The organism is Leisingera sp., from assembly GCF_034669605.1.
Lineage (GTDB): Bacteria > Pseudomonadota > Alphaproteobacteria > Rhodobacterales > Rhodobacteraceae > Leisingera.
In genome coordinates this window covers 1-43,242 of the sequence record NZ_JAXMOX010000007.1, presented here as the reverse complement: position 1 = coordinate 43,242, position 43,242 = coordinate 1, and the positions used below count along the sequence as shown (strand labels likewise).

General features: G+C 60.5%; 39 protein-coding genes and 6 pseudogenes. 21 read left to right on the top strand and 24 right to left on the bottom strand.

Going from position 1 to position 43,242, the window contains the following annotated elements; genetic code table 11:
- Positions 1–351, bottom strand: a pseudogene (locus tag VOI29_RS01775) (tRNA (N6-isopentenyl adenosine(37)-C2)-methylthiotransferase MiaB); the annotation flags it as partial.
- A gap of 128 nt (positions 352–479) precedes the next feature.
- Here VOI29_RS01775 and VOI29_RS01770 point away from each other — a divergent pair.
- Positions 480–1,349 carry a hypothetical protein gene (locus VOI29_RS01770; protein ID WP_323775742.1) on the top strand — a complete coding sequence of 290 codons (870 nt, stop codon included), beginning with the start codon at positions 480–482 and terminating at the stop codon, positions 1,347–1,349.
- A 60-nt stretch (positions 1,350–1,409) separates the two neighbouring features.
- Here VOI29_RS01770 and VOI29_RS01765 read toward each other — a convergent pair whose 3' ends face one another.
- On the bottom strand, positions 1,410–2,744 hold the full coding sequence (locus VOI29_RS01765; protein ID WP_323775741.1) for a PLP-dependent aminotransferase family protein: 1,335 nt from the start codon (positions 2,742–2,744) through the stop codon (positions 1,410–1,412).
- Positions 2,745–2,834: 90 nt separating this feature from the next.
- Here VOI29_RS01765 and VOI29_RS01760 point away from each other — a divergent pair, with 90 nt between their 5' ends.
- A complete protein-coding gene (locus VOI29_RS01760) occupies positions 2,835–4,013 on the top strand; it encodes an MFS transporter (protein ID WP_323775740.1) in 1,179 nt (392 codons plus the stop codon).
- Between the two features lie 394 nt (positions 4,014–4,407).
- Positions 4,408–5,427 carry an AraC family transcriptional regulator gene (locus tag VOI29_RS01755; protein WP_323775739.1) on the top strand — a complete coding sequence of 340 codons (1,020 nt, stop codon included), beginning with the start codon at positions 4,408–4,410 and terminating at the stop codon, positions 5,425–5,427.
- 126 nt (positions 5,428–5,553) lie between these two features.
- Here VOI29_RS01755 and rimK read toward each other — a convergent pair whose 3' ends face one another.
- The 8 genes from rimK to VOI29_RS01720 form a co-directional block, all read right to left on the bottom strand.
- Positions 5,554–6,459: a 30S ribosomal protein S6--L-glutamate ligase gene (gene rimK, locus VOI29_RS01750; RefSeq protein ID WP_323775738.1), complete on the bottom strand. Its 906-nt coding sequence runs from the start codon at positions 6,457–6,459 to the stop codon at positions 5,554–5,556.
- Between the two features lie 558 nt (positions 6,460–7,017).
- A complete protein-coding gene (locus VOI29_RS01745) occupies positions 7,018–7,842 on the bottom strand; it encodes a DUF481 domain-containing protein (protein WP_323775737.1) in 825 nt (274 codons plus the stop codon).
- A gap of 132 nt (positions 7,843–7,974) precedes the next feature.
- Positions 7,975–8,910: a LysR family transcriptional regulator gene (locus VOI29_RS01740; RefSeq protein WP_323775736.1), complete on the bottom strand. Its 936-nt coding sequence runs from the start codon at positions 8,908–8,910 to the stop codon at positions 7,975–7,977.
- Between the two features lie 214 nt (positions 8,911–9,124).
- A complete protein-coding gene (gene lon / locus VOI29_RS01735; RefSeq protein WP_323775735.1) occupies positions 9,125–11,512 on the bottom strand; it encodes an endopeptidase La in 2,388 nt (795 codons plus the stop codon).
- Positions 11,509–11,928 (bottom strand): Hsp20/alpha crystallin family protein, encoded by a 420-nt coding sequence (locus VOI29_RS01730; protein WP_323775734.1) that lies wholly within the window; start codon positions 11,926–11,928, stop codon positions 11,509–11,511. Before VOI29_RS01730 ends, lon begins: the two co-directional genes overlap by 4 nt.
- Positions 11,929–11,968: 40 nt before the next feature.
- On the bottom strand, positions 11,969–12,310 hold the full coding sequence (locus VOI29_RS24525) for an SPW repeat protein (protein WP_416361470.1): 342 nt from the start codon (positions 12,308–12,310) through the stop codon (positions 11,969–11,971).
- A 163-nt stretch (positions 12,311–12,473) separates the two neighbouring features.
- Complete coding sequence (locus tag VOI29_RS01725) at positions 12,474–12,860, bottom strand: hypothetical protein (protein WP_323775733.1); 387 nt, start codon at positions 12,858–12,860, stop codon at positions 12,474–12,476.
- A 227-nt stretch (positions 12,861–13,087) separates the two neighbouring features.
- Positions 13,088–13,819, bottom strand: a complete 732-nt coding sequence (locus tag VOI29_RS01720; protein ID WP_323775732.1) for a Crp/Fnr family transcriptional regulator — start codon at positions 13,817–13,819, stop codon at positions 13,088–13,090.
- Positions 13,820–14,148: 329 nt separating this feature from the next.
- Between VOI29_RS01720 and VOI29_RS01715 the strand changes: the two genes are divergently transcribed.
- Positions 14,149–14,253 carry a hypothetical protein gene (locus tag VOI29_RS01715; protein WP_323775731.1) on the top strand — a complete coding sequence of 35 codons (105 nt, stop codon included), beginning with the start codon at positions 14,149–14,151 and terminating at the stop codon, positions 14,251–14,253.
- Positions 14,254–14,395: 142 nt separating this feature from the next.
- On the opposite strand, the gene VOI29_RS01710 is transcribed toward VOI29_RS01715, so the two are convergent.
- The 3 genes from VOI29_RS01710 to VOI29_RS01700 form a co-directional block, all read right to left on the bottom strand.
- Positions 14,396–15,736: a magnesium transporter gene (locus tag VOI29_RS01710; protein WP_323775730.1), complete on the bottom strand. Its 1,341-nt coding sequence runs from the start codon at positions 15,734–15,736 to the stop codon at positions 14,396–14,398.
- 173 nt (positions 15,737–15,909) lie between these two features.
- Positions 15,910–17,541 carry a chaperonin GroEL gene (groL, locus tag VOI29_RS01705; RefSeq protein WP_416361469.1) on the bottom strand — a complete coding sequence of 544 codons (1,632 nt, stop codon included), beginning with the start codon at positions 17,539–17,541 and terminating at the stop codon, positions 15,910–15,912.
- 154 nt (positions 17,542–17,695) lie between these two features.
- Positions 17,696–18,559 (bottom strand): LysR family transcriptional regulator, encoded by an 864-nt coding sequence (locus tag VOI29_RS01700; protein ID WP_323775729.1) that lies wholly within the window; start codon positions 18,557–18,559, stop codon positions 17,696–17,698.
- A gap of 160 nt (positions 18,560–18,719) precedes the next feature.
- On the opposite strand from VOI29_RS01700, the gene VOI29_RS01695 reads away from it, so the two are divergent.
- Both VOI29_RS01695 and VOI29_RS01690 read left to right on the top strand, forming a co-directional pair.
- A complete protein-coding gene (locus VOI29_RS01695; RefSeq protein WP_323775728.1) occupies positions 18,720–19,370 on the top strand; it encodes a BON domain-containing protein in 651 nt (216 codons plus the stop codon).
- A gap of 288 nt (positions 19,371–19,658) precedes the next feature.
- Positions 19,659–20,108 carry a host attachment protein gene (locus VOI29_RS01690; RefSeq protein ID WP_323775727.1) on the top strand — a complete coding sequence of 150 codons (450 nt, stop codon included), beginning with the start codon at positions 19,659–19,661 and terminating at the stop codon, positions 20,106–20,108.
- A 180-nt stretch (positions 20,109–20,288) separates the two neighbouring features.
- Here the strand turns inward: VOI29_RS01690 and VOI29_RS01685 are convergent, their stop codons facing one another.
- Positions 20,289–21,893: a response regulator gene (locus tag VOI29_RS01685; protein WP_323775726.1), complete on the bottom strand. Its 1,605-nt coding sequence runs from the start codon at positions 21,891–21,893 to the stop codon at positions 20,289–20,291.
- 165 nt (positions 21,894–22,058) lie between these two features.
- On the opposite strand from VOI29_RS01685, the gene VOI29_RS01680 reads away from it, so the two are divergent.
- Together VOI29_RS01680 and VOI29_RS24520 are read left to right on the top strand one after the other, a co-directional pair.
- Positions 22,059–22,436, top strand: a complete 378-nt coding sequence (locus VOI29_RS01680; RefSeq protein WP_323775725.1) for an SPW repeat protein — start codon at positions 22,059–22,061, stop codon at positions 22,434–22,436.
- 78 nt (positions 22,437–22,514) lie between these two features.
- Positions 22,515–23,036, top strand: a pseudogene (locus VOI29_RS24520) (universal stress protein).
- A 278-nt stretch (positions 23,037–23,314) separates the two neighbouring features.
- On the opposite strand, the gene VOI29_RS01670 reads toward VOI29_RS24520, so the two are convergent.
- Positions 23,315–23,581 carry a hypothetical protein gene (locus VOI29_RS01670; protein ID WP_323775723.1) on the bottom strand — a complete coding sequence of 89 codons (267 nt, stop codon included), beginning with the start codon at positions 23,579–23,581 and terminating at the stop codon, positions 23,315–23,317.
- Between the two features lie 209 nt (positions 23,582–23,790).
- Here VOI29_RS01670 and VOI29_RS01665 point away from each other — a divergent pair, with 209 nt between their 5' ends.
- Positions 23,791–24,030, top strand: coding sequence for an EF-hand domain-containing protein (locus tag VOI29_RS01665; protein ID WP_323775722.1), 240 nt, complete (start codon positions 23,791–23,793; stop codon positions 24,028–24,030).
- 125 nt (positions 24,031–24,155) lie between these two features.
- Here VOI29_RS01665 and VOI29_RS01660 read toward each other — a convergent pair whose 3' ends face one another.
- Positions 24,156–24,335 (bottom strand): hypothetical protein, encoded by a 180-nt coding sequence (locus VOI29_RS01660; RefSeq protein WP_323775721.1) that lies wholly within the window; start codon positions 24,333–24,335, stop codon positions 24,156–24,158.
- A 441-nt stretch (positions 24,336–24,776) separates the two neighbouring features.
- Here VOI29_RS01660 and VOI29_RS01655 point away from each other — a divergent pair, with 441 nt between their 5' ends.
- From VOI29_RS01655 to VOI29_RS01630, 6 genes are all read left to right on the top strand, one after another.
- Entirely contained in the window at positions 24,777–25,490 is a 714-nt protein-coding gene (locus tag VOI29_RS01655; RefSeq protein WP_323775720.1) for a response regulator transcription factor, read from the top strand.
- Positions 25,491–26,042: 552 nt separating this feature from the next.
- Positions 26,043–27,338, top strand: coding sequence for a trypsin-like peptidase domain-containing protein (locus VOI29_RS01650; protein ID WP_323775719.1), 1,296 nt, complete (start codon positions 26,043–26,045; stop codon positions 27,336–27,338).
- 193 nt (positions 27,339–27,531) lie between these two features.
- A complete protein-coding gene (locus VOI29_RS01645; RefSeq protein ID WP_323775718.1) occupies positions 27,532–28,854 on the top strand; it encodes a KamA family radical SAM protein in 1,323 nt (440 codons plus the stop codon).
- Positions 28,848–29,858 (top strand): D-alanine--D-alanine ligase, encoded by a 1,011-nt coding sequence (locus VOI29_RS01640; protein ID WP_323775717.1) that lies wholly within the window; start codon positions 28,848–28,850, stop codon positions 29,856–29,858. Before VOI29_RS01645 ends, VOI29_RS01640 begins: the two co-directional genes overlap by 7 nt.
- Positions 29,855–30,862 (top strand): hypothetical protein, encoded by a 1,008-nt coding sequence (locus tag VOI29_RS01635; protein WP_323775716.1) that lies wholly within the window; start codon positions 29,855–29,857, stop codon positions 30,860–30,862. The genes VOI29_RS01640 and VOI29_RS01635 overlap by 4 nt, the downstream gene beginning before the upstream one ends.
- Complete coding sequence (locus VOI29_RS01630) at positions 30,837–33,089, top strand: GNAT family N-acetyltransferase (protein WP_323775715.1); 2,253 nt, start codon at positions 30,837–30,839, stop codon at positions 33,087–33,089. Before VOI29_RS01635 ends, VOI29_RS01630 begins: the two co-directional genes overlap by 26 nt.
- 357 nt (positions 33,090–33,446) lie before the next feature.
- Here the strand turns inward: VOI29_RS01630 and VOI29_RS01625 are convergent, their stop codons facing one another.
- From VOI29_RS01625 to VOI29_RS01605, 5 genes are all read right to left on the bottom strand, one after another.
- Positions 33,447–33,914, bottom strand: a complete 468-nt coding sequence (locus tag VOI29_RS01625) for a cyclic nucleotide-binding/CBS domain-containing protein (RefSeq protein ID WP_323775714.1) — start codon at positions 33,912–33,914, stop codon at positions 33,447–33,449.
- A gap of 64 nt (positions 33,915–33,978) precedes the next feature.
- Positions 33,979–34,209 (bottom strand): SPW repeat protein, encoded by a 231-nt coding sequence (locus VOI29_RS01620; RefSeq protein WP_323775713.1) that lies wholly within the window; start codon positions 34,207–34,209, stop codon positions 33,979–33,981.
- Positions 34,210–34,359: 150 nt separating this feature from the next.
- Positions 34,360–34,608 (bottom strand): hypothetical protein, encoded by a 249-nt coding sequence (locus tag VOI29_RS01615; protein ID WP_323775712.1) that lies wholly within the window; start codon positions 34,606–34,608, stop codon positions 34,360–34,362.
- Positions 34,609–34,790: 182 nt separating this feature from the next.
- Positions 34,791–36,578 carry an SLC13 family permease gene (locus VOI29_RS01610; protein WP_323775711.1) on the bottom strand — a complete coding sequence of 596 codons (1,788 nt, stop codon included), beginning with the start codon at positions 36,576–36,578 and terminating at the stop codon, positions 34,791–34,793.
- A 13-nt stretch (positions 36,579–36,591) separates the two neighbouring features.
- The gene (locus tag VOI29_RS01605) at positions 36,592–37,524 is read right to left on the bottom strand and encodes a calcium/sodium antiporter (protein WP_323775710.1); all 933 of its coding nucleotides are present in this window, start codon (positions 37,522–37,524) and stop codon (positions 36,592–36,594) included.
- A 482-nt stretch (positions 37,525–38,006) separates the two neighbouring features.
- On the opposite strand from VOI29_RS01605, the gene VOI29_RS01600 reads away from it, so the two are divergent.
- Entirely contained in the window at positions 38,007–38,255 is a 249-nt protein-coding gene (locus VOI29_RS01600; protein ID WP_323775709.1) for a hypothetical protein, read from the top strand.
- Positions 38,239–38,493, top strand: coding sequence for a hypothetical protein (locus VOI29_RS01595; protein WP_323775708.1), 255 nt, complete (start codon positions 38,239–38,241; stop codon positions 38,491–38,493). Before VOI29_RS01600 ends, VOI29_RS01595 begins: the two co-directional genes overlap by 17 nt.
- A 112-nt stretch (positions 38,494–38,605) precedes the next feature.
- Here VOI29_RS01595 and VOI29_RS01590 read toward each other — a convergent pair.
- Positions 38,606–39,013, bottom strand: a pseudogene (locus tag VOI29_RS01590) (transposase); the annotation flags it as partial.
- A 217-nt stretch (positions 39,014–39,230) separates the two neighbouring features.
- Between VOI29_RS01590 and VOI29_RS01585 the strand changes: the two are divergent.
- Positions 39,231–39,476, top strand: coding sequence for a VPEID-CTERM sorting domain-containing protein (locus VOI29_RS01585; RefSeq protein WP_323775707.1), 246 nt, complete (start codon positions 39,231–39,233; stop codon positions 39,474–39,476).
- Between the two features lie 7 nt (positions 39,477–39,483).
- On the opposite strand, the gene xrtE is transcribed toward VOI29_RS01585, so the two are convergent.
- Positions 39,484–41,034 (bottom strand): exosortase E/protease, VPEID-CTERM system, encoded by a 1,551-nt coding sequence (gene xrtE, locus VOI29_RS01580; RefSeq protein ID WP_323775706.1) that lies wholly within the window; start codon positions 41,032–41,034, stop codon positions 39,484–39,486.
- 330 nt (positions 41,035–41,364) lie between these two features.
- On the opposite strand from xrtE, the gene VOI29_RS24515 reads away from it, so the two are divergent.
- Complete coding sequence (locus VOI29_RS24515; protein WP_416361468.1) at positions 41,365–41,562, top strand: transposase; 198 nt, start codon at positions 41,365–41,367, stop codon at positions 41,560–41,562.
- A 93-nt stretch (positions 41,563–41,655) separates the two neighbouring features.
- Positions 41,656–41,820: pseudogene (locus VOI29_RS01575) on the top strand (IS256 family transposase); the annotation flags it as partial.
- 40 nt (positions 41,821–41,860) lie between these two features.
- On the opposite strand, the pseudogene VOI29_RS01570 reads toward VOI29_RS01575, so the two are convergent.
- Positions 41,861–42,163, bottom strand: a pseudogene (locus VOI29_RS01570) (integrase core domain-containing protein); the annotation flags it as partial.
- Between the two features lie 43 nt (positions 42,164–42,206).
- Here VOI29_RS01570 and VOI29_RS01565 point away from each other — a divergent pair.
- Positions 42,207–43,242 (top strand): annotated as a pseudogene (locus VOI29_RS01565) (IS30 family transposase); the annotation flags it as partial.

Sequence of the window (43,242 nt, the reverse complement as noted above, 5' to 3'; positions counted from 1 at the left end):
GGCTTCCATTTCGGGCAGGCGGTGATAGCTTTGCGGGCCGACCACCAGATCCACCAGCGGCTGGCGGCGCATGATCTCCTCGCCCTCGGCCTGGGCGACACAGCCGGCGACGCCGATCTTGAGGTCGGGCTTTTCCGCCTTCAGTCCTTTAAAACGGCCCAGTTCGGAATAGACTTTCTCGGCTGCTTTTTCCCGGATATGGCAGGTATTGAGCAGGATCATGTCGGCGTCATCGGCCGATTTGGTCTCGACATAGCCTTCACCGCCCAGCGCCTCGGCCATGCGTTCGCTGTCATAGACATTCATCTGACAGCCATAGGTCTTGATAAACAGCTTCTTCGGGGCACTCATGCGGGTCAGCCTTCCAGCCAAGGTGGGTGAACAGCGGCCTGCCTTACAGGCAAATGCCGCCGCTTGCAATGAGGCGGGATTTACCCGATTTTGGCCGCAAAGGCCAGAAAGGCAAAGGGCAGACGGGCATGATGTATTCTTCGCTGCAGAATTTCCTGAAAAAGGGCAAGGCGCTGCTGGCCAAAGGACCGGTGGCGCTAATCTTTGTCGAGGACGAGGTGGAGATCGCCACCACTCTGCGCCATCACCTGCAAAGCGGTTTCAAGGCAGTTGTGGCCCTGATGCCGGACGCCTTTGATCTGCCGCCGGATGTGCGCGCCAAGGTGCACCGGGTGCCGTTTGACTGCGCCCCTGAAGAGGCGCTGCCAGGCGCAATCAATGCGGTGATCGCCGCAGCGCAGCCCGGATGCTGGCTCTATTACTGCTACAATGCGGAGTATCTGTTCTACCCGTTCTGCGAGACGCGCAGCGTTGGAGAAATGCTGACCTTCCATTCCGAAGAGCGGCGTGATGCAGTGCTCAGCTATGTTATCGACCTTTATGCCGGCGATCTTCAGAGCTGCCCTGGCGCTGTCTCCCTGGAGGCGGCCTATCTCGATAAATCCGGTTACTACGCCCAGTCGCGCAAAGATCCCGGAACCGGCCATCCGCGCGAGCGGCAGCTGGACTTTTTCGGCGGGGTGCGCTGGCGGTTTGAAGAGCATATCCCAGAGAAAAGCCGGAAAATCGACCGGATTTCTCTGTTCAAGGCCAAGCCTGGGCTGAAACTGCAGCAGGATCACACTTTCAACGACCAGGAATACAATACCTATGCCTGCCCCTGGCATCATAACCTGACTGCCGCGGTCTGTTCATTCCGCACCGCCAAGGCGCTGAAACGCAATCCTGGCTCAACTTTCGACATTGAAACCTTCCGGTGGCACAACTCCGCACCGTTTGAATGGCATTCGCGCCAACTGTTGGATCTGGGACTGATGGAGCCGGGACAGTGGTTCTGAGCACAGCCGGCGGCGGCTGAGGAACACCTGACCGGCGGGCCGCATTTCAGGAGCGCTGCCTTAGCCTGTCCGCTCAGCGTGAACCGCGTCGCGCACCGTTTCCAGCGTGCCGCGCAGCTCTGCCATCGGCAAACCGCCAAACGCCAATCTCAAGGCCTGTGGCGCTGCGGCGGATGTTGCAAACGGCTCTGCGCCGGACACCGAAATGCCCTGATCCTTCAAACGCGTCACGATGGGCTGCGCACGGGCGCCTTTTTCAAGCGGCAGCCAGGCAAAACCCGCGTTGCGATGCGAAATGACACGAGACGCGCCAAAGACATCCCGGCACACCGATTGACGCGCAGCGCCATCCTGCCTGCGGGTTTCTTCGGATTTTTCCAGTGTCCCGTCTTCGATCCAGCCTGTGACCAATGCGGAAATCAATGCGGGCGTGTTCCAAGTCGTCGCGCGGATCACTTCCAGCAGAGCTGCGGTGCGGTCTGCAGGCGCGATCACGTACCCCAGACGCAATCCGGTTGCAAAGCTTTTGGAAAAGCCGCTGATATGCACCGTCCGCTCTGGTGCCAACGACAGGAAACCGGGCGGCGGATCAGGTTCCAAAAACGCATACACCGCGTCCTCGATGATAAGCAGGTTGTGCCGCCGGGCCACATCCAGCAGGCGCAGCCGGACTGTTTCATCCATGACGGTTCCCAGCGGGCTTTGGACCGTCGGCATCAGGTAAACCGCTCGTATGTTCCGCAAGCGGCATTGGTGGTCCAGATCGTCCGGGTCCATGACACCGTGCTGCATCCCGACCGGGGCAAGCTCCAGACCATTCAGTGCCGCAGCGGATTTGAACCCTGGGTATGTAAGCGCGTCAGCCGCGATCACATCCCCCTGCTGAAACAGCCCCAAACAGGTGACCGCCAGGCCATGCTGGCTGCCCGAGGCGACCAGCAGGTGCTCGGGGTTTATCCGGCCCAGACACCGCCTGAGTCTATCGGCGATGATCCGGCGTTCGTGTATGCGGCCGCCGTGGGGCTGATAGCGCAGCACCGCATCCAGGTCGCCGGCCGCCGCAAGCCGACGCAGGCCGGCCCGCAGAATGTCTGCGTCCACGGGACCGCCTGGCATGTTGAAGACCAGATCCGTGATCCCCTTGGCCGCGGTTTGATGCACTCCCAGTGTCATCGGCACCTCGGGATCGCGCACAAAAGTCCCGCGCCCGGCTTCTCCCCTGACAAGTCCCCTACGTTCCAGTTCCTTGTAAACACGGGTTGCGGTCGCCAGCGCGATGCCGGTTTTTTCAGCGAAAGCCCGGTGCGTCGGCAGTCTGGAGCCCGGCGCCAATTTGCCCTCCCGGATCGCATTTGAGAGCATGTCGGCAAAGCGGGTGTATCTGGATTTCGTCATGCGCCCGGCGTCCTTAGTACAATCCAAAAATTGTCATACAGCGAAACTTCATGGCATTGCGGAGGCGAGTCAACCTGCGAGGTCCGCCCGATGCTCCGTTTCTTGTCTGCTGCTTTGCTTGCCGTAATTCTGTTCACTGTCACGTTTGCCGTGAATCTTCAGGCGCCGTTGTATGAAGCCTATGCCGCGCAGGATAATGCCGGCGCCACCGCCGTCACAATCGCCTTTGCAGCCTACGCTGGCGGCCTGATGCCGACGCTATTGCTGCTTGGCGGGCTGTCAGACCGGATCGGGCGGCGTATTCCGATTGCGCTGGCCCTGATCCTCGGCGCGGTTGCGACGGCAGTTCTGATGCAGTTCCCAAACTGGACAAGCCTTGTCACGGCACGGGTTTTCCTGGGCATCGGGACCGGGCTGGCGACCACCGCGGGTAATGCGTATATGGCGGAAATCCTGGGCGCCGGACGGGCACGCAGCGCGGCCTTGATTGTTACATCGGCAACATCGCTTGGGTTCGGCGGCGGCGCGCTGGCAACAGGTCTTAGCCTTAGCCTGCAAGGGCCGACGTTCCTGCCATTGAGCTACGCGGCACTGCTTGCAACAGCTCCGGTTCTGGCCGCAGCCGCTTTCGCCCTGCCCAAGGCGGACTGTCCGAAACCCGTCACACCGCTGCGGCTGCCGGCCTTTCCGTCCGGCACATGGGTGTTCGGCGCGGCTATGGCGCTGGCCTGGTCGACAACCGGCATGACCATTGCCGTTGTGCCATTGCAATTGGCTGCCAATGCGCTTGGAGGCTGGACCGGGCTTGTCATTTTTCTGGCGATCTTCGCCGGGTTTCTCTGCCAGCCTGTCGCCCGGCGCATGTCCAACGGCCGGGCACTGGCACTCGGGTTTGTGCTGATACCGCTGGGCTTTCTCGTGCTTCTGGCCGGAGTCTGGCTGACATCACTGGTGCTGGTCCTTGCCGGAACCTGCATCACCAGCGCGGCAAGCTATGGCTTTACCTATCTTGCTTCCCTGGCGGAGGTTTCACTGCGCGCACCTGATGACAGGGCGCGGGCGACGGCTGGCCTTTTCGTCTATGCCTATTGCGGGTTCTCGCTGCCTGTCATTGCAAGCGGCGCATTGGCCGACACCTTGGGACTGCTGGCTGCAATGGCGCTCTTTGCCGCTGCCCAGATTTCCGCCACATGGGTCATCGTTCTGTTTTGGAGGAAAGGCGGGCACCCGGCCCGCCCAGCCACGGAGCAGGAGTTGGGTATCGTCTGATCCGGCCTGGTTACCGCGTATGCTGATCAAGACCCGGGGAAATTTCCACCCACACACCCTGCACCGCATCTGCCGCGTCAGCTCCCAGAGTCAAAAGGGGCTGTTCGCCGCAGCCAGAAACCACGATGACACGCCTCTAAGATGAGACCGGCAAAAACAGGCATTCCAGCTTGGGCGCAGGCATTCTGGCCGCGGACGGACAGGCGCGCAGACGGCCAGGCCGGCAATGCTTCGATACAGAACATACAGACCGCGGGTTGCTGTGTGATAAGCCATTTCCGGTATTCTGGGCTGATGTTCCCTTCGCCGAATGTGTATTGCAGCTCATAAGTTTCACGGTCAGAAAAGATGGCATGCTTTCCAATAATGACAAACGGCGCTGGAACCCAAGGAAATGACAGCTTCGGATCCTTCAAGCCTTGCCACGGTCTCGGCGCAGTTCGCCGAGGATTGGATCATGGCCTTGAGGCAGTGTTGCACGGATGCCCAGCTAGCATCCTTTCTGCAGCGTGCGGGGATGCATACGGTGCAGGGTCGCCTTGCCCATCGCATTACCCTGGATCAGATTGTCCGGCTTTATCAAATTGCCGCCATCGAAACCAAAGATGAAATGATGGGGCTTTGGAGCCGCCCGATCCGGGCCAGAGCTCTGCAGCATCTCCTGACCACGGTCCGTGAAGCCAGCTCACTTCCCTCGGCCTTGCACCGGTTTTCTACATTCTGGAACCTTCTGCTGGACGACTACCAGCTAGAACTCGAATCCGGATATGGCAGCATCAGTCTGCGGCTTATGCCGCGGGAAACGCTGCCCTGTCAGCAGTTTGGCCATATGCTGATGCTGAAATTGGCACATGGGCTGCTGTCCTGGCTTGCAGGATATGAAGTGCCTGTCCAGGCTGTTCAATTTGCTTTTGAACGCCCCGGGTTTTCAGACGATTACTCGGTGATCTTTCCGGCGCAGGTCAGCTTCAAGGCTCCGTGTTCGGCAATTACCTTTGAAGCGGCAGAACTGGGGCCGGCAAATAAACGCAGCACTGCGGAACTGAAGGAGTTCCTGAACCGGGCCCCCCGCGACTGGATATTCACGGAGTATAGAGAACATAAGCAGTCTCTGAGGGTCCGGGAGTATCTTTATCGGACAAGCTGGGAGGGTGGCCACCTGGCAGGCGCAGCCCGCAGCCTGAATGTAACCCCAAGAACCTTGATGAGACGGCTGGACGCGGAAGGCACCTCCTTCCAGGCGATCAAAGACGGGCTGCGCCGGGACATAGCCATTCGCGGCCTGCAAGGCGGACGTAAGAGCATCGAAGAAATCTCTCAGGATGTCGGGTTCTCCTGTCCCGCAAATTTCCACCGCGCCTTTCGGCGGTGGACCGGCGTAACTCCCAGTTCCTACAGGACGTCAGAAAACTGAACGCAGGCCCTGCGCTGCAATGTCTTGTTCAGCCCTGCCCCGGACACGGTGGTGTTTCACCCGTCGGTGGCCGAAGCTTACCCGCAGCAATCCGGAAATCCCCGATGCAGAAGTCAGTGCGAGGCGCTAACCCTTGCCCTTCGTCTTTGTGGCACCTCTTTTGGCATTCTTTTCGAGATATTCGATCATCATGCCGGCGATATCCAGGCCGGTGGCTTTCTCCACGCCTTCCAGTCCCGGTGATGAGTTGACCTCCATGATGACCGGGCCGTGATTTGCCCGGAGCATGTCTACGCCGCAAGCATTGAGACCCATGGTTTTAGCTGCTCGGACTGCTGTCGCCCGCTCTTCGGCCGAAAGCTTCACCAGCTCGGCGGAACCGCCGCGGTGCAGGTTAGACCGGAACTCGCCCTCAGCACCCGTTCGCTTCATAGCTGCGACAACCTTTCCTCCCACGACGATGGCACGGATGTCTGTGCCGCCGGCTTCTTTTATGAATTCCTGCATCAGGATATTCACACCTGCGCCCCGGAACGCTTCCACCACCGATTTGGCGGAACGGTTTGTGTCGGCCAGCACCACGCCAATCCCCTGGGTGCCCTCAAGGAGCTTGATGACGATGGGAGCCCCGCCAGCGAGGGCAAGCACTTCCTCGGTCTGCTTCGGGTCATGGGCGAAAGTGGTGACCGGGAGCCCGATCCCGTCGCGTGCCATCAACTGCATCGAGCGGAGCTTGTCCCGCGACCTGCCGATCGCAACGCTCTCGTTCAACGGGTACACACCCATCATTTCGAATTGGCGCAGAACCGCTGTGCCGTAGAAGGTGACCGACGCCCCGATTCTCGGGATGACCGCATCATACCCCGTAAGATTTTCCCCGTTGTGGTAGATTTCAGGCTTACGCGACGCGATGTTCATGTAGCAGCGCAGAGTATCAATGATGTCGAGCGTGTGTCCGCGCGCTTCAGCGGCCTCTTTCAGGCGCTGGTGGGAATACAATTTGGGGTTGCGTGCCAGCATTGCGATTTTCATTTTGCGTACTCCTTGGTGCTACTTCGAGGGGAAAATCAGGAATGAGCGCGGCGGATCAGCCCTTACTGCCGTGCGGCATACAGCATCTGGAAATCATGCCGAGGCTTGCACAGGCGCGGAGCACCTGATGGTAACAGCGCTTGGTGATCCTCTCATCAGCTGTGTCTGTAGCTGAGAAGGGCAGCACAAGCGTTCTGTCGATTTCTCCAAGGACTGACACCGTGGCAGATCGCACAGCAGGTTGTCTAGGGCACCAATCCGGATCAGCGCCAGGTTTCCCCGCACCCAGGGCAAGGCCGGGATGGACAGCAGCCTGTCAAAACCATGCGTAGACGATGGGCAGAGACCCGCGACGACGACTTGTGGGCCCGCTGTATAGCCAACAAGCCGGCAACCAAACACCGATGCGGTAGACTTTGCGCTCAAGGCTTCGTCATAGCCGAAGCCTGCTTCCACCAGCTGCTTTCACTCGACATGGGCAGGCCTTTCCGCATTGGCCAACTTGGAAAAGGGGGCGGGTTGCTCCGCCCCAAGTCGTCGAGGGATAAACAGGTTTCGTCAGAAGCCGTAGACCAGAGACACGCCCAGCTTGTTGTCGGTGCTTTTAAGGCCCGGCAGCGGATCGCTGTCCCAATCGGTCCGAAAGGACACTCGGGTAGCCAGGCGGTCGGTCATCCTGAAATTCACGCCCAGATCGTTGGTCACCACGGTATCCTCATCCGAGAAAAGCACGTCCGTGTCCATGGTCAGAAAGATATTGCCGCTGAAAGCGAAGTAGTAGCGCGACGCAGCAATGCCTGCCACTTCGGTGCTGTCATTGCGCAGCTGGTCCTCAATATAGCGGACGCCGGGGCCAGCCTGAACCCGCCAGGTCTGGGTGGGGGTGTTGATCACCCGGTAGCCGGGGCCAAAACCCAGGAAGCTGTCCAGCCTGTTGGAGTCGAAATCGTCATAGCGCACCGACCCCAGGCCAAACAAGTAGAACTGCTCTGTTAGGTATCGGTTAGCTTCATAGGTTAGAAAGATCTCTTCCTTGTTGCGCACGTCGTTGTCTTCCGAAAACTCGCCGGCAAAGCCTAGTGTGTGGTTCCACGGGCCGTTGCCGTAACGCAGGCGTCCGGCAAAATCGAGGTCGGCTGTATCGGTGTTGCCGGTGGTGCCGGAGAAGCCGAGTGCGGCGCTACCTGTCCAGCCCTGGGCGTACTGGTTTGTGCCAAAGCGGTCCTTGTCGCTGCCTTCTGCCAGTTCTTCGTCGACGTCCTCCTGAATGTCGTCGATACGGTCGTCCAGATCCTCGATCCCAACAATTGCGCCTTGCGCGAAAACTGGAGCAGCCACGAGCAAAGCCAGGATCGACGCGGCCAGAGTGTTGCGTGCTTGCATGGGTCATTCCTTCCCAATCAAGTGATCCATCCCGGATGAGCCGGGGGCATCACTGTATGAAAAGAAAAATAGGTATAGCAGATGTATTGGAGAAATTTGAAATAATTATAGATAAAGCGAGTATTTCTCGCTTTAAAAGCTGTTTTCAGTGTTTCCAAGCACTTCGACAATGTCATTGGTGCTGATGTCGCGCAGCTCGGCGATGACGGCATCCTGTTCGGCATCAATGCGTGACTTTATCGCCACAAGTGTGGCTTCGGCGTTAGCCCGGACCTCGGGGTCCAGGTCATTGCGCCAGATGGACCACACCGGATAGGGAAACCGCGGCGTGTCGGCAACCAGGTGGAGGCGGCCCTCGTCGAGGTATTTCTTGATGTAGCGCGCGGGCAGATAGGCGGCGGCACGCCGCGACACGATGTATTCCGCAGCAAGGGCGCCTAGCGACAGGCTCAGCCCGGGATTGGTCAGCTCGGGCAGTTCGATTGCGTGGGCGTGGACGAACTCCGGCCCCCAGTCGACAAAGACATAATGGGGAACGATCTCGTCAAAGGAGGCCGGCCAGGAGGCCGCCAGCACCAGATCCTCCTCGATCACCTTGCGGGCGGTGAGGCCGGGCCGCAGTTGCGGGCTGTACATCAGCCCGATCTGCACCACGCCTTCGATCAGAAAACGCACAATACGGTCCGGCATGCCCAGCTCGGCCCGGATGTTCAGCGACGGCATTTCCTGCTGCATGGTGTCGATCCAGCGGAACCCCAGCCGCGGCCACAGCGAATACTGCGCGCCGATCGTCAGCGATTTGGTATAGCCTTCAGGCACACCGACCTGCTGGCGTGCCTCTTCCCAGATCTTGACCAGCGACAGTGCATAACGCTCAAACTCGCGCCCCGCCGATGTCAGCTCCGCACCCGCCTTGGAGCGGGTGAACAGCTGCTTACCAAGGGCTTCCTCCAGCCGCTGCACCCGCAGGCTGACCGCTGACTGGGTCACGAACAGCCTCTCGCTCGCATTCACAAAAGATCCGGTGGCAGCAACTTCAAGGAAGGTTCGGATCAGGCTGATGTCCATCGCAGCACCTACAAGAAAAGCTTGAGATAAGTGCATTTCATATTCGCTTACCTGCGACCAAAGAAGCCCAAAATCAGAAAATACTGCCACTCTGGCCAGCATCGAAAACTTGGCCGCCGTGGGCAGCACCCAGCAAGCGCCGGCCACCGCCGTAGCGCTGCTGGAGCACACCCGCGCGCAGGCCGCGGGTTCGTCCAAGGTATCGAACAGCTCTTCATTGAGGAGTTCGCCCCCCAGGCTCTGGCTGCAGCGCCTTTAGCAGCGCTTCATCGGCGGCGTCCAGCCAGATGAATTCCAGCTGTTTGCGGGTGCTCTCGGGAAGATCCTCCAACTCGCGCCGGTTGCGGGAAGGCAGCATTACCCGCGTGACACCGGCAGCAGAAGCAGCAAGCATCTTTTCCTTGATCCCTCCAACCGGCAGCACCGCCCCGCGCAGCGAAATCTCACCGGTCATCGCAGTGTCGCTGCGCACCGTCCGGTCCAAGAACAGGGAGGCCAACGCAGTGTAGATCGCCACCCCGGCGCTGGGCCCGTCCTTGGGGGTGGCACCTGCGGGTACATGGACGTGGATGTCCACGCTCTCAAAGCTCTTAGTCTTGAGCCCCAGTTGCCCGGCCTGCGCCTTCAGCAGCGACAGCGCGGTCTGGGCGCTCTCGCGCATCACTTCGCCCAGCTGTCCGGTCAGGATCAGTCGGCCCTTGCCTGGTGCTCGGCTGGCCTCAATGAACAGGATATCGCCGCCGGCGGGCGTCCAGGCCAGCCCGGTGGCAACTCCCGTCAGGCTGGTGCGCAGCGCGGTCTCATTTTCAAATCGCGGCACCCCCAGCGCCGTCTCCACCTGCTTCACCCCGATCTTGCATTTTGCAGGCTTGCCCTCGGCATGAAGCACCGCCGCCGCGCGCAGCACCGCCCCGATCTGGCTTTCCAGCTGCCGCACCCCGGCTTCCCTGGTGTAGCTTCGGACAATCAAGCGCAGCGCCGCCGGGGTGAACCGTATCCGCTCATTCTGCAACCCGCAGGCCCTCAGCTGCCGCAGCACCAGATAGCGCTTGGCTATCTCCAGCTTTTCCTCCTCGGTATAGCCCGGCAGGTTAATCACCTCCATCCGGTCAAGGAGCGGTCGCGGAATACCTTCCAGCATGTTTGCCGTGGTCAGGAACACTATCTGCGACAGGTCGAAATCCACCCCTAGGTAATTGTCCCGGAAAGCGCTGTTCTGCTCCGGATCCAGGACCTCCAGCAGCGCCGCCGAAGGATCGCCCTGGATGCCGTGCCCCAGCTTGTCGATTTCATCCAGCATAAGCACGCAGTTGCGGCTGCCCGCCCGTCGCACCGCCTGCAGAATGCTGCCCGGCAGCGCTCCGATATAGGTTCGCCGGTGGCCGCGGATTTCGGCCTCGTCATGCACACCGCCAAGGCTGATCCGGACAAAGGTCCGGCCCAGAGCGCGCGCAATCGATTGGCCCAGGGATGTCTTGCCGACACCCGGCGGCCCGGCAAAGCACAGGATCGGCGCCCGGCCTTCCGGCGACAGCTTGTGCACCGCCATGAACTCGACGATCCGCGCTTTGACCTTCTCCAGCCCGTAATGGTCCGCATTCAGTATGTTGCGCGCCTGGATCAGGCTGACCGGCCGGCTGCTGGGCAGCTGCCAGGGTAGTTCAATCATCCAGTCCAGCCAGTTCCGCAGCACCGCCCCCTCCCCGGCGGCTTCAGACAGGCGGGCAAAGCGACCCAGTTCCTTGCGTGCCATTGTCTCGGCTTCGGTCGGCATTCCGGCCCGGGTGATCGCCGCGCCCAGCTGAGCAACTTCCTCGGCGTTGCCGTCGGCCTCGCCCAACTCCTGTTGAATCGCCGCTAGTTGTTCGCGCAGGATCGCCTGCCTATGGCGCTCGTCAAACGCGGCGCGTGTCCGTTCGCTGATCTCGCGAGTGATGCGCAGCACTGCCAGCCGCCGGGCTAGGATTCTCGACACCTTGTCCAGCCGCACCGCGATATCGATGGTTTCCAGGATCTCCTGCTTTTCGCCGATGGAAATATCGGAATAGGCCGCCGCCAGATCCGCGAGCGTTCCCGGTTCGGTGGCTGCCTGCGCCGCCTCCTCAAAGCCGGAAGGCGATTGCGGCAGCATCGACAGCAGCTCGGCGGCCTGATTTCTGAGATGCAAATACTGCGCTTCGACCTGCGGCGAACGGCTGGTGACATCCGGCAGGGTCTGGACCCGGCCAACCGGGAACGGCGGCCCCTGCAGCAGCTCGATCAGGCGGAAACGTTCCACCCCCTGGCAGATGATGTGATGCGCCCCGTCTGGTGAGGTCATCAGCCGGAGAATATTGGCTGTGCAGCCGATGAGGTGCAGATCTCCTTCCTTTGGATCGTTGACCGCGGGATTGCGCTGCAACAACAGACCCACAGGCCGCGACTGACGGATTACCTGCTGGATCGCGGCAATCGACTTGGCACGTCCTGTAGAGACCGGAAAGACAGTCCCAGGAAAGGGCACTAAGTCGCGCACCGGCAGCAAAATCAGGCCGTCGTCCGGCAGCGGCACGGTCTTCATGTCCGGCAACTGGGACATATCTCCACCACTTGCCTCATTCATGCCAGTGCTCCCCCTTCCGTTTTGCACAGGCGGATCAGCAGGTGGCCCCGCACCGTTTGCCGCTTAATCGCATAGGTGCCCGGGGGAATTGCAATACGGCGTTCAAACCTCCCAAACGGCAGCTCCAGCCGGATCACTGTGGCATTGCACAGCTCGGCAGGCGGCTCCCGTCGGCCCCGGATGATCAGTTCGCCATTACCGACGTGCACATCGACCTCATCAGCCTTGGCCCCGGGCAGCACCAAATAGACAAGCAACTCGCTGTCGGTTTCCAAGAGGTCTACCGGCGGCTCCCAGCACGGCTGCCCGTCCTGCAGCGAGCTCAGCAGAAACAGCTGGCGGCAGAATTTCTCTGTCGCCGCGAGCCGTGCCATCGCTTCGGAAAGCATTATGTTCTCGGGGGGTTGATTATCCATGCTGCACCAACGAAAAGTCCTAGAATTCTTTGCCCGAAAGCTATTGCCGCAGGCCCTGGCGCATTTGCCTGTCAGACGCAGGGTCAGGTTTTCCGCCGCCAGGAGGGCCCTGAGCAATGCACGAGACCGCCTGTGCCGTAATACTCCCGCCGCATAGAACCGCAGTCCAGGCGGCCGGCAAGTTGCCGGAAAAGCCAAGCACCCAAGGTGTGGCTAGCAGCCAAAGGCCGATTGCCACGCAGCCCCATTCCTCGCAGGTGTTACCGGTGTTCTGGACAGCCGCTGCCAGGATGGAGGCGGCCGATCCGGCGGCGATGAAACTCCAGCTCGCCGAAACGGCCAAACCGCCGTTAGACAGTACCGAATTCTCATACCAGGGCATTGCGACAAGTAAGCAGCCCAGAGCGACGAATACCCAGTTTTGCCAATGTGTACGTACCATCGGCGTTCCCTTTCCCGAAACCCGGCGGCAAAGTGCGCCAGAGATGGTCTGCAGCACTGGCACCGGAGATCATTGACCGCTGTCAATACGCGGGCGCCTAGCCCTATCCCGCCTGGCCGCCTGGCCGTTTCCCGGAATCCCCTGCGGCGCGGTGCCCGGCCGTCTGATTACCGCTTGCCCCAGGCGGAAATTGCGCCGTTTCCGGCAATCCTTGGCAGTACTTAATCATGCGGCCGACTTCATCGTGGTAGTCGTCCATCATCTTCTCAACATGGCGCCACTGCACCACCTGGATCTCGTCCAGGCTGCCGCTATCCAGTATTTTGCGTTGCGTTCTGACGTTGGCATCGAGCCGGGAAATGGTGAAATTGCATGCCTCCCCCCATATCTCGACGCAGACCTGCATTGTCTGCATCAGCGGCATCTGGAAAGGGAGTTCGTCCGCTGCGGCCGGATGCTCTTTCTGTATTTTGTGGCTGGGTACATTCATGACACTCTCCTTTTCGTGACCTCGCAATAGAATGGATAAGGCTACCCAAACCACAGCCTAGGCAGCGGGTCATTGACAGCAGTCACTGCCGGACCCGGTTCCCACCCTTCCGGTCCGGGTCCGGCAAGTTCTGGCTGATGTTCAGCTGCCGGGTACTGTGCCGCAAAGGCAGGCAAAGTATTTCCGATCGGGAACGATGCGGGTACAAGCCTGCACCGATTAAGGTGTCAGTGCTCACTCTGAGCAAGCATCTGCAGAGTCCCGATATCACTGATGGCCGCCTGTTTCGGGGTCAGCATGACAATGGCGCGGTGTTGTTCCAGCTGGTGCAACCCCCGGCACAGTGTCTCCACCGTCATATCCAGCAGCGAGGCCAAGTCCCGCCGCCGCAATTCAATGACCACAACCGAAACCTGGCTTCCGCAGTCGCCGGCCCCCGCGGCCTCTCCAGCCTGGCGCAGTATCCAATTGGCAATCCGTCGCAACGTGCTGCCGCCGCGCAGCAGCACCGCCCATTCCCATTGCGCATTCAGCTGACGGCTGGCTGAGGCAAGCAGCGCCTGGCCCAGCATCGGTTCCTGCTGGATCAGCGCGTTCAGAGCCGGCAATGCAATCCAGCACAATGAAACTTCGTTCGCAGCCTCCCAGGCGACACTGGTTCTGCCTGGAAACAGGGTACCAATCAATTCACCTGGTTGAAGCAGCTGCAGCACATGCGCAGAGCCGCCTTCGGTCACATTCACAATCTTCACAGTGCCATCAATGATGATTCCGGCATGACCAGCCTCTTCACCCTGAGGCAGAATCGTGTCCCCTGACCGGAACCTGGCTAGCCGGGCACGTTTTGCAAAAGCTGTTGAGGCATGTCCTCCTGCAGCGCCGCAGATCCCAAGACGCTCTGCCGGACAACCCTGACAGCGCCCGGCAGTTATAATGGCAGTGGCATTTCCGAAGTGCATGCAGGCTCTCTCTCCAGACAGGATGAACCAGGCTGGCGCGGGTCGAAGCTTCAATGCGGCGCCGCCAGCGAAACGGCAGTTTGCGCCTGCACACGGCTTTGCGAAAGCGGGTAATTTGTAAAGAATTGTACGCACAGCCCCCAATGCTTCAGGAAATGCAGTTCGGAAAATTTTCGTGATCCGCAGCAGGCAGCAGACCACCGCCTCCCTTGGTGCGGACTGCTCTCCCCAGTAGGGACTGCCTGCTTGGCATTCTAACCGTCCGGGACATCATGCTTCGGGTGCTGGCCGCTTGCGGCGATCCTGCAACGGAGACCGCCGGAGAGTTGATGACCCGCAACCCGGTCTATTGCAGCGCCGATGAGCCTCAGGACGGTACCGTCTTCCTTATGGAGCTGGGACGGTACCGGCAGATGCCCGTGATGGACTGCTAAGGGCCGGTTGTGCGGCATGCTCAGCCTGGACGGTTTGGCCCATTCAACGCCGCAATTCGCGAACGGCATACAGCAGCACGCCACGGCAGAACACCGCAGGACTGAAACAGCGGCATAAATTCACCCTGGCCTGCAGCCGCAGTCAGACCAGAAACGGCATCATCGCGGTTGCAAGACTGAGGACAAGAAAAAAACCCGCCATGTCGGTGATCGTCGTCAGCAGCGGCCCGCTGGCGGTCGCGGGATCCTGACCGGCACGTTTCAGGACAAGAGGGACAATTCCGCCGATCGACACCGCGACAAAGGTGTTCAGGCCAAGCGCACCGCCGATGACGAGCCCCAAAAAGGCATTGCCTTTCCAGATCCAGGCAACAAGCCCGATCAGAACACCAAGAACAAACCCGTTGCTCAATCCGATCCCCGCCTCCTTCTTCCATACGCGAAACACATCGGCCGGACGGGCCAGACCAAGAGAGAGTTCTCGCATGCTTACGGCGACGGCCTGATTGCCGGAACAGCCGCTCATGTCCGAAACCATCGGCAGAAAGACGGCGATGGCGATCACTGCTGCCAGGGTCTCCTCGTAGGCTGCGATCACGCTCGCCGCAATAACGTTCAAGACGATATTTGCCGACAGCCACTGCAACCGGCGCCGGGCGCGCAGTTTCAGCGGCATTGATCTCAGCTCATCTCCGAACACCCCTTGCCGCCTCAGATTTTCTGTCTCAGCCCGCGTAAGCAAGGCGTCATCCACCGCAGACCGCGACACAACACCCGCCAGCACCCCGTCTGCGTCCACAACCGGAAGCCCCAGAAACGGGTGTTCGTTGAATATATCCTGCAGCTCCTCCAGCGGCATGCCCGCAGGAACGGTCACTGGCGGCACCATGATCGCCGTCAGGCTTGCCCCCCGGCGGGTTGTAAGCAGCCGGCGCAATGAAACCACCCCGACCGGCGAGCCGCTGGCGTTGACCACATAAGGGTGCTGGCCGCGGTAGCGTTCAAAATCCTCGTCATCCAGAACGAAGCGCCGCAGCACATTGCCAACCGTATCGGTTTCTTGGAAAGTGAAGGCTTCTGCGGCCATGAGGCCGCCAGCAACATAGCCGTCGTACTCAGACAAGCGCCGAATTTCAGCGGCATCACCGGGCTTCATCCGGGCCAGAATTGCCTCCGCCTCCGCATCCTCAAGTTCACCGATCACATCGGCCTTGATGTTTGAGCCTAGTTCCTCAATGATCCCTGCCGCGGTTGCGGTCTCCAATCCTTCAACAAGATTGACGGCAAGTTCGTTCGGGGCTTCCCCGACGATTTCCGCAGCCCGCGCCGATGGAAGCAAAGACAGCGCCAAGTTCCGGTCGCCAGGCGAAAGATTTGTCAGCTCGCGCAGGACGTCGCTAAGCGAAAGCGGCTCCAGCAAGTCTGCAAGCGCCACACTATCTTGATCTGCCAGTGCCCGGCTGAGCCGTCCATCTGCTTCCATGGCCGCGCTGGAAGACAATTTGCCATCTGCCATGCTATTCCCGACCTTTCTGCGCGGCGCAGGAAATTATCGACCATGGGATGCCTCATCGCTGCGCTATATGTTCAGGTATGGTCCCGCTGCCGCCCGAGACGGCTGCGCACTTCTGGCATCGCCTGCCGCCAAAGAGCCTGTTACAAGTCCAAACCCTCCAAGCTACCCGGATAACCGGATGACGATGCCGCCTTGTGGCGGTTCACCACCACTGCCTCCGTAGTCATCATCAGCCCAGCTATCGACACAGCGTTCTGCAAGGCGATCCGCACCACCTTGGCCGGATCCACAATGCCCGCATCGAACATATCGGACAGGCAATCGTTCTGCGCATCATAGCCCCAGGCGGTATTGTTCTTCTCCAGCAGCCTGCCAACGATCAGCGCCCCATCCTTTCCCGCATTGCGGATAATCCGGCGCATCGGCTCTGCCGCAGCCTTCCTGACAATTGAAATGCCGGCCCGAATATCCTCATTTGCGGCCTCCAGCCCGTCCAGCGCCCGCGCCGCATACAGCAGCGCCACGCCGCCGCCGGGCACGATCCCCTCTTCTGTTGCCGCGCGGGTTGCGTGCAAAGCATCTTCGATCCGGTCCTTGCGCTCCTTCATCTCGGATTCGCTGACGCCGCCGACCTGGATAATCGCTACCCCGCCGGTCAGTTTCGCCAGCCGCTCCTCCAGCTTCTCGCGGTCATAGTCCGACTTCGCCTCTTCAGCCTGCTGGCGAATCGCGTTGCAGCGCGCCTCGATATCCGGTTTTGCGCCGGCCCCGCCGATCAGCGTGGTGTCATCCTTGCTGACCGTGACCCGCGCGGCCTGCCCCAGCATGTCCAGCGTGACATTCTCCAACTTCATACCCAGATCGGAGGAAATCACCGTGGCGCCGGTCAGCACCGCAATGTCTTGTAACATCTCCTTGCGGCGGTCGCCGAAACCGGGCGCCTTCACCGCTGCGCATTGCAGGCTGCCGCGCAGCTTGTTGACAACCAGCGCCGCCAACGCCTCCCCATCCACATCCTCGGCAATCACCAGCACCGGCTTGCCCTGCTTGATCACCGCCTCCAGCAGCGGGATGAACGGCGCCATGTTCGATATCTTCTTGTCATGCAGCAGCAGGAAAGGCTCTTCCAGATCCACGCTCAGCGTATCCGTCTTGGTAATGAAATAGGGCGACAGGTAACCGCGGTCGAACTGCATCCCCTCCACCGTTTCCAGCTGGGTCTCGCGCGACTTAGCCTCCTCAATGGTGATTACCCCGGTCCGCCCGACGCGTTCCATCGCCTCGGTCAAAATCTGCCCCGCCTCGATATCGCCGTTGGAGGCAATGGTCGCCACTTGGGTGATTTGCCCGCTGGTGCCGACCGGCCTGGAAATACTCTCTATTTCGCCAGCCAGCACCGCCGCAGCACGGTCGATGCCGCGTTTCACATCCATCGGGTTCATCCCCGCGGCAACCGCCTTGCAGCCCTCACGCAGGATGCAGCGGGCCAGCACAGTTGCGGTTGTCGTGCCATCTCCAGCCAGCTTGGCGGTGCGTTCCGCAACCTCGCGGATCAGCCGGACGCCGGCGTTTTCCACTGGATCAGCAAGCTCGATTGACTTGGCAACTGATACCCCATCCTTGGTAAAGCGCGGCGCGCCGAAACTTCTTTCGATCAGCACGTTGCGGCCGCGGGGCCCCAGCGTCGCGTTCACCGCATCGGCCAGAATGTTGACACCGCCCAGCATCCGGCGCCGGGCGTTTTCGGAAAGAATGATGTCTTTTGCAGTCATCGGATTGATCCAGCCAAAGGTGGTTATGTTTCGCGAAAGTGTACCCACTAGGCAGGCGTGTGAAGGTGTTTCAGAAATGATTTTTTCTCTTCGGTGTTATCGGGTTTCTAAATACACCCGCCTTTTCAGCGCTCTGCACGCTTCTCCCCGCAGCTTAGCCCACCCCCGCTCCGCCACCGCGGGCCTTCTGGCGCAGAAATTGCGCTGCCTGCCCAGCATACCCGCCGCGCTGGCTTTCGCTGATGACCGCATAGGCCGCATAACCGAACCGCGGCGCGTCCCCGATCTGGCGCAGCCAGCCGGCCCGCAGCTCCGCTGCGATCACCCGTTTGGGAAAATACGCCGAAGCCGGCACGTTGCGCAGGTGCTGCAATGCCAGCGTCCCGATGTCCAGCTGCAACCGCGGGGTGCTGACTTCAGGCAGGGTAAGCAGGTGGTCAGCACGGAACTCCGGTCCCCAGTCAATCAACACATAGTCTTTACCAAATGGGTCAACGCCGGGATCCGGGTTGCTGCTGACCAGTACAAATTCATCCGCAAACAGCTGCTCAACTGCCAGACCCGCCGCTGCATGCGGCCGGTAGGCGACCATCAGATCCAGCCCGCCCCGGCCGAACTGTCCAGCCAGCACTTCAAAGGGCGCCGAAGACGCCCGAACCGCCACGTCCGGCAGCGCCCGCCGAAGCCCTGGCAAAGCATTGGTCAGGAACCCGTCCCAAAGACTGGGGGGTGCCCCGACAGCCAGAACCGCCGCCACTCCGGCGGGCAGCGCCGCATCCAGCTTAGCCTGTGTCCAGGTACGCACCAAGGTCTGCGCATGGCGCTGGAATTGCCGCCCCGCAATTGTCAGCACCGCTCCCGCCTTGCTGCGTTCGAACAGGCTGCAGCCCAGTTGCTGCTCCAGCGCACGGATGCGCAGGCTGACCGTCGACTGCGCCACATGAACCATTTCCGCAGCTTCCAGAAAACTGCCGGTTTCGGCCACCGCCAGAAAGGTCCGCGCCAGCTCGATGTCCATCGATCACCTCCAGTACCGGGCGGCCCAGTATAGCAGAAGCTGCCGCCGCTCCGAAGAACAGATGCGCAACTGTTGCCGGCCGTCAATGAAACGCCCGGCAATTGGTTCAGACTGGCGCCATCGCGGCGGAAGACGCCGCGGCGAGAACAGGAGGCCAGCCATGAAAGACGCAACACTCAGACGGGAAATCCTGGAGGAACTGGAACTCGTTCCCAGCATCGACGCAGCCAACATCGGCGTTTCGGTGGAAGACGGGATTGCAACGCTCACCGGCCATGTTGCTGCCAGCGCACAGAAACAGGCGATCGGCAAAACGGTCAATCGTGTCAGCGGCGTGCACGGAATCGTAATGGAAATCGAAGTGCGCCCGATCGGCGAGCACCTGGACGCCGACGATGAAATCGCAAAACGCGCGATTGAGGCGCTGCGGTGGATCGATTCTGTGCCCAAGGACACGATCAGGGTCGAGGCCGAGCACGGAATTCTGACCCTCACCGGGCAGGCCGGCTGGAGCTACGAGAAAGCCGCAGCCGAACGGGCGGTGCAGAAAGTTTCGGGCGTGAAGGAAGTCATCAACCTGATCAAGGTCACCTCTGCGGTCAGTCATACAAATGTCCGGATGAGCATTGAAACCGCACTGCGGAAGGATGCCGCCAGCGAGGCAAAAGGAATTCATATTTCTATCGACGACCACTCTGTGACGTTGACCGGGAGTGTCCGAACCAAGGCGGAGCGCGATACCGCCCGTCGCGCAGTCTGGGCGGTTCCCGGTGTCAGCAACGTCGTGGACGGCCTCACCGTGGAGCCGTAATTTGTCAAGGCCGGGTCTCAGGCTGTTTCGCAAAACCGGACTGCTTACCGCAGGAGGCCGCACAAAGAAAACCGCGCATTGGCAAGGCTGCGGAACAGGCCGGCATAGCACATTGCACCGTTTTGCAGGCGGCCGGAACGCTGACCTGGACACTGCACCTTGCCAGCGATGACCCCGCTTTTCTCGTCCGCATCGAGAACTTTGCTGCGATATGCCGGGGTCTGCGATACACCGCGCTGGCACCAAGTCCCCGCGGATCTTCAGGGGACGCAGGTTCTGGAGGACCGCATGAACCCGGAACGCAATTGGTACATAATCATCAATTCGCATCGTGCCCGGATTGTTCAGGGCCTGCCGAAGCCGCACAGTCCAGCTGCGCTGGAAGTGGTGCTTCTGGCCCCCGAACGGAATGTCCGCAGCATAATAGCGGGCAAAACTGAACGCGCCATTGCCTCGGCAAGCAGTGGCCGCCGCGCCTCGGTGCAGCCGCATAACTCACCCCAGCGAGCCGACCAGCGCGAGTTTCTGCGCGATGTGTTCGGTTTCCTGGCCCCGGCCCTGCGTGACCAGAACTTCGACAAACTGGTGCTGTTTGCCTCGCCGGACATTCTTGGTGTCTGGCGTGAGGAAGTGCCGGACAGCCTGAAGCAGAAAGTGGCCAGGGAAATCGCCAAAAATCTGGTTCGACTACCTTATCATTCCCTGATTGCGGCGGTCCGCGAGGCTCTTTCAGGTTGACTGACCGTCCTGCCTGCCCGCCCATTGACGGCTGTCAATGCGGCTAGCCCCCGCGGCATTCCAGACTGCTTTCGCCCGCTGCATCTGCAAAGCGGCACGGTGAATGCCCCCGCACCCCGTTCCTAACAGTGCCGCGGGCATTCCGGCAGGCCGGTACAGCCAGGCTGTCCGGCCTGTGTCTTACCGGCCACCCTGTCCGGCTCCGGCCAGCGCCCGTTCAACTGCCCGGGCCAGAACCTGCAGCGAATAGGGTTTTGCAATCAGTTCAACGGGCGAGGTCAGCTGCCGCTGCCGCGATACCCCGCGCGAAGCATAGCCCGAGGTCAGCAGCACCGCGATGCCCGGATGGCGGCGGCGCAGCAGCAACGCCAGATCGTAACCCGACAGCCTGCCCGGCATCACCACATCCGAGAAAACCAGATCTACCGGCTCTCCCTGCTGCAGCAGCTCCAGCGCCGCCTCACCGTCGGCGGCTTCAATAACCGCATAACCCAGCACCTCGAGCCGCTGCAGAACCGCTTCCCGGACCAGCGGGTCATCCTCCACCACCAGGACAAGCTGGCCGTCGCCAAAAGGCACCTCTCCATCTTGATCCCCGCCCAGGCATTCCGCCGCCTCCGGCGCACGCGGCAGGTACAGGCTGACGGAAGTTCCCTCCCCCGGCGCAGTCTCCAGTTGCAAAAAGCCGCCCGCACGGGCCACCGTCATCCCAACGCTTGTCAGCCCCAGCCCGCTGCCGGAACCCGTGGGCTTGGTGGTGAAAAACGGTTCCAGTGCCTGCGCCGCGACACTGGCGGGCATCCCGCTGCCGGTGTCGCTGACAGAGATGCGCACAAACTCCCCAGGCGCGGCACCGGACATGCCGGCGACCTGCTCCGGCGTCAAGCAGACGTTCTCCGTGGCAATCGCGACCCCGCCGCCGTCCGCAACCGCATCGCGCGCATTGGCAATCAGATTGAGAATGGCCCCATCCAGCTCGCTTGGGTCGGCAGTCACCGGCCATGCATCGGCACAGGGATGGAAAGTCAGCCGGGTGTGTTCGCTTAGTAGCCTTTCCAGTATCTGCCAATTGCCGGTGATGTGCCTGTTAACGGCAATTACAACCGGCGCAGACCGGCCCACGCCCGCCAACGCCAGCAGCCGCTTATTGAAACCTGCCCCCATTTCAGCTGCCTCTGCCGCCCGCCGCAGCAGGCCGCGCGCATCTTCATCGCGGGTCTTGAACGCAGCCATTTCGAGATTCGCCAGGATAACCGTCAGCAGATTGTTGAAATCATGGGCAATCACACCGGCAAACCGACCGATGGTTTCCAGCCCCTGCCGCTTGGACAGCATTTCCTGCACCAGCCCTTCGCCGGACTGGTCCAGCATTGCGCCGCTCACCCGGCTAGGCTCTCGGCTGTCTCCCGATCCGGTGAAATGGACCTGCCCCAGGATCAGAACCGGCCTGGGGTTGCTGCCGCCGGAATGGACCTCCGCAATCAGGCGGCCACTGCTGCCCGGAGCGCTAGCGGCAGCCAGCGCTTCATCCATCGCCGCCCGGTCCGCTGACACAAGCCCGTCCATCCATGCGTCAAAGGAGGAACAGGCCTTGCCGGTTTTTGAGGTGAACATCCCCGGTACTCCCCCCGACAGCACTGTAATTCCCGCCTCGAAATCCACCAAGAACAGTCCAATCCCCGCAGCCTGGGCGGCCATTTCCAGCTGCCTGCCCTTTCCGGCCAGCCCCTCCGCTCGGGCAAACCCGTCTTCTTCACCGGATAGTGGCTGCTCCCGCTTGGCCATTATCTGTGCTCCGTCCTGTGCCCTTTCACCATACCACAGCGCGCCGGATCACTGACAGCTCCCGCGCTTCCAGAAGGATTGACGGCAATCAATGAAAAACCACGCCTTCATGGCAATCTGATCCCAGCGGCATCTGGCCGCGGTGCAAGAGATGAGGACGGACCAATGAAACGGCCAATAAGTAAGCGGCACTGGCAGGACTGGGCGACGCTGGCAGCGGGGATCTGGCTGATCCTCTCGCCGCAGGTGCTCGGCCTGGCGCAGACCTCACCGGAACCTGTGGCCGGCTTCCCGGCGGCAATCTGGAATTTCATAATCATCGGTGTCATTGTCGCGGGTCTTGCAGGCTTTGAGCTGTTCGCCTTCCGCGACTGGGAGGAATGGATTGGCGCTGCGCTCGGTACTTGGCTGATCGTCTCTCCCTGGGCCCTCGGCTTTAACGAAACCCTGCCGGCAACGGTGAATGCGGTCGCAAGCGGCCTCGTTATCGCCACGCTCAGCGGCTGGACTGCCATTGAAGTCTACCGGGGCGGCCACGCCTGACACTGCCATTCACCAGCCTGCAACGCCAAACAGCAGCTGGCTGGTGCCCCTTTTGCAGCGGCAGGAAGAGAATCTGCCATGACCCGGAAAATCCTTGTCGCAACCGATGGCTCTCAAGCTGCAGAGCGTGCGGTTAATGTTGCTGTCGGCCTCGCCGCAGGCCTGGAGGCTGAGCTGATTACCCTGCACGTCCTGCTGCACTGGCGGCGCGCAGAAGACTTGGTGCATCTGGCAAACGTCGAGCATATCGTGGACCATGTGGCCGGGCAGATGTCACTCGCCAATGCGCCTCGCAACATCGGCCAGTTGCTCCACGAGACCAGCCGTACCGGCGAAACCGCACAGGTTGCCGCCGCTATAGGCAGCCAGATCCAGAGATAGGCGGAGAAAGCCGCCCGCGCTGGCGGGGCCAGCTGAATCCGCAGCCGCACGCTGGCCGGGGATTTTACCGAAGAAATCCTGAATGCCGCCGAACTGGAAGGCTGCGGCATGATCGTGATCGGCAGGAACGGACTGGGGCAGGCACGGCGGTTTCTGCGTGACGGCGTCTCGGACTTCGTGCTGAGACATACAAAATGCACAGTAGTTCTTACCCGATAGAACCTTGGTCTTTCAGCCAGGTTAAGTGCACCAAAACCGGCGTGTTTTGCTGCGCCGTCGCCTGACCGGGGGCAAAAAACTTTCCGCGGCTCGGTGTCGGCAGTGTCGGCAAGTATGCCCGCCAGACGCGGCAATTTTTCCATGAGTATCGGGGCCTTACTTTCATCACGCGAGCAAACGCGGCCGCTACGGGTTCAACGCGAACTTGGAAACAACTTAATCCGCATCAGCCGGGCAATGGCGCGCAGCTTTGCCATCTCTGGCAGCCCCTGACTCCGCTACATTAATTCCTGGACGCAGCTGTGCTTAACTGAAAAATAGCGGGAGATTTCAGCACAGTTCAGCCCAAGATCAGCCTGCGCGCCCACCGATTTCTCCGGTTCCAGCTTTCCGCAAATGCCTTTCTGTCGGCCGGAGCCGCTCCCTGCCCAGCCCAGCTGATTGGTCCAGCGCGTGCTCTCAGGTGCAGTCTCTCTATTGTCACGAGCAGGATGCGGCGGCACTTTGTCTGGATGGGGCATCGCTCTGGTATTCTGCATGATCATCTTTGGATTCAGATAGAGAAACCGGGGCGGTATAACATTAACGGGCATCAACGGCGGCAGGCTCCTGCACAAACGGTTCCCTGTTTTCGCCTATGTACGCTGCCCCCGCGCGCCTCCCTTGATGGCTGTCAATGAGGGGCGCTCGTTAATGCCTATTCTGCAACAGCCGGTCCGTAAAAGTTACGCACCGTTTTGCAAAGGAGATTACCATGAAAGTTTACGTTTTTGCAGCGACAGCCTTCGCTTTGGCAGCAGGTTCTGCCTTTGCCGCGATGTCGGACATCGATACCGACGAAGACGGCATGGCAAGCTACAATGAACTGACGATGGCTTATCCCGATGTCACCGAAGACCAGTTTGCCGGGATGGATACCAATGAGGACGGCAGCCTCGATCAAGAAGAAATGGACGCCGCGACTGAAGCCGGAACTTTGGCTGCAGCCGAATAAGCCGCCAAAAACCTGCGGCCCTGTTGCACAGATTGCGCGACAGGGCCGCTGCTTTACTGACCCTGCCTTTTGAGTGCAGCAAGGCCAGCACGATTGGCCGCACAAGAAAACCGGTGTTGCGCTAATCAAACGTCCCCTGAAATCATCAGCGCATAGTCGAAAACCGGCACGATAACACGCGAGACCAGACCGGCTTTCCCGTCTCCATTTCCGCGCATCCCTTTCAACCCGGCCGCGGTTTCCGGGCCGATAGCTTCCTCGCCGCAGACCGGAGAGACCAAGGCTGGGATATTTTCCACGACCATTAGTTCAGCCTCCCGCCAAAACGCTGTTCTGACCCGTTTTTTTCTCCAGCCGGCTTTGTGTGCATTGCCCGCAAAGCGGCAACACCCCACCTCCGCCCTACCAGGACGGAAGCTCGTCAACATTTGCAATACTTGTATTCAAAACTTGTACTGTCCCATTTTGCCGTACAGCCAACCGGTTGGAATCCTGGACCTGTGCAGCTGCTTCAGTCTGCTGCCGGCTCAGGTACCGGATCCGGCGCAATGGCCTTGAATTCGGATACAGGCGGCAACGGCTTCCTGCATGATGGGCGGTATCGCTTTTTCCGCAATGACCGCCGCCGACGGGCTCCGCGCCACTAGGCGCCTGCAACTCCGGCAACTATCGGGTGCAGGCCTCAGCAAACCTTCCCTCACAAGCAGGAAATGACTAAACTGAACCAAAACCCGATTTGTGTACCCATGGCTCAGATTTCTGTCCTTGTCGTTGACGACGAACCCGATGTGAGGAATACGCTGCGCACCGGGCTGGCCGCGCGAGGATGGATGGTTTTCGAGGCTTGGAACCGCAAAACGCTGTTTGCCGGCATCGGGGATCACAACATTGACATTGTCACCTTGGACCTGAAACTGGGCAGAGAAGACGGACTCAGCCTGGCGCGGGAACTGCGCCGTCTGCGCAATGTGCCAATCCTTATGATCTCCGGCAAAACTGAACCGTTTGACCGGGTCCAAGGACTGGAGAACGGCGCCGATGACTATGTGGTCAAACCGTTTCACATCCGAGAAGTCATCCTGAGAATTGAGACCATCCTTGAACGGTACCGGAAACCTTCGGCGACTGGCGGCAAGGTCATGCTGGGCCAGAGCGAACTAGACAAGAGCCGCGGAACCATACGCCACCCGGATACAACAACGGTTGAGCTGACCAGCATGGAATTGCAGCTTATGGAGTTGTTCCTGCGCTACCCGGGCCGGGTACTGAGCCGCGATGACATCTCAAATGTGCTGTACGGGCGTGACTGGGCACCCTTGGACCGGTCGATCGACGGCCACGTCGCACGGCTGCGGCGGAAGGTTGAAAAGGGTGGCGAAGCCCCGGTCCTGATCCGCTCTGTCCGCGGGGTGGGTTATGTTTTCAGCAGCGAAGCCGACATTGATCCGCAGAAATGCTGAGTGTGCGGAGCCTCTTAAGAGCGTGGAGGTCGCCGCGGAATTGGCCGTCCGGAGCGGTTCACCATCTAATTATCATCCGGCTTACACTTGGAAACACCACTAGCTTCTTGCTGCTACCCGTGGCGCTATGCCGTCTCCAAGGGGAAGCAGGAACTGACGACTGTCCTGTGCTGTGCCGTCAGAGGCCGTTTACCGCCGGAACCGCCATAAAACCGCCGGCGCGTGCCTGAATATTCTCACCTCCATCTTTTCTTTCCCGGAATACATCCCAATTGTCTATTTGTCTGCTCTGTGCTGCCGCATTGCGGGACCGCGGCACGCGTATACGGACCACTGGACAGACGGAAACTCTCACGCCGCAGTGTTCAATCCGTCCCGCATGTTTGGTCTATGCCAATTTCAAATTTCCGCACTGCTGTTCTGCTGGCTGCTACCGCTTGCCTGCTGCCCTCTTCTTCGCCGCTCCGGGCGCAGCCTGCATCGGCGCCATCCATGCTGGATGCAACCGGATCCTTCGCCCCTGTCGTTGCAACAGTGATGCCCGCAACCGTCATGATCAACACATACGGCAGCCATTCTGCCAGCGATGACGGAGCGTCCGGACCGCCCCCGCATCAGCCCGGCTTGTCCTATCCGGACATGACCAGTACCATGGCGAGCGGTTTCATCATCGACCCGGACGGGCTGATCGTGACCAATGCCCATGTCATTGCAAATGCAGATGCCATTAGCGTCCGTCTGCAGGACGGCCAGACGTTTGCCGGTACTCTGATCGGCATGGACGAGCACACAGATCTTGCGCTGCTGAAGATTACCGCCAGCCAGCCGTTGCCGGCCGTCAGCTGGGGCAATTCCAGCAGCCTGCAGCTTGGGCACAGGGTGGTGGTGCTGGGGAACCCGTTCGGCCTAGGGCTGTCGGCGACCGAAGGTATCATAGCCGGGCTGGGCCGGGACCTGCTGACCAGCCCCTATGACCGTTTCATCCAGATTGACGCCTCCGTTGTTAGCGGAGACTCCGGCGGTCCGCTTGTCGACACTGCCGGCCGCGTGGTTGGCGTGAACACCGCCATGCTTTCCTGGTGCGAAGGCTGCACTGGAATAGGATTTGCGGTGCCCGCCGACCTTGCAATGATTGTTACCGGACAATTGCTGCAACATGGCCGCGTGCCACGGGGCTATGTGGGCATCCAGACCCAGCCGCTGACGCCCGCGCTTGCTTCCCTTTCCGGTGCTGATGTGGCGGCCAGCCGGTTGACCGGCGAACTTCTCACCAGAATCGATCCTGGTTCGCCTGCGGAAGCCGCCGGGTTGCGACTGGGTGACATCGTGCTGGCTGTAAACCGCACCCCCATCAGTGCATCGCAAGGTCTGCTGGACCTGATCTCGCAATTGCCGGAGGACAGCATGGCAAAGCTATTGCTGTGGCGCAACGGCACCCGGATGGAACTGCCCATCAAGATCATCGGCGCTCCTGGCGAAATGGCAGCGCCGGACACGTCCGGGGAGGCAGAGTTTTCCCTCTTTGACCTCGATCTTGCGGTGGTGCCAATTGACAATGAAACTCGCCGTGAGCTTGCGGTCCCCGCTGACGAGGAAGGCTGGCTGCTGGTCTGGACCGGTAGTGCAGACCTTCCCGGCAGCCTGGTCCCCGGCGATGTGATCACTCATCTGGACGGTCTGCCGCTACCCGATTTGGCAGCCTTCCATACCGCCGCTGCCCGCCTGAAATCGGGCCAAGGAGTGTCCGTCCTTGCGCGCGTCTGGCGCAACGGCTCCGCCGTATTCGTGCCGGTCTGGAACGCTACGGTTGGACAAACTGAAAGAGACGGTATCACCAGGGATGAGTAAATTGTTATTCCTTGTCAGGACATTACCCTGGGCTGACCTCTGGCGCTCGCGATAAGCCGCCGCCAATTTTGCCCGCCGGCCCTGAAACCGCTTGAATTTCACCTGCGCCGGCCACAGGTATCTCTTGTCCCAGAGCTGCGACAGCAACGACGATTGGCGCGCGACGGCACTCTGGGCGCAGGGAAAACCTTGTATGGATCATACCCTTGCTTCAGGTTCCGGCGCTCAAGAAAGCCAGGAACCTCCGGAGACCACCGCGGACCGCGCAGATTTCCAATTGCCAAACCCGCCAAATGCACGCAGCAGCCAAGGGGCCAGCCGAACCCGCCGCACATACCCGCCCAAGTTTCCGGTTGGAGAAGCAACCAGGGCCTTCCGAAAGGTTTTCTTTCCTGCGGTCTCTGCCGTCGAGTGGAACGACTGGCGCTGGCAGATGCGCAACCGAATACGCAGCCAGGAGGCACTCAGCCGTATTTTCGAGCTGAGCGAGGAGGAACAGGCGGCTCTGGATCGGCATCAGGGCGGGCTGCCTGTCGGCATCACGCCCTATTACGCCAGCCTCATGGGGCTCGATGACCCCGCTGAGCCGCTACGGCGCACCCATATCCCGGTCGGACAGGAATATCTGCGCACGCCAGGTGAAGCGGACGACCCGCTGGGAGAGGATCACGACACTTCGGTGCCAGGGCTTGTCCACCGCTATCCGGACCGGGTGCTGTTTCTGACCACCAGCACCTGCTCAACCTACTGCCGCTATTGCACCCGGTCGCGGATGGTGGGCCAGTCGGGCGACGAGTACCAGTTTTCGGTGCGCCAATGGGACCGGGCGCTTGAGTATATCGCCGCGCATCGCGAGGTCCGAGACGTGCTGCTGTCGGGCGGCGACCCGCTGACCATTTCTGACGACAAGCTGGATTATCTGCTGGGTCGCCTGCGTGCGATCCCCCATGTGGAATTTATCCGGCTGGGCACCAAGGTGCCGATCGTGCTGCCAATGCGGATATCCCGCGATCTGGTGCGTGTTCTGAAACGGCACCATCCGCTGTGGATGTCGATCCATGTCACCCATCCCAGCGAGCTGACGCCGGAAGCCACCGAGGCCTGCCGGAGGCTGGCGGATGCGGGCATCCCGCTCGGTTCGCAGACTGTGCTGCTGAAGGGGGTCAACGACAGCGTGGATATCCTGAAGCCGATGTACCACGGGCTGCTAATGCGGCGGATCAAACCCTATTATCTTTATCAGTGCGACCCGATCACCGGCTCGGCCCATTTCCGCACCCCGGTCTCGAAGGGGCTGGAAATCATCGAGGGTCTGCGCGGCCACACCACCGGCTATGCTGTGCCTCAATTTGTCATCGATGCCCCCGGCGGCGGCGGCAAGATCCCGCTGCAGCCAAATTATGTGGCCGGGCGCGACGGCAGCGATCTGATCCTGCGCAATTTCGAAAACAGCCTATACCGATACCCTGACCCGTGCGGCAGCCCGTGCACAGAAAAGGGGCGCCGGCCATGCTGATCGGCCTGACATACGACCTGCGCGACGACCACCAGGGCTCCGGCCTCAGCAATGAGGCGATGGCCGAGTTCGACAGCCCGGAAACCATTTCTGCCATCGAAACCGTGCTGCGATCGCTGGGCCACCAGACCCAGCGGATCGGCCATGTCCGCAGTTTGGCGCAGCGGCTGGTTGCCGGGGACCGCTGGGACCTTGTCTTCAACATCGCCGAGGGCCTGCACGGCCGCGCGCGCGAGGCACAGGTTCCAGCCCTCTTGGAGGCATTCGGCATCGCCTATACTTTCTCGGATCCACTGACCCAAGCCTTAGGCCTGGACAAGGCCATGGCAAAGCGGATCGTGCGCGACGCGGGCATCCCGACCGCGCCCTTTGCGGTGCTCGAAACCTCAGCGGACGACTGCAGCTTGTGTCTTCGCTTTCCGGTCTTCCTGAAGCCCTTGGCCGAGGGCACCGGAAAAGGCTGTGAGCACGCCTCCAAAGCGGCAGATAGACAGCAGGCGAATGCCGTTGCCCACTCCCTGCGCCAGCGGTTCCGCCAACCGGTCCTGGCCGAATGTTTCTTGCCAGGCCGGGAGTTCACGGTCGGGTTGCTGGGCAACGGGACAGAGGCCCGCGTCATCGCGGTGATGGAAATCCTGCTGCTCGAAACGGCCGAAGCTGAAATATACAGCTTCCAGAACAAGGAACAGTGGGAAAGCCGCGTCAGCTACCGCCTCGCGAACGACGCAGAGGCCAGTGCAGCAGGCACGGCGGCACTTGCGGCATACCAAGCGCTTGGCTGCCGCGACGCCGCGCGTATCGACCTGCGCTCCGACGCCATGGGGCAGCCGCATTTCCTGGAGGTGAATACACTGCCCGGCTTGCACCCCAGCCATTCTGATCTACCGATCCTGTCGGCAAAGGCAGGCCTGGATTACAGCAATCTGATTGCGGAAATCACTTCGGCTGCCATCCGCCGTATCGGCCTGGAGGAGAGCACGGTGAACCTGCGCAACGCGCTATGAAACCCTTGAACATTGCCGTCCTGCATGGGGCAAACGGAGACAGCCCGGATGAACGGGATACCCGCGATACTTCCAAGGCAATCTGCAGGGCGCTGAAACGGCAGGGGCACAGAGCTTGGCTGGCCCATGTAAAGGGTCCCTTGCTGACCCTGCCCTGGGTTGCTGAAGACCGGCCCGGCCTTGTCTTCAATATGGTGGAGGCCATTGACAACGACATAACACGGGCAGCGGAAGTTCCCCTGCTGTTAGAGCGCCTTGGCATTCCGTTCACCGGTTGTGGCGCCACCGCGCAGTCGGCAACCCTCAGCAAGACCGGCCAGAAACGCCTGATGGCCCTGAACGGGCTGCCAACGCCGGCCTGGTCGCAGTCCGGAGCCGGCCTTGCTGGCCACCAGCAGGTGATCGTCAAATCTGTGTCCGAACATGCCTCGCTGGGTATTGATGCCCAGTCGGTGGTGCCTGGGGGGCAGGCGGCAGGGGAAATCACGCGGCGGGAAGCCCGATTTGGCGGCGCCTTCTTTGCGGAAGCCTACATCCGCGGGCGGGAATTCAACCTGTCTCTGCTTGAGACCGCTGAAGGGGTGCAGGTCCTGCCGCCAGCGGAAATCCTGTTCGAGGAATTCCCCGATGATGTTCCGCGCATCGTAGACTACGCCGCCAAATGGGACGAAACATCCCACAGCTATCACCACACGCCCAGGCGGTTCGATTTCCCGGCCCGCGACAACGCTTTGCTGAACCGGCTTGAAGCATTAGCGAGGCGTGCCTGGCATGTCTTCGGGATCAAGGGTTATGCGCGAGTGGATTTCCGCGTAGATGATGCCAGCCAGCCCTGGGTTCTGGAAGTGAACACAAACCCCTGCCTTGCTCCGGACGCCGGTTTTGCCGCTGCCGCAGAACAGGCCAGGGTCAGTTTCGACACATTGATCGCGCATCTCGCGGAGATTGCGCTCACCGCACCGGACAAGGATTCGCACCATGTTCCGCATCCGCAAGATAGCTGATGCCCACGCCCCCGCCAGCCGGGCAGTCATAGAAAAAGTCCTGACCATCCTGCGCGCCCAGTTTCCTGGAAAGCGTGCCGCCGACATCGACACGCTTCCAGACCATCTTAGCAACCCTTTCGCCAAACGCTTCCTGCCATCATTGTTCGTGGCCGAGAACGGACGTGGAGAGGTGCGTGGCACCGCCCTGATGCTATTTGATCCTGAGCTGTCTTTTGCCTTTCTCGATATCCTTGCCACAACACCAGGCGAGGCGCCCGGCTCAGGCGTTGGCGGCGCGCTGTACCAGCGGCTGCGTCACGAAGCCCTTTCAATGGACTCTGAGGGACTGTATTTCGAATGCCTGCCCGACAACACAGCCTCTCTCCAGGACCGGGAGACAGCGGCCCAGAACGCAGCGCGGCTGAAGTTCTACGAACGCTACGGCGCCCGCCCGATAACCGGCACCGGCTATGAGCTGCCACTATCCGCAGAAGATACCGACATGCCGCATCTCGTCTTTGACGGACTCGGCCAATTCGAGCTGCCGCACGCAAAGCGGCTGAAAGAGATTTTCTGCGCCATTCTGGAACGGAAATACGCAGAACTTTGCCCGCCGGAATATGTCCGGCGGGTCACCGCGTCCGTTGTTCAAGGCCGTTACAGGCTGCGGGCGCCGCGTTACACCACCCGTTCCGTAACACTGCCGCCGCCGACCGGTTTGCAGTTGCCGATGGTCATCAACGACCGGCACGACATCCACCACGTCCCTGCCCGAGGCTATGTCGAAAGTCCGGTGCGGATCTCCGCCATTACCGAGGCGCTGGAGGCCACCGGGCTGTTCGCGCGCTTGCCGCCGCGGCGTTTCCCGGATCGCTGGATCAAAGCTGTGCATGATGCAAAACTGGTGGACTATCTGCGCAGCGCCTGCGCCGAAGCGCCGGCAAAAGGCGCGGTCTACCCCTATGTCTTTCCGGTCCGCAATCCGGACCGCCGCCCCCGCGAGCGCTCGGTGCTGGCGGGATACTGGTGCATCGACACCTTCACGCCAATCAACCGCAACGCCTGGCCCGCGGCCCGCCGCGCGGTGGATTGCACGCTCACCGCGGCCGAGGAAGTACTTAACGGCGCCGCTGCCGCCTATGCACTGGTCCGCCCGCCCGGCCATCACGCCGAACGCAAGACTTTCGGCGGCTTCTGTTACCTGTCAAATGCAGCCATTGCCGCAAATTTTCTGGCCCGGCACGGCAGGGTCGCAATGCTCGACATCGACTATCACCATGGCAACGGTCAACAGGACATATTTTATGACCGCGCCGATGTGCTAACAGTTTCCATCCACGGCGATCCCAGCTTTGCCTACCCCTATTTCACTGGTTTCCGGGATGAAACAGGTCAGGGCTCCGGCGCGGGATACAACCTCAACATCCCTCTGGCCGAACAAGCATCACCCGAAGACTACCACTCCGCCCTGAACAGGGCACTCTTCCGTGTTGCGGAGCATGATCCCTGTTTTCTGGTTCTCTGCCTTGGCTTCGACACCGGCCGCGGCGACCCGACCGGCACTTGGAAACTCCGGCCCTGTGATTTCCATCGTGCCGGCGTCAGCATCGGCCGGCAGCCCCGCCCCATCCTCGTGGTGCAGGAAGGCGGCTATCTGGTGCGCACCCTCGGCGAAACCGCTGCGGCGTTTTTCAAAGGACTGGCTGAAGGGATTGCGCAGCACCCAAAGCCTGCAGTGCCGCCACCCCTTGCCCCGACGCCAAAACGCCGCTGGCGCAAAACTCTGAGGGCAGGTGACGCAGACCGGATCAAGCGTCTGGTTGCTGAAACCGGCAAGTTCTCCGGCGAAGAGATCGTAATTGCAGGCGAGCTGGCGCAGGAACGGATGGCCAGCGGCGCGGCCTCAGGCTACCATTTCCTCCTCGCCGAACAGGGTGCCGAGCTGAGTGGCTATGCTTGCTACGGCCCGGTGCCGGGCAGCGAACACAGCTGGGATCTCTATTGGATTGCCGTAGACCCCGCCCACCAAGGGAACGGTTTGGGCAGACTGCTGATGAAACGGGCCGAAGCGGAAATCCGGCAGGCAAACGGCCGCAAGGTCTACATCGACACATCTAGCGGCCCGCCTTATGCGGCGGCCAGGCGGTTCTACGAGCAGATAGGCTATTCCCTGTGCGCTGAGTTCCCGGACTTCTACCGCGACGGAGATGGAAAGGCCGTCTACGAAAAGAACCTGGGGAACTGATCCTCCCCGGCAATTATCCGCGGTAATGGCCGCCGTTGTAGCGGCCAGGTGCTGCACCGCCGCTGTCCATCTCATCGCAGCCAGTATCGCAATCCGGTAGATGGTGCCGCCGTGGTCCCGGCTCCCGCTGCAACGTTTCCGCAGGTTCCCAACCGTCCTCCACCGCGGCTTCCGGGCGTGGCTCTGGCCTAACCCCGGACCGCGATGGCGGGCGCGATCCAAGCTGCGGGATGAAGCGCAGAAGCTTCTCCGTCAGTTCCAATGCCGCTTGTTTGGCGGCTGCCAATTTGGGGTGTCCGGCCAGGACCATTTTGGTTGTCCTCAGTTGCACCATGCAGGGCGCGGTTTCTGTACAGTTCAGGATTGCCGCCGCGGGTTTGTCTTGCCGCGCCAGGGCGCCCCGGCGACATACTCGCGCAGCTCCTCGGCCTCCTGTTCCACCGTCAGCAGCCGGTAGCGGGTTACATCCAGAATGCCGACCACTGCAACCGGCACCCCGTCCTCTGTTACCGGAATATGGCGCACGTTGTGCTTTGACATCAGCCATTCCAAGCGCTGCACAGGCTGATGGGCGTCGCAGGAGATGACCGGGTGTGTCATGATATTTTGCACACGAAGATTTCCAGGCAGCTTCTTATTCGCCTCGAGATAACGAACGATGTCGCTGCCGGTCAGAATACCTGCCATTGATCGCTTGTCAGGTGATACCAGCAACGCGGATGTGCCGTCCTGTGCCAGAAGGGCAAGGGCCACGTCCACTGGTGAGACTGGAGCGATCCATTCGATATCTGTTTCCAGCTCTTCGAACAGCCTGCGGATTGTCATGGCATTGCTTCCTTTTTTCAAGCCGACCTCAGAGAAATTGCATGACCAAGGCGGTCAGGTCCGTTCAGGCCTTGCTGTCAGGCCAATGCAGGTAGAGTTCGCAAGAGGCGCCCAAAACCAGAATGGCCCCCGATGCCACCGCATTCCAAACAGCTGCGGGAGTGCCTTTGAAGCCAGCCAGTTCCGGCGATACGAACAGCAGCACACCAAGCAAAAATACTGTGTTCGCCTCCAGCAGCTCATGCCTATTCCGGTCAATGCCGGCAATGGCAAGTGCCGCCAGCCCGGCGGCCATTAAGGTGACAGTGTCACCGGACAGCCGACCGCCTGCCTGCGGCAGCCCGCCAAACAGCAGTAAGAGGATAGTATCAGCCAGAACCCAAGGACCGCATACCCCCAGCGGAACATGTCATGGAAACGCATCGGACGCACTCCGCCCCAGTGGTTACAAGTCGATCACCGGGTCCTCCAGAACCCCGGCGGAAACCGCATCCGCCATTTCCTCATCGTCCAGAAACCCGTCGCCATTAGTGTCGATTTCGGCGAACAGTTCCCCGGTTACACCGGAGTAGACGGCCTGCAATTCTGTGAGGGACGCTTTTCCATCGCCATCGACATCAATCCCGGCGCTCATTGCGTTAGCCGGGAGCGCCGCCAAGGCCGCGAGAAGAGCGCCATAAGCTGCTCTGCTCATCTGCTTCTCCATCAGAGAGACAGCGGTCCACATTGGACCGCCTACCTTTGAGATGGGTACGGACTGACGCAAAGGCAAGTGCTCCGTGAAAATAACTACCTTATTAAAAACATGATCTTACAAATCTCCCCTCTTCCTTTCTGCCCCTGCCATACGCGGCGGGGCTCAGGCGCGCGCGCCACTCAGTTCAGCGGCCAGAGCAGCGGGATCAAAAGGACGGTAACAGTTCCTGTGACAATGTTCATCGGGACCCCGATCCGCAGAAAATCTATGAACTTGTAGCCGCCCGCCCCATAGACCAAAGTGTTGGTCTGGTACCCGAACGGAGTGGCAAAACTGGCCGACGCTGCAAACATCACAGACACTGCAAAAGGGCGCGGATCCACCCCTAAGCTGACCGCGACCCCTACCACCAGCGGGGTCATGATTACTGCAACCGCGCTGTTGGTCAGAACTTCAGTCAGGACAGCCGTGGCGGTAAACATGATCGCCAAGGCGGCCCAGGGGCTTACCATCGCCAGCAAGGGGGTCAGAGAACCGACAATCAGATTTATCGACCCGCTCCTGTCCAGCGCACGGCCAAGCACCAGCATCGACACGATCAGGATCAGCAGGCGCCCGTCCACCGCCGCAAATGCTTCGTCAGGCTCGATGCATCCCGTCAGCAAAACCAGCGCTGCGCCAATCAGCGCCAGGGCCAGTATCGGTGCCGCATCAAGACCCGCCAACACCACCACACCTAGCAGGATCGCCGCGGCCAGAGGCGCCTTGCGGTGCCGGAAGGCGCGGGCCTGCCTCTCCCCAAGCGGCACTAGGTTCTGCTCCCGCACCAGCCGCTGAATATCCGCAGGCGCCCCCTCGACCAGCAGCGTATCTCCTGCCCTCAGCGCTGTATTTTCCAGCCGCTCCCTTACAGAGGCCCCCCTGCGGTGCAGCGCCAGCGGGTAAACCCCGAACCGCCGCCGCCAGCGCAGACCGCCCAGTGTCCGCCCAGCCGCTCTAGATCCCGGTCCGACCAGCAACTCGGCGGTCTGCGACAAGCGTGTGCGGCCGCTTTCCAGGTCCGGAATCTCTGCTCCCCGCGCAATGCCTTCGCTGAAAGCACGAAGCTCGCTGTCGCGAGCCTTCAACACCACGATATCGCCCGCTTCCAACCGCACTGCCGCCAGATCCCGGCGCAGCGAGGCATCTCCGCGCACGACGTCGGCTACCCGGCCGCCGCCCCTCGTCAGTTCCGGCGCCGCCAGAGGCGGCATGCCGATAAGGGGAGAGCCTTCCGGGATAAAAACATCCAACAGCCAGCTCTTTGCCCCCCGCACCGCCGTCAGGCTCGACACCGTTTCGCGGCCTGGCAGCAGATGCCTCCCTGCAAGAGCAAGGAACCCGCCCCCCGCCACCGACACCGCCAGGCCCAGCGGTGCAATTTCGAACAGCCCGAACGGCGCCAGCCCAAGGCCTCGCGAGATACCATCCACCAACAGATTGGTGGAGGTTCCGATCATCGTGATCGTACCGCCCAGGATCACCGAATAGGACAGCGGGATCAGCAGCTTTGACGGGATTGTCCCGGCATCCCGGGCGAGGCCGATGGCGACCGGAATCAGCACCATGGCCACCGGCGTATTGTTTAGAACCGCAGATGCCGCCGCCGCCGCGGTAAAGAAGGCGCCAAGAGCAAGGACAGCATGGCGCCTCGCCAGCCGCGCCATGATCCCTGTCAGCAGCTCCAGAACACCGGTCCGTACCAACGCCGCGCTGAGAATGAACATCACGCCAATTGTTGCCGGGGCCGGGTTGGCCAGCGCCGCCAGCACATCCTCTGTGGTCACCAGCCCCAGCGGCAGTGCGGTGCATGCGCCGACAAAAGCTACCATATCCGCTGGCCGCCGCTCGCTGGCAAATGCCGCAAAGACCGCCGCTGTCAGGGCCAGCGACAGCGCCGGGGCATAACTGCCCGGATCTATGAACATCGCCGTTCTCCAGTCACCCCTGCGCACTCCAGACATAGACCGCAAATCCCGCAATCAGGCACAGACCGCCCCTCCGGCCCAAGCGCTGCCCGCGCAGCAGGACCAGCATCAGCAGGATGGAGGCCGCCGCCATCACCGGCAGGTCGAACACCAAAAACCGCCGGTCAACAGGGACCGGCATTATGACAGCGGTCAGCCCTAGGATGCCCAGCACGTTGAAGATATTCGAGCCAACGATGTTGCCCAACGCAATGTCCGGCTGCCGCCGGTATGCGGCCACAATCGAGGCCGCCAGTTCTGGCAGCGAGGTACCCACGGCGACTACGGTAAGGCCGATATAGGCCTCCGGCAACCCTAAGCCCTGAGCAATCACCACTGCTCCGTCGACCAGCAGCCGAGCCCCCGGCACCATCAGCGCCAGCCCCGCCGCCGCCCAGAGCAGCGGCCACCTCACATCCCCAGTTGCCTCCGCCCCGGTTCCAGCGTCTCCAGCCCCATCGCGTGCGCTCCGGTACGCCCAGACGAGGTAACCCGCCAGCCCCGCGCACTGGGCCGCACCTGCTGCCCGGCCCACCATTCCCTGCGAAAAGGGAAGAAACAGCAACAGCGCCGCCGCGGTCATAACCACCGTATCCCGCACCGGCGCAGCTTGCGCCAGACCGATGGGCCGGACCAGCGCCGCCAGTCCGATAATCAGCAGGATGTTGCTGATGTTGGAGCCAACCACATTGCCGATCGCTATCTCCGGCAGGCCCTTCAAAGCCGCGTCCAGGGACACCAGAAGCTCCGGCATCGAGGTGCCAAACCCCACGACCGTCAGACCAATGAGGAATGGCGGCAGCCCCAGCTTCGCGGCAAGGGCAGCCGACCCGCGCACCAGCAACTCGCCGCCGATGAACAGACCGCCCAGACCGGCGGCAAAACCGGCAAAATCCATCGGTGTCATGATCTTGCACTTTGCAGGACATGCCGCCCGCCGCAACCCTGACGGGTCCGGCGGCAACCCGCCGGTGCTGGCAATCGCAAAACAGCATCCATTTCATATTTCCTGAACAGCCGACCCGAGCCAAGTGCAAGCCTGAACCGGCGCCGGTAAGGTACAGCGCATCCGTGCCGGACCACCTCAGCACATGGGGTTCGGATGGAGTGGGCGCAAGAGGCCCATCACCATACTCGAAAGGAATGAAGGCCTGTTCAGGGGAATATCTTCGCCCCGAACCTGGGGCAACTGGAGTTTGCCAAGCAGCTCGTCAGCGTTTGCCAGGCCTGCCCCAATCCTGTCGTTGCATCGCCGCGGATTGTTCCGGGCCTCAGGTTTTAATCGCCAGGCTGCATCTCGGCCGCCGGACAGGATTCCTGCCTGCAAGTATTTGATTAGTCAGGTCGGCGACTGTCCGGTGCATTTCGGCATCAAGGTGCCCGCTTCGCATGACCGCGGGCAGTGATTTCACGGGCTCATGGGGAGAACTGGTCGACGAACCGAGCATACCCCCTCTGAAACACAAGAAGGGGCTGAATGCCGAAAGGACGTCTGGCTTCACCGGCATGGCCAAGGCGCTGGACGAACAGCGCCGCGCTGGCGCCAAGTTCGAAAACCTTGACTCCGTGGAACGGCTCAACCTTCTGGTCGACCGGGAAGCCGCCGAGCGCGAGGCCAGGCATGGAAGAATCCATTGAGGCGCTGGTGGAGCGGATCGTGCTGACGCCTGCGGCGGCGGGCACTGGCCTGGATCTGACGCTAGAGGGCGATCTGGCGGGGCTTTTGCGTCTGTGCACGGGCAGCGCGGGCCCTAACGCAGAAAAGGCTTCGGGCGGGATGCCAGAAGCCTTTGATAGAACGAAGGAAATTTCGTTATCTGCGGGAGCAGGCAACCGCCGCAACCTACCTACCCCCCGAAATCATGTAAACGTATGATAGCGCACAGCTAACGGCAACTTTGCGCAAAATCGCGGGGATTGAAAAGAGAGGTGGTCCTGGTTTTTTCGACCAGTTTTCCGCCGGTTAAAGCTAAAGCATGGGTTTCATCTCAGGCGGTGGCCTTCAGATTTTGGTCTCCAGTAACATAGCCCTCCGTCGGGGTCAGCAAGCCATGCGATGAGTGCGGTCGCATTTCGTTGTAGTATCTGCTCCAGGTACCGATCCCGGAGCGGGCCTCCGAACCGGTCTCGAAGGCGTTCAAGTAGACGCATTCGTATTTCAACGAGCGCCAGAGCCGTACGATCATGCGATTATGGACCCAGCGGCCACGCCCATCGATTGATATCTTCACCTTGGCGGCACGCAGCACGCTGGTGAAATCTGTACTGGTGAACTGTGAACCCTGATCAGAGTTGAATATCTCGGGCGGGCCATGTCGGGCCAGCGCTCCCTTCAAGACCTTGATGCAGAACCCGGTGTTCATCGTGTTCGATAACCCCCAGCTCAACACCTTTCGGCCGACCAAAGGCAGTCTCCCTGCTCTGGAATGTTTTTTTCTGTCCAAATCACTCCAGTGAATTTTGCTCGTGCGAACTGGAAGGCCGGTGAAACTTGAAACAACGATCCACCTGCGGCACGATTGACCGCTAACTGCTGAACAATGCAGAGACTTATTTGATTTTTAGTTAATATGCCTCAATTATGGGGAGAATCGTTCAAAAGAGGATCTGTCCATGACGTGTATTGGCAAGATAGTTAGTGTTTGCGGTGCTTTCATTGCATTGTTGAGTGTGCTGCCCACAGTCGTAGCGGCTCAATCGATCGGCGTCGATCTCGGCGCCGTTGATGTAAGCATCGGCGGAGGGCGGCCGGCCTCTGTTCCTGAAATTGACGCATCGACAGGAGCAATGGCTCTCGCAGCTCTAGCCGCTGCTCTGGTGCTGGCATGGGAGGTGAACCGGCGCCGCAAGGCAGGGTAAGCTCTGCTCAGATCAAAGACCATTGCTCGGTATACCAGGCGACTGCGGCGACGGATGCATTCGCGACAATATGCGCGACAACCGCATCGCCCAGTCGACCCCGGCGTAACATTGCAGCCGCGAAAAAAAGGCCTGCGATGCCTGCCAAAACCAAGCGCCCATGCAGCGCTGCAAACAAAGCAGTCGACACAAAAACTGCGATAACTTTTGCGACCGTAGAGCCGGTATCGAGCCTGGCTAGAACGTAGCCGCGAAAGAAAGCCTCTTCCACCACGGGAACCAGAAATGTGGTTCCCAACGCGCGTACCATCGCCCAGGCCAAGAACGCGCTACCGCTTAAAGCTCCCAAAACCAGGTCATCTCCTTGAGAGGGCTCGGACAACCACACCCATCCGCCTCCTACGGCAAGACCTATCGCGATTGAAAACGGGTCCAACGACAGCCGGATCTGAGGAATTAGCGCGCTGCGCATCCAGGCCAATACGCCAAGCAGAACCGCCGCCTGGAACGGATATCCAAGAGCAGGGTGTTCCCAGAATGCATGAACAATTACGCCCGAAATCATAAAGGCAATAAAAGGGACAATCAGAGCGGCTATAGGGTTGGCGCTCAATTTTTCCTTGTCTGGGAGGGCATAATTCACTCGGCGGAGTGTCGGCATAGCTTGAGCAAGATTGAGCACTCCAAGCGCCAGAACGATGAAAAGCAACCACCCGGCGAAGCTGTGAAAGCCGTTTACCGCCAGCTCCGGCGAGACATACCTGCCAAGCAGAATCAGGACAGTAATGCGCAGGATATTAAATACCCAACTGGCCAGAAGAGCGATTGGCCAAAGAATGAGCCAGAATACGCTCTGCCTTAGTGTTTCGCGAAACAGCACAGCATATATCACCATGAACCCGCTGATCAGTGCGAACCCTTCAATGCCGGAACACTGGCTGGCGACAGCTACAACAAATCCTGGAAGCCCGATCCAGGCACGGCCTGGATCAATGAAAACCTCAGGATCAACTGCAGAGAGCAAAAACGCCACACCTTTGAATGTGCCGGTGGACACGAGCTCGACCGCCCACAGCGGCTCTATCAAATGTGCCAGGGACGGGATCAATGCAGCCGACAGCAAGATTACAAGCGGCTGGAAACGCGCGGTTCCAAGCCAATTCCACCAGGACAACGGCCTTAGTACCCAAAACAAGAATCCAAGTGCTGCTATGGCACCGCCACCGGCAAGCAGAATGGAAACATAAAGGAATTTTTCGTTCACCTCCCCTGGCGGGATGATCAGTACTGGCAGAAATATGATCACGATGCCCAGCAAGTGTACCTTACCCCAAAAGGTCTTTTGATTGGGTACCCTCATCAGTTCGAGAAACCGGTGCCAACTTCTGGTACGAGCGCACATCAGGACTACAAAGGCAGCGGAAACGCAGATGGCGCTGATAAACGCCCCCCTCAACCCGCGGCACAATCCCGCTATTCCGGTCGCGTGACATTCGATGGGAAATACAATCTGATAGGTTGCTATAACAGCAATGCTCTCGAGGACGAACAAGACCATCAGCCACCTGATACCCGCTTGACCCAATAACCTGTACCTCTGTCAATTTCCCTAACCATACTGAGACAACCTGTCGAGTATGGCGAAATTATGGGGTTTTCAGGTCGCCGGGAACTTTGCTGCCATGGGGTCAGGACTTCGGTAGCGGGGAGTGCCCAGTCAAGCGTGTTTGCGCAAGATTTTTGATCCACCGAAATGGTGTTGTCCGACCGTGTTGCAGGGATCGGCTTCTCGAAGTATCCTCAGCGTTTTCTATGACGTGAGCGACGATCGTTTCCCCACAAATTGAATGATGCCCGTCGGGACTAGTTTAAAAAGGCACGGTATCAGGTGGCGAACGCATCAGAATACAACGAAAGCCTTCGGCAACGTGGTGATGTGGCCGTATGGCTGTCAAATGATGTGGCTGAATTTTGGGCATCGTCGCACTGCAAAACCCGCGGTGGCCAGGCGCGTTACTCCGATTTGGCAATTGAGGTTTTCGTTACTCTGCGGGTCGTATTAGCAGTGTCCCAACGGTTGGTGTAAGTTCCGCCGGTAGCGCGGGCCGCTTGGCGGCCACGGTTGTTCTTCGGCTAAGGTTTGGTTTGCCGACCTGACCTATGACCGAGGAGAACGACCATGACCAAGGACAGCCTATCAGACGCCGCGACGCTGCGTGCACTTCTGTCGGAGACGTCCGGCACCAACCTGCTTGCCGAGATGCTCGGGTTTGTCGCCGACCGCCTCATGCCGCGGGATGTCGACCAGCTCTGTGGTGCTGGCGCGCACGAGCGCAGCGGCGACGTGAACCGCCCCGGTTTTGCCGGAGGCTGATTTCAGTTCGTTACGCGGCTCGTTCCTCAGTTTCCATAGCCGCATAGAAATTGGCCTCTGCTTCTGCCGGCGGAATATTCCCTATAGGCTCGAGCAGGCGGCGATTTTTGAACCAGTCCACCCATTCGAGTGTTGCGTATTCCACCGCCTCGAAGTTGCGCCAAGGGCCGCGGCGGTGAATGACCTCGGCCTTGAAAAGACCATTGATCGTTTCGGCCAGCGCGTTGTCATAGCTGTCTCCAACGCTGCCGACCGAAGGTTCTGTACCGGCTTCGCCCAACCGCTCTGCGTATTTGATCGACAGGTTTTGGGCGGATTCAAACGGTTGTCGCAACGGTTCCGAATTGGAGGTTGTGATGACAAACCGCAAACGCGCATCAAAGCGCAGCACAGGAGGTAAACTGCATTTACCGGGACGGCCACGGGCGGTACTGCGTTCCCAGCAAGTCATGTTTTGGCAACTCATCAAGCAAGGCGTTTCCAGCGAAGAAGCTGGCGTGCAAGCTGGCGCGTCTGCCCCAGTTGGCGGTCGTTGGTTTCGGGAGGCCGGAGGCATGCCGCCATCCAAGTTTGAAAATGCATCTCAGCCGCTTTCCAGCCGGTATCTGTGTTTTGCTGAGCGCGAAGAGATCGCCTTGTACAGAGCGCAAGGCTTCGGTGTCTGCGCGATTGCAAGGAAGATTGGACGATCCGCCTCGACCGTTTCCCTGGAACTTCGGCGGAATGCAGCGACACGCTCAAGGGGCTTTGAATATCGGCGACAACAGCGCGATGGCATGCGGATCGATCAGCGCGCCGCCCCAAGAGACCAAAGCTGGCTCAGAACGATGCATTGCGGCACTATGTCGAAGAGCGGCTTTCAGGTCATATCGAAGGCCCAAACGGGAACATCTTGGCCGGTCCTGACGTGTCTTGGACGAAGAGACGGTCTGTGCGCCGACAACATCGCAGATGGGCAACGGCCTGGAGCCCAGAGCAGGTCGCCCGCCGTTTGCCTCTTGATTATCCGGATGACCCGATGATGCGTATCAGCCATGAGGCCAAATATCAGTCCTTGTTCATTCAAGGCCGTGGTGCGCTGCGGCGGGAGTTGGTTGCCTGCTTGCGTTCCGGACGGGCGCTACGTCTCCCGCGAGCGCGGCGAAAAGGCAAAGGCAAAGGCAAACCGTTTGTGTCCGTTCAGTTCATGATCAGCGAACGCCCCGCCGAAGCAGAAGACCGCGCTATGCCGGGTCACTGGGAAGGCGATCTTATCCTCGGCCTGAAGAGCTCGGCGATCGGCACTCTGGTGGAACGCAAAACACGGTTCATGCTCCTGCTGCATCTGCCCCCTATGCCCGGCCATGGTGCAGGTCCGCGCAAAAAGAACGGTCCCGCGCTTGCAGGTCACGG

Excerpts from the sequence above, each read along its gene's own strand:
- VOI29_RS01685 (WP_323775726.1), bottom strand. The coding sequence starts at position 21,893 with ATGGCCAAGCGGGAGCAGCCACTATCCGGTGAAGAAGACGGGTTTGCC.
- VOI29_RS01765 (WP_323775741.1), bottom strand. The coding sequence starts at position 2,744 with ATGACGAAATCCAGATACACCCGCTTTGCCGACATGCTCTCAAATGCG.
- VOI29_RS01755 (WP_323775739.1), top strand. The coding sequence starts at position 4,408 with ATGACAGCTTCGGATCCTTCAAGCCTTGCCACGGTCTCGGCGCAGTTC.
- VOI29_RS01605 (WP_323775710.1), bottom strand. The coding sequence starts at position 37,524 with ATGACACCGATGGATTTTGCCGGTTTTGCCGCCGGTCTGGGCGGTCTG.
- VOI29_RS01725 (WP_323775733.1), bottom strand. The coding sequence starts at position 12,860 with ATGAATGTACCCAGCCACAAAATACAGAAAGAGCATCCGGCCGCAGCG.
- VOI29_RS01595 (WP_323775708.1), top strand. The coding sequence starts at position 38,239 with ATGGAAGAATCCATTGAGGCGCTGGTGGAGCGGATCGTGCTGACGCCT.
- VOI29_RS24525 (WP_416361470.1), bottom strand. The coding sequence starts at position 12,310 with ATGCCCTGGTATGAGAATTCGGTACTGTCTAACGGCGGTTTGGCCGTT.
- VOI29_RS01665 (WP_323775722.1), top strand. The coding sequence starts at position 23,791 with ATGAAAGTTTACGTTTTTGCAGCGACAGCCTTCGCTTTGGCAGCAGGT.
- VOI29_RS01740 (WP_323775736.1), bottom strand. The coding sequence starts at position 8,910 with ATGGACATCAGCCTGATCCGAACCTTCCTTGAAGTTGCTGCCACCGGA.
- VOI29_RS01670 (WP_323775723.1), bottom strand. The coding sequence starts at position 23,581 with ATGATCATGCAGAATACCAGAGCGATGCCCCATCCAGACAAAGTGCCG.
- VOI29_RS01660 (WP_323775721.1), bottom strand. The coding sequence starts at position 24,335 with ATGGTCGTGGAAAATATCCCAGCCTTGGTCTCTCCGGTCTGCGGCGAG.
- VOI29_RS01610 (WP_323775711.1), bottom strand. The coding sequence starts at position 36,578 with ATGTTCATAGATCCGGGCAGTTATGCCCCGGCGCTGTCGCTGGCCCTG.
- VOI29_RS01695 (WP_323775728.1), top strand. The coding sequence starts at position 18,720 with ATGAAAGACGCAACACTCAGACGGGAAATCCTGGAGGAACTGGAACTC.
- VOI29_RS01710 (WP_323775730.1), bottom strand. The coding sequence starts at position 15,736 with ATGGAAGCAGATGGACGGCTCAGCCGGGCACTGGCAGATCAAGATAGT.
- VOI29_RS01620 (WP_323775713.1), bottom strand. The coding sequence starts at position 34,209 with ATGGCCGCCGGGCTGGCGGCACTTGCCATTGCCGGCATTGACCGGAAT.
- VOI29_RS01690 (WP_323775727.1), top strand. The coding sequence starts at position 19,659 with ATGAACCCGGAACGCAATTGGTACATAATCATCAATTCGCATCGTGCC.
- VOI29_RS01655 (WP_323775720.1), top strand. The coding sequence starts at position 24,777 with ATGGCTCAGATTTCTGTCCTTGTCGTTGACGACGAACCCGATGTGAGG.
- groL (WP_416361469.1), bottom strand. The coding sequence starts at position 17,541 with ATGACTGCAAAAGACATCATTCTTTCCGAAAACGCCCGGCGCCGGATG.
- VOI29_RS01720 (WP_323775732.1), bottom strand. The coding sequence starts at position 13,819 with ATGCACTTCGGAAATGCCACTGCCATTATAACTGCCGGGCGCTGTCAG.
- rimK (WP_323775738.1), bottom strand. The coding sequence starts at position 6,459 with ATGAAAATCGCAATGCTGGCACGCAACCCCAAATTGTATTCCCACCAG.
- lon (WP_323775735.1), bottom strand. The coding sequence starts at position 11,512 with ATGAATGAGGCAAGTGGTGGAGATATGTCCCAGTTGCCGGACATGAAG.
- VOI29_RS01615 (WP_323775712.1), bottom strand. The coding sequence starts at position 34,608 with ATGAGCAGAGCAGCTTATGGCGCTCTTCTCGCGGCCTTGGCGGCGCTC.
- VOI29_RS01650 (WP_323775719.1), top strand. The coding sequence starts at position 26,043 with ATGATCAACACATACGGCAGCCATTCTGCCAGCGATGACGGAGCGTCC.
- VOI29_RS01730 (WP_323775734.1), bottom strand. The coding sequence starts at position 11,928 with ATGGATAATCAACCCCCCGAGAACATAATGCTTTCCGAAGCGATGGCA.
- xrtE (WP_323775706.1), bottom strand. The coding sequence starts at position 41,034 with ATGGTCTTGTTCGTCCTCGAGAGCATTGCTGTTATAGCAACCTATCAG.
- VOI29_RS01700 (WP_323775729.1), bottom strand. The coding sequence starts at position 18,559 with ATGGACATCGAGCTGGCGCGGACCTTTCTGGCGGTGGCCGAAACCGGC.
- VOI29_RS01715 (WP_323775731.1), top strand. The coding sequence starts at position 14,149 with ATGACCCGCAACCCGGTCTATTGCAGCGCCGATGAGCCTCAGGACGGT.
- VOI29_RS01645 (WP_323775718.1), top strand. The coding sequence starts at position 27,532 with ATGGATCATACCCTTGCTTCAGGTTCCGGCGCTCAAGAAAGCCAGGAA.
- VOI29_RS01625 (WP_323775714.1), bottom strand. The coding sequence starts at position 33,914 with ATGACAATCCGCAGGCTGTTCGAAGAGCTGGAAACAGATATCGAATGG.
- VOI29_RS01635 (WP_323775716.1), top strand. The coding sequence starts at position 29,855 with ATGAAACCCTTGAACATTGCCGTCCTGCATGGGGCAAACGGAGACAGC.
- VOI29_RS01745 (WP_323775737.1), bottom strand. The coding sequence starts at position 7,842 with ATGCAAGCACGCAACACTCTGGCCGCGTCGATCCTGGCTTTGCTCGTG.
- VOI29_RS01640 (WP_323775717.1), top strand. The coding sequence starts at position 28,848 with ATGCTGATCGGCCTGACATACGACCTGCGCGACGACCACCAGGGCTCC.
- VOI29_RS01760 (WP_323775740.1), top strand. The coding sequence starts at position 2,835 with ATGCTCCGTTTCTTGTCTGCTGCTTTGCTTGCCGTAATTCTGTTCACT.
- VOI29_RS01600 (WP_323775709.1), top strand. The coding sequence starts at position 38,007 with ATGACCGCGGGCAGTGATTTCACGGGCTCATGGGGAGAACTGGTCGAC.
- VOI29_RS01680 (WP_323775725.1), top strand. The coding sequence starts at position 22,059 with ATGAAACGGCCAATAAGTAAGCGGCACTGGCAGGACTGGGCGACGCTG.
- VOI29_RS01630 (WP_323775715.1), top strand. The coding sequence starts at position 30,837 with ATGTTCCGCATCCGCAAGATAGCTGATGCCCACGCCCCCGCCAGCCGG.
- VOI29_RS01585 (WP_323775707.1), top strand. The coding sequence starts at position 39,231 with ATGACGTGTATTGGCAAGATAGTTAGTGTTTGCGGTGCTTTCATTGCA.
- VOI29_RS01770 (WP_323775742.1), top strand. The coding sequence starts at position 480 with ATGATGTATTCTTCGCTGCAGAATTTCCTGAAAAAGGGCAAGGCGCTG.